This window comes from Streptomyces sp. NPDC045998, from assembly GCF_056430285.1.
This window is the reverse complement of sequence record NZ_JBWKLJ010000004.1, coordinates 383,436-439,910: the sequence shown is the minus strand read 5'-3', so window position 1 is coordinate 439,910 and position 56,475 is coordinate 383,436. Positions and strand designations below refer to the sequence as shown.

Annotated in this window: 49 protein-coding genes (2 of these 49 running past the window's edge); 27 read left to right on the top strand and 22 right to left on the bottom strand. The window is 72.7% G+C overall.

The genetic code is table 11. From position 1 onward, the window contains the following. Positions 1 to 1,154, top strand: the 3' portion of a protein-coding gene (locus AC07FJ_RS15100; protein ID WP_479049114.1) for a 3-hydroxyacyl-CoA dehydrogenase. The gene continues 454 nt to the left of window position 1, outside the view; 1,154 of the gene's 1,608 nt are visible here — the last part of the coding sequence; the start codon falls outside the window, past its left edge; it ends in the stop codon at positions 1,152 to 1,154. A gap of 16 nt (positions 1,155 to 1,170) precedes the next feature. Beyond that, positions 1,171 to 1,773, top strand: a complete 603-nt coding sequence (locus AC07FJ_RS15095) for a TetR/AcrR family transcriptional regulator (protein WP_479049113.1) — start codon at positions 1,171 to 1,173, stop codon at positions 1,771 to 1,773. A 1-nt stretch (position 1,774) separates the two neighbouring features. On the opposite strand, the gene AC07FJ_RS15090 is transcribed toward AC07FJ_RS15095, so the two are convergent. Further along, complete coding sequence (locus AC07FJ_RS15090) at positions 1,775 to 2,314, bottom strand: Lrp/AsnC family transcriptional regulator (RefSeq protein ID WP_361425720.1); 540 nt, start codon at positions 2,312 to 2,314, stop codon at positions 1,775 to 1,777. Positions 2,315 to 2,497: 183 nt separating this feature from the next. Between AC07FJ_RS15090 and pdhA (AC07FJ_RS15085) the strand changes: the two genes are divergently transcribed. The 7 genes from pdhA (AC07FJ_RS15085) to AC07FJ_RS15055 all read left to right on the top strand — a co-directional run bounded on the left by pdhA (AC07FJ_RS15085) (position 2,498) and on the right by AC07FJ_RS15055 (position 10,316). Next, positions 2,498 to 3,631, top strand: a complete 1,134-nt coding sequence (gene pdhA / locus AC07FJ_RS15085; RefSeq protein ID WP_361425717.1) for a pyruvate dehydrogenase (acetyl-transferring) E1 component subunit alpha — start codon at positions 2,498 to 2,500, stop codon at positions 3,629 to 3,631. Next, entirely contained in the window at positions 3,631 to 4,656 is a 1,026-nt protein-coding gene (locus AC07FJ_RS15080; protein ID WP_479049111.1) for an alpha-ketoacid dehydrogenase subunit beta, read from the top strand. The genes pdhA (AC07FJ_RS15085) and AC07FJ_RS15080 overlap by 1 nt, the downstream gene beginning before the upstream one ends. Continuing rightward, on the top strand, positions 4,656 to 6,026 hold the full coding sequence (locus AC07FJ_RS15075) for a dihydrolipoamide acetyltransferase family protein (RefSeq protein WP_479049109.1): 1,371 nt from the start codon (positions 4,656 to 4,658) through the stop codon (positions 6,024 to 6,026). Before AC07FJ_RS15080 ends, AC07FJ_RS15075 begins: the two co-directional genes overlap by 1 nt. A gap of 100 nt (positions 6,027 to 6,126) precedes the next feature. Further along, positions 6,127 to 6,969, top strand: a complete 843-nt coding sequence (locus AC07FJ_RS15070; RefSeq protein ID WP_479049108.1) for an NTP transferase domain-containing protein — start codon at positions 6,127 to 6,129, stop codon at positions 6,967 to 6,969. Continuing rightward, positions 6,966 to 8,195: a molybdopterin molybdotransferase MoeA gene (locus tag AC07FJ_RS15065; RefSeq protein WP_479049107.1), complete on the top strand. Its 1,230-nt coding sequence runs from the start codon at positions 6,966 to 6,968 to the stop codon at positions 8,193 to 8,195. The genes AC07FJ_RS15070 and AC07FJ_RS15065 overlap by 4 nt, the downstream gene beginning before the upstream one ends. A gap of 20 nt (positions 8,196 to 8,215) precedes the next feature. Further along, entirely contained in the window at positions 8,216 to 9,274 is a 1,059-nt protein-coding gene (locus tag AC07FJ_RS15060; protein WP_361425702.1) for a potassium channel family protein, read from the top strand. Positions 9,275 to 9,335: 61 nt separating this feature from the next. Continuing rightward, positions 9,336 to 10,316: an NAD(P)H-quinone oxidoreductase gene (locus AC07FJ_RS15055; RefSeq protein WP_479049105.1), complete on the top strand. Its 981-nt coding sequence runs from the start codon at positions 9,336 to 9,338 to the stop codon at positions 10,314 to 10,316. A 110-nt stretch (positions 10,317 to 10,426) separates the two neighbouring features. Here the strand turns inward: AC07FJ_RS15055 and AC07FJ_RS15050 are convergent, their stop codons facing one another. From AC07FJ_RS15050 to AC07FJ_RS15030, 5 genes are all read right to left on the bottom strand, one after another. Continuing rightward, entirely contained in the window at positions 10,427 to 10,969 is a 543-nt protein-coding gene (locus AC07FJ_RS15050; protein WP_361425696.1) for a bacterial proteasome activator family protein, read from the bottom strand. A gap of 88 nt (positions 10,970 to 11,057) precedes the next feature. After that, positions 11,058 to 13,910: an ABC transporter permease gene (locus AC07FJ_RS15045; protein ID WP_479049103.1), complete on the bottom strand. Its 2,853-nt coding sequence runs from the start codon at positions 13,908 to 13,910 to the stop codon at positions 11,058 to 11,060. Then, a complete protein-coding gene (locus tag AC07FJ_RS15040; RefSeq protein WP_479049102.1) occupies positions 13,907 to 14,650 on the bottom strand; it encodes an ABC transporter ATP-binding protein in 744 nt (247 codons plus the stop codon). Before AC07FJ_RS15040 ends, AC07FJ_RS15045 begins: the two co-directional genes overlap by 4 nt. Before the next feature lie 96 nt (positions 14,651 to 14,746). Further along, the gene (locus tag AC07FJ_RS15035; RefSeq protein WP_479049100.1) at positions 14,747 to 15,448 is read right to left on the bottom strand and encodes a PadR family transcriptional regulator; all 702 of its coding nucleotides are present in this window, start codon (positions 15,446 to 15,448) and stop codon (positions 14,747 to 14,749) included. 95 nt (positions 15,449 to 15,543) lie between these two features. Further along, the gene (locus tag AC07FJ_RS15030; RefSeq protein WP_468286301.1) at positions 15,544 to 15,723 is read right to left on the bottom strand and encodes a hypothetical protein; all 180 of its coding nucleotides are present in this window, start codon (positions 15,721 to 15,723) and stop codon (positions 15,544 to 15,546) included. A 118-nt stretch (positions 15,724 to 15,841) separates the two neighbouring features. Between AC07FJ_RS15030 and AC07FJ_RS15025 the strand changes: the two genes are divergently transcribed. Then, on the top strand, positions 15,842 to 16,267 hold the full coding sequence (locus AC07FJ_RS15025; RefSeq protein WP_479049098.1) for a hypothetical protein: 426 nt from the start codon (positions 15,842 to 15,844) through the stop codon (positions 16,265 to 16,267). Between the two features lie 245 nt (positions 16,268 to 16,512). On the opposite strand, the gene AC07FJ_RS15020 is transcribed toward AC07FJ_RS15025, so the two are convergent. Next, complete coding sequence (locus AC07FJ_RS15020; RefSeq protein ID WP_479049096.1) at positions 16,513 to 18,174, bottom strand: protein kinase domain-containing protein; 1,662 nt, start codon at positions 18,172 to 18,174, stop codon at positions 16,513 to 16,515. A 588-nt stretch (positions 18,175 to 18,762) separates the two neighbouring features. Here AC07FJ_RS15020 and AC07FJ_RS15015 point away from each other — a divergent pair. Continuing rightward, positions 18,763 to 20,310 (top strand): protein kinase domain-containing protein, encoded by a 1,548-nt coding sequence (locus tag AC07FJ_RS15015; RefSeq protein WP_479049512.1) that lies wholly within the window; start codon positions 18,763 to 18,765, stop codon positions 20,308 to 20,310. 75 nt (positions 20,311 to 20,385) lie between these two features. Here AC07FJ_RS15015 and AC07FJ_RS15010 read toward each other — a convergent pair whose 3' ends face one another. The 3 genes from AC07FJ_RS15010 to AC07FJ_RS15000 form a co-directional block, all read right to left on the bottom strand. Beyond that, positions 20,386 to 21,414, bottom strand: coding sequence for a phosphotransferase (locus tag AC07FJ_RS15010; protein ID WP_361425675.1), 1,029 nt, complete (start codon positions 21,412 to 21,414; stop codon positions 20,386 to 20,388). A gap of 15 nt (positions 21,415 to 21,429) precedes the next feature. Then, the gene (locus tag AC07FJ_RS15005; RefSeq protein ID WP_479049094.1) at positions 21,430 to 21,810 is read right to left on the bottom strand and encodes a pyridoxamine 5'-phosphate oxidase family protein; all 381 of its coding nucleotides are present in this window, start codon (positions 21,808 to 21,810) and stop codon (positions 21,430 to 21,432) included. A gap of 90 nt (positions 21,811 to 21,900) precedes the next feature. After that, positions 21,901 to 22,557: a response regulator transcription factor gene (locus AC07FJ_RS15000; protein ID WP_361425669.1), complete on the bottom strand. Its 657-nt coding sequence runs from the start codon at positions 22,555 to 22,557 to the stop codon at positions 21,901 to 21,903. 340 nt (positions 22,558 to 22,897) lie between these two features. Here AC07FJ_RS15000 and pdhA (AC07FJ_RS14995) point away from each other — a divergent pair, with 340 nt between their 5' ends. The 5 genes from pdhA (AC07FJ_RS14995) (at position 22,898) to AC07FJ_RS14975 (ending at position 28,579) form a co-directional block, all read left to right on the top strand. Then, positions 22,898 to 24,070, top strand: coding sequence for a pyruvate dehydrogenase (acetyl-transferring) E1 component subunit alpha (gene pdhA, locus AC07FJ_RS14995; protein ID WP_468286314.1), 1,173 nt, complete (start codon positions 22,898 to 22,900; stop codon positions 24,068 to 24,070). A gap of 2 nt (positions 24,071 to 24,072) precedes the next feature. Next, positions 24,073 to 25,053: an alpha-ketoacid dehydrogenase subunit beta gene (locus AC07FJ_RS14990; protein WP_479049092.1), complete on the top strand. Its 981-nt coding sequence runs from the start codon at positions 24,073 to 24,075 to the stop codon at positions 25,051 to 25,053. A gap of 30 nt (positions 25,054 to 25,083) precedes the next feature. Further along, positions 25,084 to 26,523, top strand: a complete 1,440-nt coding sequence (locus tag AC07FJ_RS14985) for a dihydrolipoamide acetyltransferase family protein (protein ID WP_479049510.1) — start codon at positions 25,084 to 25,086, stop codon at positions 26,521 to 26,523. A 95-nt stretch (positions 26,524 to 26,618) separates the two neighbouring features. Beyond that, positions 26,619 to 27,272 carry a GntR family transcriptional regulator gene (locus AC07FJ_RS14980; protein WP_479049090.1) on the top strand — a complete coding sequence of 218 codons (654 nt, stop codon included), beginning with the start codon at positions 26,619 to 26,621 and terminating at the stop codon, positions 27,270 to 27,272. Continuing rightward, on the top strand, positions 27,269 to 28,579 hold the full coding sequence (locus AC07FJ_RS14975) for an MFS transporter (protein ID WP_479049089.1): 1,311 nt from the start codon (positions 27,269 to 27,271) through the stop codon (positions 28,577 to 28,579). The genes AC07FJ_RS14980 and AC07FJ_RS14975 overlap by 4 nt, the downstream gene beginning before the upstream one ends. 9 nt (positions 28,580 to 28,588) lie before the next feature. On the opposite strand, the gene AC07FJ_RS14970 is transcribed toward AC07FJ_RS14975, so the two are convergent. Next, positions 28,589 to 29,413: a maleylpyruvate isomerase family mycothiol-dependent enzyme gene (locus AC07FJ_RS14970; RefSeq protein WP_479049087.1), complete on the bottom strand. Its 825-nt coding sequence runs from the start codon at positions 29,411 to 29,413 to the stop codon at positions 28,589 to 28,591. A 135-nt stretch (positions 29,414 to 29,548) separates the two neighbouring features. On the opposite strand from AC07FJ_RS14970, the gene AC07FJ_RS14965 reads away from it, so the two are divergent. Next, positions 29,549 to 30,334, top strand: a complete 786-nt coding sequence (locus tag AC07FJ_RS14965) for a carbon-nitrogen family hydrolase (RefSeq protein WP_479049086.1) — start codon at positions 29,549 to 29,551, stop codon at positions 30,332 to 30,334. A gap of 114 nt (positions 30,335 to 30,448) precedes the next feature. After that, positions 30,449 to 32,278 (top strand): NHL domain-containing thioredoxin family protein, encoded by a 1,830-nt coding sequence (locus tag AC07FJ_RS14960; RefSeq protein WP_479049084.1) that lies wholly within the window; start codon positions 30,449 to 30,451, stop codon positions 32,276 to 32,278. Positions 32,279 to 32,286: 8 nt separating this feature from the next. Here AC07FJ_RS14960 and AC07FJ_RS14955 read toward each other — a convergent pair whose 3' ends face one another. Next, positions 32,287 to 32,517, bottom strand: coding sequence for a hypothetical protein (locus AC07FJ_RS14955; RefSeq protein WP_355351920.1), 231 nt, complete (start codon positions 32,515 to 32,517; stop codon positions 32,287 to 32,289). Between the two features lie 79 nt (positions 32,518 to 32,596). Beyond that, a complete protein-coding gene (locus AC07FJ_RS14950) occupies positions 32,597 to 33,895 on the bottom strand; it encodes a M18 family aminopeptidase (protein WP_479049083.1) in 1,299 nt (432 codons plus the stop codon). 123 nt (positions 33,896 to 34,018) lie between these two features. On the opposite strand from AC07FJ_RS14950, the gene AC07FJ_RS14945 reads away from it, so the two are divergent. Continuing rightward, positions 34,019 to 34,267 (top strand): hypothetical protein, encoded by a 249-nt coding sequence (locus AC07FJ_RS14945; RefSeq protein ID WP_479049081.1) that lies wholly within the window; start codon positions 34,019 to 34,021, stop codon positions 34,265 to 34,267. 128 nt (positions 34,268 to 34,395) lie between these two features. On the opposite strand, the gene AC07FJ_RS14940 is transcribed toward AC07FJ_RS14945, so the two are convergent. Continuing rightward, positions 34,396 to 36,222, bottom strand: coding sequence for an acyl-CoA dehydrogenase (locus AC07FJ_RS14940; protein ID WP_479049080.1), 1,827 nt, complete (start codon positions 36,220 to 36,222; stop codon positions 34,396 to 34,398). A gap of 263 nt (positions 36,223 to 36,485) precedes the next feature. Here AC07FJ_RS14940 and AC07FJ_RS14935 point away from each other — a divergent pair, with 263 nt between their 5' ends. From AC07FJ_RS14935 to AC07FJ_RS14925, 3 genes are all read left to right on the top strand, one after another. After that, complete coding sequence (locus AC07FJ_RS14935; protein ID WP_031072101.1) at positions 36,486 to 36,938, top strand: SseB family protein; 453 nt, start codon at positions 36,486 to 36,488, stop codon at positions 36,936 to 36,938. Positions 36,939 to 37,030: 92 nt separating this feature from the next. Further along, positions 37,031 to 37,612: an LURP-one-related family protein gene (locus AC07FJ_RS14930; RefSeq protein WP_479049078.1), complete on the top strand. Its 582-nt coding sequence runs from the start codon at positions 37,031 to 37,033 to the stop codon at positions 37,610 to 37,612. A gap of 66 nt (positions 37,613 to 37,678) precedes the next feature. Beyond that, positions 37,679 to 38,176, top strand: coding sequence for a GNAT family N-acetyltransferase (locus AC07FJ_RS14925; protein ID WP_479049076.1), 498 nt, complete (start codon positions 37,679 to 37,681; stop codon positions 38,174 to 38,176). On the opposite strand, the gene AC07FJ_RS14920 is transcribed toward AC07FJ_RS14925, so the two are convergent. After that, positions 38,148 to 39,422: a DUF4241 domain-containing protein gene (locus AC07FJ_RS14920; protein ID WP_479049075.1), complete on the bottom strand. Its 1,275-nt coding sequence runs from the start codon at positions 39,420 to 39,422 to the stop codon at positions 38,148 to 38,150. The genes AC07FJ_RS14925 and AC07FJ_RS14920 overlap by 29 nt on opposite strands. A 134-nt stretch (positions 39,423 to 39,556) precedes the next feature. Here AC07FJ_RS14920 and AC07FJ_RS14915 point away from each other — a divergent pair, with 134 nt between their 5' ends. Then, on the top strand, positions 39,557 to 40,537 hold the full coding sequence (locus AC07FJ_RS14915; RefSeq protein WP_479049073.1) for a pirin family protein: 981 nt from the start codon (positions 39,557 to 39,559) through the stop codon (positions 40,535 to 40,537). A 153-nt stretch (positions 40,538 to 40,690) separates the two neighbouring features. Next, complete coding sequence (locus AC07FJ_RS14910) at positions 40,691 to 41,797, top strand: AI-2E family transporter (RefSeq protein WP_479049071.1); 1,107 nt, start codon at positions 40,691 to 40,693, stop codon at positions 41,795 to 41,797. On the opposite strand, the gene AC07FJ_RS14905 is transcribed toward AC07FJ_RS14910, so the two are convergent. Further along, on the bottom strand, positions 41,755 to 43,968 hold the full coding sequence (locus tag AC07FJ_RS14905; protein ID WP_479049069.1) for a SpoIIE family protein phosphatase: 2,214 nt from the start codon (positions 43,966 to 43,968) through the stop codon (positions 41,755 to 41,757). The two genes, AC07FJ_RS14910 and AC07FJ_RS14905, sit on opposite strands and share 43 nt — an antisense overlap. Before the next feature lie 123 nt (positions 43,969 to 44,091). Between AC07FJ_RS14905 and aspS the strand changes: the two genes are divergently transcribed. Further along, positions 44,092 to 45,909, top strand: coding sequence for an aspartate--tRNA ligase (gene aspS / locus AC07FJ_RS14900; RefSeq protein ID WP_479049067.1), 1,818 nt, complete (start codon positions 44,092 to 44,094; stop codon positions 45,907 to 45,909). Between the two features lie 266 nt (positions 45,910 to 46,175). Beyond that, positions 46,176 to 46,733 (top strand): Uma2 family endonuclease, encoded by a 558-nt coding sequence (locus AC07FJ_RS14895; RefSeq protein WP_479049508.1) that lies wholly within the window; start codon positions 46,176 to 46,178, stop codon positions 46,731 to 46,733. A 19-nt stretch (positions 46,734 to 46,752) separates the two neighbouring features. Here the strand turns inward: AC07FJ_RS14895 and AC07FJ_RS14890 are convergent, their stop codons facing one another. From AC07FJ_RS14890 to AC07FJ_RS14880, 3 genes are all read right to left on the bottom strand, one after another. Continuing rightward, positions 46,753 to 47,526 carry a hypothetical protein gene (locus AC07FJ_RS14890; protein ID WP_479049066.1) on the bottom strand — a complete coding sequence of 258 codons (774 nt, stop codon included), beginning with the start codon at positions 47,524 to 47,526 and terminating at the stop codon, positions 46,753 to 46,755. 8 nt (positions 47,527 to 47,534) lie between these two features. Beyond that, the gene (gene metG / locus AC07FJ_RS14885) at positions 47,535 to 49,142 is read right to left on the bottom strand and encodes a methionine--tRNA ligase (RefSeq protein WP_479049064.1); all 1,608 of its coding nucleotides are present in this window, start codon (positions 49,140 to 49,142) and stop codon (positions 47,535 to 47,537) included. Between the two features lie 99 nt (positions 49,143 to 49,241). Then, positions 49,242 to 50,333, bottom strand: a complete 1,092-nt coding sequence (locus AC07FJ_RS14880; RefSeq protein WP_479049063.1) for a VWA domain-containing protein — start codon at positions 50,331 to 50,333, stop codon at positions 49,242 to 49,244. 654 nt (positions 50,334 to 50,987) lie between these two features. Between AC07FJ_RS14880 and AC07FJ_RS14875 the strand changes: the two genes are divergently transcribed. Continuing rightward, complete coding sequence (locus tag AC07FJ_RS14875) at positions 50,988 to 53,048, top strand: PhoX family protein (RefSeq protein WP_479049061.1); 2,061 nt, start codon at positions 50,988 to 50,990, stop codon at positions 53,046 to 53,048. A gap of 15 nt (positions 53,049 to 53,063) precedes the next feature. Here AC07FJ_RS14875 and AC07FJ_RS14870 read toward each other — a convergent pair whose 3' ends face one another. The 3 genes in view from AC07FJ_RS14870 to AC07FJ_RS14860 are tightly spaced (at most 57 nt apart) and all read right to left on the bottom strand, a layout consistent with a single transcriptional unit that may run on beyond the window. Next, positions 53,064 to 54,068, bottom strand: coding sequence for a hypothetical protein (locus tag AC07FJ_RS14870; RefSeq protein ID WP_479049060.1), 1,005 nt, complete (start codon positions 54,066 to 54,068; stop codon positions 53,064 to 53,066). Beyond that, a complete protein-coding gene (locus tag AC07FJ_RS14865) occupies positions 54,068 to 55,546 on the bottom strand; it encodes an APC family permease (RefSeq protein ID WP_479049058.1) in 1,479 nt (492 codons plus the stop codon). The genes AC07FJ_RS14870 and AC07FJ_RS14865 overlap by 1 nt, the downstream gene beginning before the upstream one ends. Positions 55,547 to 55,603: 57 nt before the next feature. Beyond that, positions 55,604 to 56,475, bottom strand: the 3' portion of a protein-coding gene (locus tag AC07FJ_RS14860) for an FUSC family protein (RefSeq protein WP_479049506.1). Its footprint extends 1,090 nt past the window's final position; 872 of the gene's 1,962 nt are visible here — the last part of the coding sequence; its start codon lies beyond the right edge, outside the window; its stop codon occupies positions 55,604 to 55,606.

Sequence of the window (56,475 nt, the reverse complement as noted above, 5' to 3'; positions counted from 1 at the left end):
TCCTCGCCACCAACACCTCGTCGCTCTCCGTCACCGCCATCGCCGGGGCGCTGCGCCTGCCCGGCCGCTTCGTCGGCATGCACTTCTTCAACCCCGCGCCCCTGCTTCCGCTGGTCGAGATCGTCAGCGGCTTCGCCACCGACGAAACCGCCGCCACGCGCGCGTACGCCACCGCCAAGGCATGGGGCAAGACGCCGGTGCGCTGCGCCGACACCCCCGGCTTCATCGTCAACCGCATCGCCCGCCCCTTCTACGCGGAGGCGCTGCGCCTGTACGAGGAGCGGGCCGCGGACCCGGCCACCATCGACGCCGTCCTGCGCGAGTGCGGCGGCTTCAAGATGGGCCCCTTCGAGCTCACCGACCTGATCGGCCAGGACGTCAACGAAGCGGTGACCCGCTCCGTCTGGGAGGCCTTCTACCAGGACCCGAAGTTCACCCCGTCCCTCGCCCAGCGGCGCCTGGTCGAGTCGGGACGCCTCGGCCGCAAGACGGGCCGGGGCTGGTACGCGTACGACGAGGGCGCCGAGCGCCCCCGGCCGCGCACCGAGGCACCGGCGCCCGCGCCCGCGAAGGTCACCGTGTACGGCGGTCTCGGCCACGCCGAGCCGCTCGTCGGCATGATGGAGGACGCGGGCATCAAGGTTCGGCGCCACAAGCGGGGCAAGCACATCAGCCTTCCGGGCGGCGGGCACCTGACGCTCGCCGACGGTGAGGCGGTCTTCGAGTACGAAGGCGAGGAGATCGTCTATTTCGACCTCGCGCACGACTACAGGGCCGCCACCCGCATCGCCCTGGCCACCGCCCCGACGACCTCGTCCGAGACCCTCCAGGAGGCCGTCGGCCTCTTCCAGGCGCTCGGCAAGGACGTCACGGTGGTGGGCGACGTACCCGGCATGATCGTCGCCCGTACGGTCGCGATGCTGGTCGACCTCGCCGTCGACGCGGTCGAGCGCGGTGTCGCCTCCCCCGAGGACATCGACACCGCCATGCGCCTAGGTGTCAACTACCCCGCGGGGCCCATGGAGTGGGGCGCACTGGTCGGCTACGAGTACGTGGCCGACGTACTGCGCGCCCTGCACGAGCGTTATCCGACCGGCCGCTACGCCCCCTGCCTCGGCGTCGCCCGCAAGGACCACGAGGAGAGGCCGCGATGAAGGACCAGGACAGCCGATGACCACCGCCAGGCGTGACACGTACACCCCCGAGACGCTGCTGTCCGTCGCCGTCCGGGTCTTCAACGAGCGCGGCTACGACGGCACCTCCATGGAGCACCTCTCCAAGGCGGCCGGGATCTCCAAGTCCTCGATCTACCACCACGTCACGGGCAAGGAGGAGCTGCTGCGGCGCGCGGTCAGCCGGGCCCTGGACGGCCTCTTCGCGGTCCTGGACGAGCCGGGGGCCGCGCGCGGGCGGGCCGTCGAGCGCGTCGAGTACGTGACCCGGCGCACCGTCGAGGTGCTGATGGACGAGCTGCCGTACGTGACGCTGCTGCTGCGCGTCCGCGGCAACACCAAGACCGAGCGGTGGGCGCTGGAGCGGCGCCGCGAGTTCGACCACCGGGTCGCCGACCTGCTGAAGGCCGCCGCGGCCGACGGCGACCTCCGCGCCGACGTGGACATACGGCTCGCCACCCGGCTGCTCTTCGGCATGATCAACTCGCTGGTGGAGTGGTACCGGCCGCAGCCGGGCGGTGCCGCCGAGCGCCAGCAGCTCGCCGACACCGTCGCCCGCCTCGCCTTCGACGGGCTGCGTACGGCCCCGGGCGCTTCGTAGGTCAGGCCTCGTCCGCCGGGAGCCGCCGGTTCAGGTCCGTCTCCTCGAAGACCAGCAGCGTCCGCGTCGACAGCACCTCCGGGATGGACTGGAGCCTGGTCAGGACCAGCTCGCGCAGGGTGCGGTTGTCCGGCATGTGCACCAGCAACAGGACATCGAAATCGCCGCTGACCAGGGCGATGTGGGCGGCCCCGGGGAGGGCCTGGAGCTTCTCGCGGACCGTGCGCCAGGAGTTCTGCACGATCTTGAGGGTGATGTACGCGGACGCGCCCTGCCCGGCCCGTTCGTGGTCCACCCGGGCCGTGAAACCGCGGATCACCCCGTCGTCGATGAGCCGGTTGATCCGCGCGTAGGCGTTGGCGCGCGACACGTGGACGCGGTCGGCCACGGAGCGTATCGAGGCGCGGCCGTCCGTTTGGAGGATCCGGAGGATGTCGCGGTCGATCGCGTCGAGCGGGCGCGGCGCCTGGTCCGGCTCGCCTCCCGTCGGCCGCAGCTCCCCGCCGTCCGGCCTGCCGTCGGCCATTTGTTCAGCTGCCATGCCCCCCCGCCTCTCCTCCATGGACGACCTGCCTTCATCCCAGGCTGTGGAGAACCGTTTGTCCACAGGCTGAAGGTGCCTGTAGCCAAAATGCATCCACGACCGAACAATCGGTAGGTGAGGCGCGTCACAGTCGCGCCGCCCTTCGGGTCTTATGCCCCGCTCCCACGAGGAGGTGCTGTCATGACGGTCCAAGAGCTGCCTGGTGCGGCCTCTTACCGGCCCGCCCCGCCCCCGGCGTGGCGGCCGCGCACCGATCCCGCACCGCTGCTCCCGGACCCCGAGCCGTACCGGGTGCTCGGCACGGACGCCGCGGCAGGGTTCGCGCCGGAGCTGCTGCGCAGGCTGTACGCCGAGCTGGTGCGCGGCCGCCGGTACAACGCCCAGGCGACGGCCCTCACCAAGCAGGGCAGGCTCGCGGTGTACCCGTCGACCACCGGGCAGGAGGCCTGCGAGGTCGCCGCCGCGCTCGTGCTGGAGGAGCGGGACTGGCTCTTCCCGTCGTACCGCGACACGCTCGCCGCGGTGGCCCGCGGTGTCGACCCCGTCGAGGCGCTGACCCTGCTGCGCGGCGACTGGCACACCGGGTACGACCCGCGCGAGCACCGGGTCGCGCCGCTGTGCACCCCGCTCGCCACCCAGCTGCCGCACGCCGTGGGCCTGGCGCACGCCGCCCGCCTCAAGGGCGACGACGTGGTGGCGCTCGCCATGGTCGGTGACGGCGGCACCAGCGAGGGCGACTTCCACGAGGCGCTGAACTTCGCCGCGGTCTGGCAGGCACCGGTCGTCTTCTTCGTCCAGAACAACGGCTTCGCCATCTCCGTCCCGCTCGCCAAGCAGACCGCGGCGCCGTCCCTGGCCCACAAGGCCGTCGGGTACGGCATGCCGGGCCGGCTCGTCGACGGGAACGACGCGGCCGCCGTGCACCAGGTCCTCTCCGAGGCGGTGGCCCGCGCCCGGCGCGGTGGCGGCCCGACGCTCGTCGAGGCCGTGACGTACCGCATCGACGCCCACACCAACGCCGACGACGCCACCCGCTACCGCGGCGACGGCGAGGTCGAGGCGTGGCGGGCGCACGACCCGATCCGGCTGCTGGAGCGGGAGCTGACCGAGCGGGGCCTCCTCGACGAGGAGGGGATACGGCAGGCCGCCGAGGACGCCGAGGCCATGGCGGCGCGGCTGCGCGAGCGGATGAACGCCGACGCGGAGCTGGACCCGATGGACCTCTTCACGCATGTCTTCGCCGAGCAGACGGCACAACTGCGGGAGCAGGCGGCACAGTTGCGCGCCGAGCTCGACGCCGAGGGAGAGGCGTGATGACGGCGGCGACCAAGACGGCGGCGAAGACGGCGGCCAAGCCCGCCACCATGGCGCAGGCGCTCCAGCGCGCCATGCGCGACGCGATGGCCGAGGACCCGTCCGTCCACGTCATGGGCGAGGACGTCGGCACGCTCGGCGGTGTCTTCCGGGTGACGGACGGGCTCGCCAAGGAGTTCGGCGAGGACCGCTGCACGGACACCCCGCTCGCCGAGGCGGGCATCCTGGGCACGGCCGTCGGCATGGCGATGTACGGGCTGCGGCCGGTGGTCGAGATGCAGTTCGACGCCTTCGCCTACCCGGCGTTCGAGCAGCTGATCAGCCATGTGGCGCGGATGCGGAACCGCACGCGGGGCGCGATGCCGCTCCCGATCGTGGTGCGCGTGCCGTACGGCGGCGGGATCGGCGGCGTCGAGCACCACAGTGACTCGTCCGAGGCGTACTACATGGCGACTCCGGGGCTCCATGTCGTCACGCCCGCGACGGTCGCCGACGCGTACGGGCTGCTGCGGGCGGCGATCGCCTCCGACGACCCGGTCGTCTTCCTGGAGCCGAAGCGGCTCTACTGGTCGAGGGCCGAGTGGTCGCCGGACGCGCCGGAGCCGGTGGAGCCGATCGGCCGCGCGGTGGTGCGGCGGACCGGGCGCAGCGCGACGCTCGTCACGTACGGGCCGTCCGTGCCGGTCTGCCTGGAGGCCGCCGAGGCGGCGCGGGCCGAGGGCTGGGACCTGGAGGTCGTGGACCTGCGGTCGCTGGTGCCGTTCGACGACGAGACGGTCTGCGCGTCGGTACGGCGCACGGGGCGCGCGGTCGTCGTCCACGAGTCGAACGGCTTCGGCGGCCCGGGCGGGGAGATCGCCGCGCGCATCACGGAGCGGTGTTTCCACCACCTGGAGGCGCCCGTGCTGCGGGTGGCCGGCTTCGACATCCCGTACCCGCCGCCCATGCTGGAGCGGCACCACCTGCCCGGCGTGGACCGGGTGCTGGACGCGGTGGCGCGACTGCAGTGGGAGGCGGACAGCTGATGGCCCAGGTGCTGGAGTTCAAGCTGCCGGACCTCGGTGAGGGGCTCACCGAGGCCGAGATCGTGCGCTGGCTGGTGGAGGTCGGGGACGTCGTCGCCATCGACCAGCCCGTCGTCGAGGTCGAGACGGCCAAGGCGATGGTGGAGGTGCCGTGCCCGTACGGGGGCGTGGTGACCGCGCGGTTCGGCGAGGAGGGGACGGAACTGCCCGTCGGGGCCCCGCTGTTGACGGTGGCGGTCGGGGCGGAGGCCGGGTCTTCCGGGAGGTCTGCCGAGTCCTCCGGGGAATCGAAGGCGTCCGCGTCCGAGGAGGCGTCCGGGAACGTCCTGGTCGGCTACGGGACGGGCGCGCCGGCCGCGCGCAGGCGCCGCGTGCGGACGGGCTCCGCCACGCCTCCCGCCGCCGCGCCTTCCGCCCCGGTGGCTCCTGCCTCCGCCTCCGCCCCCGTCCCCGCCCCGGCCCCGGCGCAGGCGCAGGCGGCTCCGGTGGCTCCGGACGGCCCGGTGCCGGTGATCTCGCCACTCGTGCGGAAGCTGGCCCGGGAGCGCGGCCTCGACCTGCGCCAGGTGCGCGGCTCCGGTCCCGACGGGCTGATCCTGCGCGCGGACGTGGAACGGGCGACCGCCGAGCGTTCCGCGCCCGCCCCCGCCCCCGCGGAGGCCGCTCCCGTGCCCGCCACGGCCGGCGAGCGGGTGCCCCTGCGCGGCGTGCGCGGGGCGGTCGCCGACAAGATGGCGCGCAGCCGGCGCGAGATCCCCGAGGCCACGTGCTGGGTCGACGCCGACGCGACGGAGCTCATGGCCGCGCGCGCCGCGATGAACGCCGCCGGGGGTCCGAAGATCTCCCTGCTGGCGCTGCTCGCCCGTATCTGTACGGCCGCGCTCGCCCGCTACCCGGAGCTGAACGCCACGGTGGACACCGAGGCGCGCGAGATCGTGCGCCTGCCCGCGGTGCACCTGGGCTTCGCCGCCCAGACCGACCGGGGCCTGGTCGTCCCCGTCGTACGGGACGCGCACCGCCGCACGGCCGAGTCGCTGTCGGCGGAGTTCGCCCGCCTGACGGAGGCGGCGCGCGCCGGGACGCTGACCCCGGCCGACCTGACCGGCGGCACCTTCACGCTGAACAACTACGGGGTCTTCGGGGTGGACGGCTCGACGCCGATCATCAACCACCCGGAGGCGGCCATGCTCGGCGTGGGCCGGATCGTCCCGAAGCCCTGGGTGCACCAGGGCGAGCTGGCCGTACGCCAGGTCGTCCAGCTGTCGCTCACCTTCGACCACCGCGTCTGCGACGGCGGCACGGCGGGCGGGTTCCTGCGGTACGTCGCCGACTGCGTGGAGGCGCCCGCGGTGCTGCTGCGCACCCTCTGACGCCCTCCGGCCGCCTCCAGCGCCCTTCGCCGGCACGGCCCCCGGATCGTCCCACCGACCCGGGGGCCGGGGCCCGCGCGGCCCGGGGAATACTGAGGGGGTGACCCGATGTGACGTTGTCGTGCTTGCCGGGGGATCGGCCAAGCGGCTCGGCGGAGTGGACAAACCCGGGGTGAGCGTGGGCGGACGCGCCCTGCTGGACCGGGTGTTGGCCGCCTGCCGGGAGGCCCCGCGGGTCGTGGTCGTCGGCGGTCGGCGGGCCACCGTGCGCCCCGTGGTGTGGGCGCGGGAGGAGCCGCCCGGGGGCGGGCCGGTCGCCGCGCTCGCGGCCGGGCTGCGGCAGGTGGAGACCGACACCGTGCTCGTCCTGAGCGGGGACCTGCCGTTCCTGGAGGAGGGCAGCGTACGGAAGTTGACCGAGGCCCTCCGGGGCGGGACCGCCGAGGGCGTGCTGTCCGTGGACGCCGAGGGGCGCGACCAGCCGCTCGTCGCCGCGTACCGCACCGAACCCCTGCGGCGCGAAGTCGCGCTGCTGGCAACGGAATACGGCAGCTTGTCCGGTTTGCCGCTGCGGTTGCTCACCCAGGAGCTGGATCTCGTACGGCTCCCCCTCGGACCGCTGGCCTCCTTCGACTGCGACACCTGGGAGGACATCTCCACGGCCCGTGCCCGCATCAGGGAGCATGGGCACGTGCTGGACGAATGGATCACCGCAGTCAAGGCCGAACTCGGCATCGAGCTGGACGTCGACACCGGCCTCCTCCTCGACCTGGCCCGTGACGCCGCCCACGGCGTCGCCCGGCCCGCCGCGCCGCTCACCACCTTCCTGGTCGGTTACGCCGCGGCCAAGGCCGGCGGTGACGGCCCCGAAGCCGTCGCCGAGGCGGCGCGCAGGGCCGCGGCGCTCGCCGACCGCTGGGCTGGGGAAGCCGACGAGGAATGACCGGACCGGGAGCGCAGGAGCGGCACCGCGCCACACCCTGGGGCGAGGCCCGGGCCGTCGCCGCCCGCGAAGGGCGGGCCGGACCGGCGCGGTCCCGCCGGCAAGCGTCGGCACACGCGCTCGGGCGGGTGCTCGCCGAGCCGCTCGTCGCGCTCACCGACCTGCCGTCGTTCGACACCTCGGCCATGGACGGCTGGGCCGTCGCCGGGCCCGGCCCCTGGACGGTGGCCGGGAGCGGCTCCGTGCTGGCCGGTCACGCCAATGCCGCCGAGCTGCCCGACGGCTCGGCGGTACGGATCGCCACCGGCGCCCGGGTACCGCGGGGTGCCACCGCCGTGGTCCGCGCCGAGCACTCCCGTACGGAGGCCGACGGCACCCGGCTGCACGCCGAGCGCGAGGTCCTGCCGGGGCAGGACATCCGCCCCCGGGGCCAGGAGTGCCGCTCCGGCGACGAACTGCTGCCCGCGGGCAGCCCCGTGACGCCCGCCGTGCTGGGCCTCGCCGCGGCCGCCGGGTACGACGACCTGCCGGTCATCGAGCTCCCCCGCGTGGAGGTCCTCGTCCTGGGCGACGAGCTGCTCACCGCGGGGCTCCCGCACGACGGGCTCATCCGTGACGCCCTCGGGCCCATGCTCGGCCCCTGGCTCACCGCACTCGGCGCGGACGTCATCGCCACCCGGCGCATCGGCGACGACGCCGAGGTGCTGCACGCGGCGGTCACCGGGTCCTCGGCCGATGTGGTGGTCACGACCGGGGGCACGGCCGCCGGGCCCGTCGACCACGTCCACCCGGTCCTCCGGAAGGCCGGCGCCGAGCTGCTGGTCGACGGCGTGAAGGTGCGCCCGGGCCACCCGATGCTGCTGGCCCGCCTCGCCCCGGGCACGCACCTGGTGGGGCTGCCCGGCAACCCGCTCGCCGCCGTGTCCGGGCTGCTCACCCTCGCCGAACCCCTGCTGCGCGGCCTCGCCGGCCGACCGGCCCCCGAGCCGTACCGGCTGCCCGTACGCGACGAGGTGCAGGGCCATCCGTACGACACGCGGCTCGTGCCGGTCGTGCGGCGGGCCGGGCAGGCCGTGCCGCTGCACTACAACGGCCCGGCCATGCTGCGCGGCATAGCGGCGGCCGACGGCCTCGCGGTCGTCCCTCCGGGCGGCGCCGCGTCCGGTGACGTCCTGGAGATCCTGGGCCTGCCCTGGCCATCGACCACCGAAGGGTGTTTCACGTGAAACTTCCCGGCCATGACGCGATGGCCAGACGGGCCGAAGAGCAGCTGATCACCTCGCGGATCAGACTGCCCCGCCAGGTCATGGAGCGCCCGCTGCGGCAGGTGGCCAAGCGGCTGCTGATGGCCCTGTGCGTCCTCGCGCTGACCGTCTTCATCGTCGTCGTGGACCGACACGGCTACCACGACAACGCCGACGGGAAGGTCGGCGTCCTCGACGCCATCTACTACGCCACCGTGACGCTGTCCACGACCGGATACGGCGACATCGTCCCGCACAGCGACAGCGCGCGGCTCGTCAATGTGCTGCTGGTGACGCCGCTGCGCGTGCTGTTCCTGATCATTCTCGTCGGCACCACTCTCGAGGTCCTCACCGAGCGCACCCGGGAGGAGTGGCGGCTGAACCGCTGGAGGTCCACGTTGCGCGACCACACCGTCATCGTCGGATTCGGTACGAAGGGCCGCTCGGCGGTCCAGACGCTCTGCGCGACCGGTCTGAAGAAGGAGCGGATCGTCATCGTCGACCCGAGCGACAAGGTGATCGAGACCGCCAACAGCGACGGGCTCGTCGGGGTCGTCGGCGACGCGACCCGCAGCGACGTCCTGCTGAGAGCCGAGGTACAGCGGGCGCGCCAGATCGTGGTGGCGACGCAGCGCGACGACACGGCGGTGCTGGTCACCCTGACGGCGCGCCAGCTCAACCGAGGCGCGAAGATCGTCGCCACCGTCCGTGAGGAGGAGAACGCCCCCCTGCTGCGCCAGTCGGGCGCGGACGCCGTGATCACCAGCGCCAGCGCGGCGGGCCGGCTGCTCGGCCTGTCGGTGCTGAGCCCGAGCGCGGGCACGGTGATGGAGGACCTGATCCAGTCGGGCAGCGGCCTCGACCTGGTCGAGCGGCCGGTGATAAAGGCCGAGGTCGGCAAGAGCGTGCGGGAGACCGACGACCTGGTGGTCAGCGTGCTGCGCGGGCACCGGCTGCTGGGGTACGACGACCCGGAGGCGAGCCCGCTCCAGCTGACGGACCGGGTGATCACGATCGTCCGGGCCAAGCCCGTCACACCGCTGAGCACGCCGCCCGAGTAGCGGCAGCCGCCGGAGCAGGAGAAGGGGCAGGAGAAGAAGGACCAGGAGTAGCGTCGCCGCCATGCATGCGATCACGATTCCGGAACCAGGTGGACCAGAGGCGCTCGTCTGGGCCGAGGTGCCCGATCCCGTGCCGGGCGAGGGCGAGATCCTCATCGAGGTGGCCGCCGGTGCCGTCAACCGAGCCGACCTGCTCCAGCGTCAGGGCTACTACGACCCGCCGCCCGGGACCTCCCCGTACCCGGGGCTCGAATGCTCCGGGCGCGTGGCGGCGCTCGGCCCCGGCGTCGTGGGGTGGGCCGTCGGCGACGAGGTGTGCGCGCTGCTGGCCGGCGGCGGCTACGCGGAGAAGGTCGTCGCGCCGGTGGGGCAGGTGCTCCCCGTGCCCGAGGGCGTGGACCTGGTGACGGCGGCGGCGCTGCCCGAGGTGACCGCGACGGTGTGGTCCAACGTGTTCATGGTGGCGCACCTGCGGCCGGGTGAGACCCTCCTCGTGCACGGCGGCTCCAGCGGCATCGGCACGATGGCGATCCAGCTGGGGAAGGCGGTGGGCGCGCGGGTCGCGGTCACGGCCGGCGGCCCCGAGAAGCTGGCGCGCTGCGCCGAGCTGGGCGCGGACATCCTGATCGACTACCGCGAGCAGGACTTCGTCGAGGAGATCAAGAAGGCCACGGACGGTGCGGGCGCGGACGTCATCCTCGACATCATGGGCGCCAAGTACCTGGACCGGAACATCAAGGCGCTCGCCGTGAACGGCCGCCTCGCGGTCATCGGACTCCAGGGCGGCGTCAAGGGCGAGCTGAACCTCGGGGCGCTGCTGGCGAAGCGCGCGGCGGTGACGGCGACCTCGCTGCGGATGCGGCCGCTGGAGGAGAAGGCGGCGATCGTGGCGGCGGTGCGGGAGCACGTCTGGCCGCTGCTCGCGGCGGGCACGGTGCGGCCGGTGGTGGACCGCGCCTTCCCGATGCCGGAAGCAGCGGAGGCGCACCGCACGCTGGAGTCGAGCACCCACGTGGGCAAGGTCCTGCTGGTCACCCCCTGACCGTGCACACGGGCGAGGCCCGGCCCCCGTGAAGGGAGCCGGGCCTCGAAGCGCCGTACACAACAAGCCCTACAGGTACGGAACAAGCCCTACAGGTTACGGAACAAGCCCTACAGGTACGGGCCCGAGCGGATGGCGCCGTGGGAGCGGTCGTCATCGTCGTGGTGCGCGGCGGCGGGAAGCGCGCGGCGCATCTGCTCCAGCTGCGCGCGGGCCGCCATCTGCTGGGCGAACAGCGCCGTCTGGATGCCGTGGAACAGGCCCTCCAGCCAGCCCACCAGCTGGGCCTGCGCGATGCGCAGCTCCGCCTCCGACGGGACCGCCTCATCCGTGAAGGGCAGGGACAGGCGCTCCAGCTCCTCGACCAGCTCCGGCGCCAGACCGTCCTCCAGCTCCTTCACGGAGCCGCGGTGGATCTCCTTGAGGCGGACCCGGCTGGCCTCGTCCAGAGGAGCCGCGCGGACCTCTTCCAGCAGCTGCTTGATCATGCTGCCGATGCGCATCACCTTCGCGGGCTGCTCGACCATCTCGGTCACCGGGATCTCGCGCGGCTCGTCGTCGCCGTCCCCGCCGCCGAGTGCCATCCCGTCCTGCCCCACTACGAGGATGTGGGGGTTGCTCTCCTGCGACCGTTCATTCCTCGGCATCTCCATGGCGCCCATTCTCTCGTACACGTGCGTCATCACACGGTCTGCCCCTGGAGGAGGGTGATCCACCCTCCTCCAGGGGCACACGTACGGCCTAGGTGGCGGCGCGGCGGGCCAGCGCCCCCCGGGAGCGGGTCACCAGGGCCGCGAGCAGCGCCGCGCCCAGCGGGACGGCGACCAGCAGGGCGGCCAGCGTCTCCCACGGGACGATGATCGGCACGTGCGGCGGCGGACTGAACGTCATCCCCTGGTCCAGGGCCTCCTGGTACCACTTCATCTCCTGGCGCCGCTCGGTCAGCCGGAGCCCGATCGCGGGCAGTACGCCCGCCGCCGAGCCCAGCAGCACACCCATCACGGCGACCACCCCGCACTGGAAGCCGCTGAGCGTCCGGCGCACCCGCGGCGGCGCCCCCACCGCGGCCAGCGTCTTGAGGTCGGCCTCGGCGTCGGCCTGGGCGAGCCCGGTGGCGATACCGGCCGCGCCGATGGTGATGAGGGTCGCGAAGACGGTCAGCGACAGCAGCACGATGCTGTTCTCGCTGACGAACCCCTCCTCCACGTAGAGCTCGACACCGACGCCCGTCTTGGCGAGTTCGTCGTCCAGCTTCTGGCGCTGCTCACCGCTCGGCATGGTGCCGGTCGTGAAGAGCGCGCCCAGCGGCTGGGTGGCCAGCCCCGCCGCCTTGGCCGCGGCCGGCGACATGATCCCCGCCACGCCGTACCCCTGGGTGCCCTCGGCCACCTGGTACGCGGGGAAGGACTGCACCCGGCCCGGGCGCTCCTTGCCGGCCATGGCGGCCTCGTCGGCCGCCTGCTGGTCGGTGATCAGCCGGATGGAGATGTTCCGGCTCTTGTCGATCATGGGCCGCGAGAAGGCCACGACCTTGCCCTCGGCCAGGGCCTTCGCGGCCCCCGGGTCCTTGACCCCGAGCACCGTCAGCAGCTTGGCGTCGGCGACGACCAGCCCGGACTCGCTGAACGCCATGGTCTCCGTGTTCTGGCAGCGCCAGTCGCGCCCGAGCTTGCGGCGCTCCTCCTTGCTGAGCTTCTCCGACGGGTCGGAACCGTCCGGCGTGGCGGCCCACAGCGGGCACTCGTTGGCCTTCGGGATGACGACCTCATGGGTGCCGCAGCCCTCGGCGCTGCTGTACACGTCGCAGCCGGCTCTGCCGACCACGATCCGGTCCATATCGGCCCGCAGGTCGACGGGCAGGTTCTTCTGGACCGCGTCGCGCACCGCCGGGACATCCCGGCCGCCGCCCTCCCGCACCACCACGGAGACCGCGCCGTGCGGCAGCTGTGCCTCGTAGCCGGCCCGCTCCTGCGCGTCGCGGCTCACCGTGTACGTCGCCACGGCCACCGTGCCCGCGACCGCGGCCAGTACCGCGGCGACCGCCGGAGCCGTACGGCCCCGGTTGCGCACGGCGTCCCGCAGCGCCAGTCGTGGCGACAGCGGCAGCCAGCGGCCCACGCGCCCGAACAGTCCGACCAGGGCGGGGGTCATCGCCACCGCGCCGAGCTCGGCGAGGGCGCTGCCGGCCGCGACGAGGAGGAACTGGTCGGAGAAGACCGACCCGTACAGCGCGATCGCGGCGCCCAGTGCCACCGCGCCCAGCCCGATCAGCGGCAGCACCCGGCTGCTGCGGCGGACCCCGCGGCGACCGGTGAGCGAGGCCAGCACCGTCTGGCGCGAGGCCGTGACGGCCGGCACGATCGCGGCGAGCAGGCCGGTCAGCACCGCCAGCAGTCCGATGCCCAGCAGCTCCAGCGGGCGGACGTCGAAGCTGCCGAACCGCCGGCCGATGGTCTCCTCCAGCACCGGCTGGAGCGCGAAGGTCAGGACGATGCCGAGGACCGTGCCCGTGACGGCCGCCGCGGCGCCGATCACGAGGCCGCCGGCGAGGACGATGGCCCGGATGTGGTGGCGGTCGCCGCCGTTGGCACCGACCAGGCCCAGCTGGCGGCGCGAGCGGCGGGCGCCGACGGCGAACGCGGGACCGGCCAGCAGGCAGATCTCCAGCATCGCCAGGCCCACGACCGTACCGGCGGCCGCCAGGGCGGCCGCGTTGGCGGCACCGCTCTCCTCGTACGGAGCCCAGCCCTCCTCGGTGTACAGCGGGACGTCGGACTTGGCGGGCGGGTCGAGGAGGACGGCGCGCGAGGTCACCGTCACACCCTTGGCGTTGGCCTCCTTGACCATGTTCCACGTGAAACCACCGGGCACGCGAAGAAGGTGCGTGGTGGTCGTGGTCGTGCCGGACAGCCCCTCCGCCTTGAGCGCCTTGTCGAGCGGGGCCAGGAACGCGCCGGGCACGGCGATGACCTCGTCGTCCTTGAGCCCGTTGGGCATCTCGTACGTGCCGACGATGCGGTACTCGCGGTCCAGGCCGCGCGCGGTGAGCGTCGAGCCGACACGCAGGCCGCTGGCCTCCAGGAAGTGGCCGGTCACGGCCACCTCGTCGGCCTTCTTCGGGAACCGGCCGTCCAGCAGGTTCACCAGGCCCTCGGCCATCGGGTCGTCGGCCTTGAGCTCCCGGATCTGGGCGTGCAGCAGACCGTACGCGGTGCGCACCTTCCCCGAGCCGACCGAGTCCGTCAGGACCGTCGCGTTCGCCGGGAACGCCTTGGAGACGTCCGTCGCGCCTTCCGGGTACGGCTTGCCGTCGAACTCCCCGACCGGCGTGGACTGGTCGCCCTCCGGGTTCTGGTACAGCGGCGCCCCGCCGTACCCCGCGTCGGATATCCGCGCGTCCGCGGCACCCAGCGTGCGCGTCACCTTCTCCTCGGCGGACAGCTCCGCCGAGCGCAGGGTCAGGTCGGCGGCGCTGACACCGAGGATGGGCAGCGCGATCATCGCGAGGACGAGGAAGCTGCGCCCCTTGAAGCGCCAGGCGTCACGGCGGGCGATGCGCACCGCCGCGCGCCACGAATGGAACCAGTTGTTCACTGTTCGGCCGCCTGGCCCGTGAGCAGGGAGTCGGCGTCGCTGCGGATGGTCTGGTCGACGACCGCGCCGTCACGCAGGAACACCACGCGGTCCGCCCAGGCGGCGAAGCGCGGCTCGTGGGTGACGAGGACACCGGCCGCGCCCGCGTCGCAGCGGGCGCGCAGCAGGGCGAGCACCGACTCACCGGTCTCGGAGTCCAGGGCGCCGGTCGGCTCGTCGGCGAGGACCAGACGCCGGTCGCCGACGAGCGCGCGGGCGATGGCCACGCGCTGCTGCTGGCCGCCGGACATCTCGTCGGGGAACCGGTCGGCGAGGTGGCCGAGGCCCATCTCCTCCAGCGCGGCGATGGCCTCACCGCGCGCCTTGCGGGCGGAGGTGCCGTCGAGCTCGCGCGGCAGGGCGACGTTCTCGGCGGCGGTGAGCGCCGGGATGAGGTTGTAGTCCTGGAAGACGTACCCGATGCTGCGGCGGCGCAGAGCGGCGAGCGTCTTGCGGTCGGCGTCGGTGATGTCGGTGTCCTCGACGATGACCCGCCCGGAGGACGGGGTGTCGAGGCCGCCCGCGATGGTCAGCAGCGTGGACTTGCCGGAGCCGGACGGCCCCATGACGGCGACGAGTTCACCGGGGAAGACGTCGAGGTCGATGCCGCGCAGCGCGTGCACCTCGGTGGCGCCGGAGCCATGGACCCGGGTGAGCCGCTGGAGTCGCAGCACCGGCTGCTCGGACTGGCGTGGTGACATGGAGGGGTCCCCCCTTGGGCATACGCGCGCGCGTGCGGGCGTACGCAGCGGATGTTCGTACGAGAGTGGTCTGGGGTGGTGCTCAGCCGGCGCGGGTCACGAGCCGGCGGTCTTGCCCGCGCGCCCGGCGGTGGCGGTGCCTCCCGCAGCACCGCCCGCGGGAGCGGAGCCGAGTGAGCCGGGTGAGCCGGGCGAGCCGGGTGAGCCGGGCGGGTCGGCTGCGCCGGCCGTGTCCGTCCGTCCGGTCATGACGGCGTGGGACAGCCGGATGAGCCGGGCCTCGCAGTGGTCCAGCCAGCGCGCCTCGGCCTCCGTCTGGAAGATCAGCTGCTCCAGCACGAGCAGCCAGGCCACGTCGTCGCGCTCGCGCGACGCCCCGCTCTCCAGGGCGGCGATCGCCTGGTGCTTGAGCCGGGTGTAGTCCTGCATCGCCCTGACGGTGTGGCGGCGCTGCGACTGGATGACGGCCCGGATGTCGACGCCGGGGGCGCCGACCGCCATGGCGAGCTTGATGGCCAGCTCGTCGCGCGCCGGACTGGTGCGGTCGACGGGCTTCTCGAACCAGCTCCTGAGCTCCTCGCGGCCCGCCTCGGTGATCGTGTAGAGCGCGTGCCCGGCCTCGTCCTCGCCGCCCTGTTCCACCATGCCGTCGCGTTCGAGGCGGCTGAGCGTGGTGTAGACCTGGCCCACGTTGAGCGGCCAGGTGGAGCCGGTGCGCGACTCGAACTCCGTACGGAGCTGGGAGCCGTAGCGCGGGCCGTGTTCGAGGAGGGCGAGCAGCCCGTGGCGGATGGACATACTCAGTATGTATACCGAGTAAGTCGAGCCCGGCAACCATCGCCCGGAGGACCGGGAACGTCCGTCTCAAGGGGGATCGGCGGGGCGCGAAAGGATCAGCGGCGGCGCATCCGGAGTCCCAGGAAGCCGAGTCCCAGGCCCATCATGGCGAGCCCCACACCCAGGGTGAGAACGGGAAGCTGCCGGTCAGCGGCGGTCTCGGCGGAGGTTTCGGCGGCCCGCGCGGCGGGCTCGTACGCGTCGGCGGCCGGCGTACGGGAGGGCTCGCCGGGCACCGCGGCGTCCGTCTCCGGTGCCTCGTCCCACGGCTCTTCCCCGTCGGGCGCGTCCGGCGCTGTTGCAGTTTTGGTACGTGACGGGTCTCCCGCGCCGGACTCCGTCCCCGAGGGGTCCGTGGACGGCGACGCCGACGGCGACGGTGGCTGGGGCCGCCCCGGCCGCTCCCGCCCCGCCCCGGCGGGCCGCCCGGCGAGCGACGGCGACGTCGACGGCCTGCCCGGTACCTCGGCCGGGTGCAGCGCCCCGTCCGCGCCTCCGGGAAACGTGGGGGACGTCCCAGCCGACGGAACCCCCGGCGAGGCGCCCGGACCGCTGGGCACCGGCGCGACCGGCGCCGGGACCGGCACCGGTGTGGCCGGCCGTGCCGCCGCGCTCCCGGCGGGGTTCAGCGGCCGGACGGCGGGCCGGCCCGCGCCCGGCGGCGTACCGGGGGGCGTGCTCTCGTCCGCGTACGCGGAGCCGACCGGCGCGACCGCCCAGACGAGCAGTATGAGGAACGCGCACCGCGACCGTGAGCCGAGTTTCGGAGTCACCGCGTGACCCCCTCCCGTGGCGAGCCACTTCGTACAGTGGCCTCAGCGTCACACGGGCCGGGGGCCCCGGCATCCCGGGTGGCCCCAGGGCCACCCGCAGGGGTTACGACGGCGGAATCGACCGACGGGCAGCCGCGCACTCGACCGACGCGAGCGGGCGAGCGGCCGCGCGATCAGCGCCCGCCGGTCACTGACCCGGGCCGCCCGTCGCGCCCGCCGGTCACTGACCCGGGCCGCCCGTCGCGTCCCCGGTCACTGACCCGGGTCGCCTGTCGCGACCGTCAGCTCGAAGGTCTGGTTGCCCGGCACCACGGCGGTCCCCTCCGTCGGGAACTGCGAGATCACCTGGTCCTCGGCGTACTGCGGGTTGTCCACTTCCTTGACGCTGTACTTCCAGCCCGCCGCCTGGAGGCACGACTTGACCGACAGCACGTCCTTGTAGGTGAAGCTCGGCGCCTGCACCTTCTGCGGGTCGTCGCTGTCCTCCCGGGCGTCCGTGCACTCTTCCTTGTCGATGGTGCGGTTCCGCTCCGGCGGCTTGTGCCCCGCCTGGGCCTGCTCACCGGAGGCCGTGGCGCCGCCGCCCGCCGCCGGGCCCGGGTCGTCCTCGCCGCCGCTGAGCGCGACCGCCGTGACGACGCCGCCGATGACGATGAGCGCCGCCACGACCGCGCCCACGACGACCGACGTGTTGCCGCCGCGCCTGCCGCCGCCGCTGCCACCGGGGGCCGGGGCCGACTGCGGTGCGATCGTGTACGGCGGCGGGGTCTGCTGGTACGGCGCCGGGCCGGGGCCCGGGGCCGGGGTGTGCGCCTGCTGCGGGTAGCCGTAGCTCGGCGGCGCCGGGGTCGGCGCACCGTACGGGCCGGGAGCCGGGGTCGCAGCCGCGCCGGGGCCGGTCTGGTACGGGGTCTGGACGCTGTGCGGCCCGGGCGCCGGGGTGGTGTGGTCGACCGGCGGGAAGACCGCCGAGCCGACGCCCGCGCCACTGTTCACCGGACCGCCACCGGCCACGATCACCGGCGCGCCGGTCTGGCCGGCCGACAGCAGCCGCAGGCACTCGTCGCGCATCGCGGCAGCGCTCGGGAAGCGCTCGTTCGGGTTCTTCTTCAGCGCCCGCGCCACCAGCGCGTCCATCGCCGGCGTGACCGCCCGGTTGATGGAGGAGGGCGCGACCGGCTCCTCCTGCACATGGGCGTACGCGATGGCCAGCGGGGAGTCGGCGTCGAACGGGATGCGGCCGGTCAGCAGCTGGAAGAGCATGATGCCGACCGAGTACAGGTCGGAGCGCGCGTCGACGCCGCGCCCCAGCGCCTGCTCCGGCGACAGGTACTGCGGCGTGCCGACCACCATGCCGGTCTGCGTCATCGAGGTGACGCCCGACTGCATGGCGCGCGCGATGCCGAAGTCCATCACCTTGACCACGCCGCGCTTGGTCATCATCACGTTGCCCGGCTTGATGTCCCGGTGGACCAGGCCCATCTCGTGGCTGGTCTCCAGGGCGGCGAGCACGTCGGCCGTGACCTTGAGCGCCTTGTCGGCCGGCATCGCGCCGTACTGCTGGATGTCGGACTGCAGGACGGACCCGAGGGGCTGGCCCTCGACGTACTCCATGACGATGTACGGCATGACCGAGCCGTCGAGCTCGTCCTCGCCCGTGTCGAACACCGAGACGATGTTGGTGTGCTGGAGCTTGGCGACGGCCTGCGCCTCGCGGCGGAACCGTTCGCGGAAGGACTGCTCGCGCCCCAGCTCCGCGTGGAGCGTCTTGATGGCGACCTGGCGGTCCAGGGCCGTGTCGTACGCCAGGTACACGGACGCCATGCCGCCTTCGCCGAGCAGATCGCGAAGCTGGTACCGGCCGCCCGCGACCGAACCGCCCGCATAGCGGCCCCGTGCGCCGTCCTGGCTCATTCCTTGCTCCCCCGTGCGCGCGCGTGGCCGCGGTGATCCGGTTTTACGGGCCCAGTCTGCCCGAGGGCCGGGACACGTCAAGCCGGGTGCCCGTTCCGTGACCGTACGCACAAGAAGCGTCTCGGAAGCGTTACACGCCGGGAACGCAATTTGCACAGGTGTACGTGGAACCGATTGGATGGCCGGTCCATCCGGAACCGGCCCGGCGCGCGGAGGCTGTAGCGTGACGGGGCGTAGTACCCCTTAGGAACACGGCGGCACACCGCAGGCACACCCAGCACGCGGGCACAGAAACGACGGCGAGGACTGATGGCACCCGGATCCGAAGCAGGCGGCGGCGGAGGAGTGTCGGATGGCGGCGGAGTGTCGGACGGCGGAGCGCGCGACGCCCGGGCGGACGTGAGCGACTCGCCGGACCAGCGTGACGGGCGGGACCAGCAAGGCCACCGTGACGAGCGTGACCAGCGCGATGAGGACAGTGGTTCCCGCGGCGGACGCGAGATCCGCGACGAGGCGTCCGACTGGGGCGTCGGCGGCCTCGTCGGCGACGGCCGTTACCGCCTGACCCACCGTCTCGGCCGCGGCGGCATGGCCGAGGTGTTCGCCGCCGAGGACGTACGCCTCGGGCGCACGGTCGCCGTCAAGCTGCTGCGCGCGGACCTCGCCGAGGACCCGGTCTCCAAGGCCCGCTTCACCCGCGAGGCGCAGTCCGTCGCCGGGCTGAACCACCACGCGATCGTCGCCGTGTACGACTCCGGCGAGGACATCGTGGGCGGCCAGTCCGTCCCCTACATCGTGATGGAGCTGGTCGAGGGCCGCACCATCCGCGACCTGCTGCACACCGCCGAGGCGCCGCCGCCCGAGCAGGCGCTGATCATCGTCTCCGGCGTGCTGGAGGCCCTCGCGTACTCGCACCAGCACGGCATCGTGCACCGCGACATCAAGCCCGCGAACGTCATCATCACCCACAGCGGCGCCGTCAAGGTGATGGACTTCGGCATCGCCCGCGCCCTGCACGGGGCGTCCACCACCATGACGCAGACCGGCATGGTCATGGGCACCCCGCAGTACCTCTCCCCCGAGCAGGCGCTCGGCAAGGCCGTCGACCACCGCTCCGACCTGTACGCCACGGGCTGCCTGCTCTACGAGCTGCTCGCGCTGCGGCCGCCGTTCACCGGCGAGACACCGTTGTCCGTGGTGTACCAGCACGTCCAGGACATCCCGGTGCCGCCGTCGGAGGTCTCCGACGTGGCGCCCCCGGAGCTGGACGGGCTGGCCATGCGCGCGCTCGCCAAGGACCCGGACGACCGGTTCCAGAGCGCCGAGGAGATGCGCGGCCTGGTCCAGTACGGGCTGCAGATGCTCCAGCAGCAGGGCGGCCACTCCGGGACCTGGAACACCGGCCCCGTCGACACGCACGACGGCGTCCGCACCCCGGCCGGCGGCGTCGCCGCGACCTCGGTCATGGGCCACCCCGTCCACGGCGAGACCTCGCAGGGCCCGATACTGCCGCCGATGAACCCCGACGACGGGGCGTACGCGTACGGGTACGACGGCGGTCACGGGGGCAAGAGCGGCTCCGGGCGCGGCAAGCTGGTGCTGTTCGTCGCCCTCGCGCTCATCGCGATGGTCGCCGGTGCGGTGTACGCGCTCAACAAGGCCGAAGCCCCCAAGGGCGGCCAGGACACCAAGACGCCGAAGACGACCGCGCCGTCCACGCCCGGCAAGGACAGCAGCCCGTCGCCGAGCGACGACCCGTCGGAGGAGACCCAGGAGCCCGGCGGCTCCTCGGGCGGTGGCAACAACTGGAACGACAACCCGCCGTCGTACCGCCCGCCGACGGACTCGAAGTCGGACGAGCCGTCACCGTCCGGCGGCACCCCCTCGTCCCCCGGCACGACCGACGGCGGTACGGACCAGGGGACGACGGACGGCACCACGGACACCGGGGGTCAGACCGACGGCGGACAGACCGACGGCGGCCAGACGGACACGGGTGGTCAGACGGACGGTGGCCAGACGGACGGTGGTCAGACGGACGTCGGCGGTCAGACCGACGGCGGCAACACCACCACCGGCGGCCAGGCGGACGGCGGCAACGCCGCCACCACGGGCTCGACCACGCAGGGCCAGTAGCCGCTCGCCGGACCGCCGGGCCGCCGTACCGCCCGCTCGCCCCACCGCCCGACCGCCGGGCCGACGGGGCCTGCGTCAGGCGGTGAAGGCGTCGCGCACCGCCTCGTACTCCCGCGTCCACCACACCGCCAGGGCCGACGCCGCAGGAAACTGCGGGTCGGCCCTGCCGTCGTGCAGCTGGTAGCGCCAGCGCAGTATCCAGAAGTCGTTCAGCCGCTCCCACCACACCCGGTGCACCGCCGCCGCCAGCTCGGCCGCGTCGGCCCCGGCCGCCCGCCGGTAGGCGCGCGCGTACGCCCGTACCTTGGCCAGCTCCAGTTCACCCGCCGGCTGCACGAAGAAGATGACGGCCGCCCGTACGGCCTCCTCGGCGCGCGGCTGGACGCCCAGGCGGTCCCAGTCGATGATCGCGGCGGGCTCCGCGCCCCGGTAGAGCAGATTCAGCGGGTGGAAGTCGCCGTGCACCCAGCCGCCCGCGTCGGCCCGCGGGGGGCGGCGGTGGGCGTGCTCGGCGAGGAGCCGGCGCCGTTCCAGCAGCCGGTGCTCGGCGAGCTCGTCGAAGGTGTCGCGGGGGCGGCGGGCGCGGGAGAGGGCCAGCAGCCGGTCGATGAGCCGGAAGGTGTCCTCGGGGTCGGCGCTGCGGTGCCCGTGGTCACGGTCCGGGTGCGGTTGCGGCTCCATCACCTGCTCCAGGCAGGTGTGGACGAGCCCGAGGAGCGCGCCGAGGCGCCGCGAGCCGGCCGTCGTCAGCTGGGCGCCGTCCCGGTGGCGGCCGTCGACCCACGGGTGGAGCGCGTAGCACCGGCCGCCGATCTCGGCGACGGTCCGGCCCTCGGTGTCCGCGAGCGGCGGGGCCACCGGGACGCCGAGGTGGTGCAGGCGCTGGGTGGCGCGGTGCTGGCGGACGATGGTGTCGCGGTCCGCGGTGGGGGCGTCGAGGTGCTGTTTCAGGAAGTACGCGCCGCGGGTGGTGGCGAGGCGGTAGCCGCGGTTCAGCAGGCCCTGGGTGACGGGGACGCAGGAGAGCGGCTCGCCGGGGCCGTCGTAGCGGCGCAGCAGCGCACTCAGGGGTGGGGCGGGGGGTGTTGCAGATGAGCGCGGCACTCCGCAGATGTTAGATCACGCAGCGTGGGGGGTGTGCACGGAGACGAACCTCGGCTCGACGCGCAGGTAGGCCGGGTCCAGGTGGTGCGGGGCCGGGCCGAAGAGGGCGAGCTCGCGGGGCGTGGGGTCGGCGAGGCGGGCGGTGCCGGTGACCTGGACGGACCACAGGACGTCGGCGCCGGAGTGGAAGTTGTCGGCGCCGTACGCGACGACGGTGCCGTGGCAGGCGCGGTGGTGGCCGAGGCGCCGGTCCATGCGCAGCACGACCTCGCCGTCGCCGCTCACGATGTGCCGCGCGGGCGCCACGGTGGGCATGGCCCGCAGGCTGGTCGCGATGCGGCCGTACGGCACGCGTCCGAGCAGCTCGAGGGCGCGCGGTTCGTCGGTGAGGGGCATGGCTCCACCCTCGCGCGCCCACGCGCCCCCGTAGAAGGGCCGCCTGGCCCGGCGGGGGCGGGACCTAAGTCCCGCGTGAGGCTCAGGGGCTCAGCGGCGTTCCGACTGGAGGCGGGCCACGTACGCCGCCGCCTGGCTGCGGCGCTCCATGCCCAGCTTCGACAGCAGGCTGGAGACGTAGTTCTTGATGGTCTTCTCCGCCAGGTGCAGCCGCTCGCCGATCGCGCGGTTCGTCAGGCCCTCGCCGATGAGGTCGAGGATCCGGCGTTCCTGCTCCGTCAGGGAGGCGAGTCTGGCGTCGCCCTTCGGGGCGCCGTCGCGCAGGCGCTCCAGGACGCGGGCCGTGGCCACCGGGTCCAGCAGGGACTTGCCGGCGGCGACGTCGCGGACCGCCGTGAGGAGTTCGCTTCCGCGGATGGCCTTCAGGACGTACCCGGAGGCGCCCGCCATGATCGCGTCGAAGAGGGCCTCGTCGTCGGCGTACGACGTGAGCATCAGGCATTTCACGGAGTCGTCGTGGGAACGGATCTCGCGGCAGACCTCGACGCCGCTGCCGTCCGGGAGGCGTACGTCGAGGATGGCGACGTCCGGACGCGTCGCCGGGATGCGGGAGAGGGCCTCCGCCGCCGTGCCGGCCTCGCCGACGACCTCGATGTCGGGTTCGCCCGAGAGCAGCTCGTGCACGCCACGGCGTACGACTTCGTGGTCATCGAGCAGAAATACCGTGATTTTTCCGTCTTCGCGCACGGAATCAGTCTCACATACTCACTCTTCCCGTGCCCGGGGTCCGCGGGATAACGTGCCCGTGTTCCGGCGGCCCGCAAGGCTGTGACCAGTGCTGTTTTCGTTCCTCGCCCCCGCAATTCTCGATTTACTTGGAAATCCAAGCAAAATCGCAGGTCAAAGGGGGTTTCGCAGTAATGCGGCGCACTGGGTAACGTGCCTTTGACGGGGTGCTCGCCGGGGCACCTGTCACGCCTGTTCCCGGCCGAGGGCACCCACCCCGTGCGCGTACGTACGGAAACAGGCGGAGCCGACTGGCCTACCCGGCGGACCCCGGGGGCCGGACAGACGGAGGAGCACGCACGTGACCGTGGAAGGCACTGCCGCGCGCAAGCCGCGACGCAGCAGTAAGCGCACCAGCGCGAGCGGGACCAAGGCAGCCGGCGCCCAGGGCGGCGCCGAGCCCCAGCTCGTACAGCTGCTCGACCCCGAGGGCGAGCGCGTCCAGCACCCCGAGTACGACATCGACCTCAGCCCCGAGGAGCTCCGCGGTCTGTACCGCGACATGGTGCTGACCCGGCGCTTCGACGCGGAGGCCACCTCCCTCCAGCGCCAGGGCGAGCTGGGCCTGTGGGCCTCGCTCCTCGGCCAGGAGGCCGCCCAGATCGGCTCCGGCCGCGCGCTGCGCGACGACGACTACGTCTTCCCGACGTACCGTGAGCACGGCGTCGCCTGGTGCCGGGGGGTCGATCCGACCAATCTGCTCGGAATGTTCCGTGGCGTGAACCACGGCGGCTGGGACCCGAACAGCAACAATTTTCACCTGTACACGATCGTGATCGGGTCGCAAACGCTGCACGCCACCGGATACGCCATGGGCGTGGCGAAGGACGGCGCGGACAGCGCGGTCATCGCCTATTTCGGTGACGGCGCGTCCAGCCAGGGTGACGTCGCCGAGGCCTTCACCTTCTCCGCGGTCTACAACGCCCCCGTCGTCTTCTTCTGCCAGAACAACCAGTGGGCGATCAGCGAGCCCACCGAGAAGCAGACCCGCGTTCCGCTCTACCAGCGCGCGCAGGGCTTCGGCTTCCCCGGCGTCCGCGTCGACGGCAACGACGTCCTCGCCTGCCTGGCCGTGACCCGGTCCGCCCTGGAGCGGGCGCGGCGCGGCGAGGGCCCGACGCTGGTCGAGGCGTTCACGTACCGCATGGGCGCGCACACCACCTCCGACGACCCCACCCGCTACCGCCACGACGACGAGCGGGCGGCCTGGGAGGCCAAGGACCCGATCCTGCGGCTGCGGACGTACCTGGAGAAGCAGGGGCACGCCGACGCCGCCTGGTTCGAGGAGCTGGAGGCGGAGAGCGAGGCGCTCGGCAAGCGCGTCCGCGAGGCGGTGCGGGCCATGCCCGACCCCGACCACCTGGCGATCTTCGAGAACGTGTACGCCGACGGGCACACGCTCGTCGATGAGGAGCGCGCGCAGTTCGCCGCCTACCAGGCGTCGTTCGCCGACGCGGATGGCGAGGTCAAGTAACCATGGCTGTACAGAAACTCCCGCTCGCGAAGGCGCTCAACGAGTCCCTGCGCACGGCGCTCGAGAACGACCCCAAGGTCCTCATCATGGGTGAGGACGTCGGCAAGCTCGGCGGCGTCTTCCGCGTGACCGACGGCCTCCAGAAGGACTTCGGCGAGGAGCGGGTCATCGACACCCCGCTCGCCGAGTCCGGCATCGTCGGCACGGCCATCGGCCTCGCGCTGCGCGGCTACCGGCCGGTCGTCGAGATCCAGTTCGACGGCTTCGTCTTCCCCGCGTACGACCAGATCGTCACGCAGCTCGCCAAGATGCACGCCCGCTCGCTGGGCAAGGTCAAGCTGCCGGTCGTCGTCCGCATCCCGTACGGCGGCGGCATCGGCGCCGTCGAGCACCACAGCGAGTCGCCCGAGTCGCTCTTCGCCCACGTCGCCGGGCTCAAGATCGTCACGCCGTCGAACTCCTCGGACGCCTACTGGATGCTCCAGCAGGCCATCCAGAGCGACGACCCGGTGATCTTCTTCGAGCCGAAGCGCCGCTACTGGGACAAGGGCGAGGTCGACACCGAGGCCATCCCGGGCGAGCTGCACCGCGCGCGCACGGTGCGCGAGGGCACCGACCTGACGCTGGCCGCGTACGGGCCGATGGTGAAGGTGTGCCTGGAGGCGGCCGCGGTCGCCGCGGAGGAGGGCCGGTCGGTCGAGGTGCTCGACCTGCGCTCGGTCTCGCCGCTCGACTTCGACCATGTGCAGGCGTCCGTGGAGAAGACCGGGCGGCTGGTGGTCGTCCACGAGGCGCCGGTCTTCTTCGGCTCCGGTGCCGAGATCGCCGCGCGTATCACGGAGCGGTGCTTCTACCACCTGGAGGCGCCGGTCCTGCGGGTGGGCGGCTACCACGCGCCCTATCCGCCGGCCCGGCTCGAAGAGGAATACCTGCCGGGTCTCGACCGGGTGCTCGACGCCGTCGACCGCTCGCTCGCGTACTAGAGGAGGCCCGCTGTGATCCGCGAGTTCAAGATGCCGGACGTCGGCGAGGGCCTCACCGAGGCCGAGATCCTGAAGTGGTACGTCCAGCCCGGTGACACCGTCACCGACGGGCAGGTCGTCTGCGAGGTGGAGACCGCGAAGGCGGCGGTGGAGCTGCCGTGCCCGTACGACGGGGTGGTGCACGAGCTGCGCTTCCCGGAGGGCACGACGGTCGACGTCGGCGAGGTCATCATCTCGGTGGAGGTCGCCGGTGGCGCCGCCGCCGAGGAGCAGCCGCAGACCGCCCAGCCGGCGGCGCAGGAACCCGCCGCCAAGGACGCGGCCGCGTCCGAGGACGCCGAGCCGCAGGGGCGCCAGCCCGTGCTGGTCGGGTACGGCGTCGCCGCGACGTCCACCAAGCGCCGCCCGCGCAAGCAGGCGCCCGGGGCCACGCCCCAGGAGCCCGCCGCCGCGGCCATCCAGGGAGAGCTGAACGGCCACGGCACACCGCCGCCTGCCCCGGCTCCGGCCCCGGCCCCGGCCTTCCAGGAACCCGGGCCCCGGCCGCTGGCCAAGCCGCCGGTGCGCAAGCTGGCGAAGGACCTGGGGGTCGACCTGGCGACGGTCACCCCGACCGGGCCCGGCGGGACCGTCACCCGCGAGGACGTCCACGCGGCCGTGTCCCTCGCCGCCGCCTCGGTCGGCGCGCCCGCCGCCGTACCCGTACAGGCCCCGGCGCAGGCCCCGGCCCCGGCCCCGCAGCCGGAGGCGCCGGTCACCGCCGGTGCCGGCCGGGAGACGCGCATCCCGATCAAGGGCGTGCGCAAGGCGACGGCCCAGGCGATGGTCGGCTCGGCCTTCACGGCGCCGCACGTCACCGAGTTCGTCACGGTCGACGTCACCCGCACCATGCGGCTCGTCGAGGAGCTCAAGTCCGACAAGGACATGGCCGGGCTCCGGGTCAACCCGCTGCTGCTCATCGCCAAGGCGCTCCTGGTCGCGATCAAGCGCAACCCGGAGATCAACGCGTCCTGGGACGAGGCCGCCCAGGAGATCGTGGTCAAGCACTACGTGAACCTCGGCATCGCGGCGGCCACGCCGCGCGGTCTGATCGTGCCGAACATCAAGGACGCGCACGCCAAGACCCTGCCGCAGCTGGCGGAGGCGCTCGGCGAGCTGGTGGCCACCGCCCGCGAGGGCAAGACCACCCCGGCGGCCATGCAGGGCGGCACCGTCACCATCACCAACGTCGGCGTCTTCGGCGTCGACACCGGTACGCCGATCCTGAACCCGGGCGAGTCCGCGATCCTCGCGGTCGGCGCGATCAAGCTCCAGCCCTGGGTCCACAAGGGCAAGGTGAAGCCCCGTCAGGTGACCACCCTCGCCCTCTCCTTCGACCACCGGCTGGTCGACGGCGAGCTCGGCTCCAAGGTCCTGGCGGACGTCGCCGCGATCCTGGAGCAGCCGAAGCGGCTCATCACCTGGGCGTAGCGCCGTAGTGCTCCCCGCGTAAGGCTCGTGTGAGGCCCGTCCCATTTCCGGGGCGGGCCTCACTCTTGTACCCATCATGTATCTAAGCTGTACGCATGCCCCCAGCCCCTTCCGCGTCCCCTCCTGCCGCCGACCGCGTCTACACCCACGTCAAGCAAGCCGTCCTCGACCGCCGCTACCAGGGCGGCACTCTCCTCACCGAGGGCGAACTCGCCGAAGCCGTGGGGGTGTCCCGTACTCCCGTGCGGGAGGCGCTGCTCAAGCTGGAGATGGAAGGGCTGCTGAAGCTCTACCCCAAGAAGGGCGCCCTCGTCCTCGCCGTGTCGGCGCAGGAGATCGCGGACGTCGTCGAAACCCGGCTGCTGGTCGAGGAGTTCGCCGTCCGCAAGGCCGTACCGGCAACGCCGCGGCTGATCGCGCGGCTGGAGGAGCTGGTGGAGGAGCAGCGCCGTCGCGCCGAGGACGGCGACCTGGCGGCCGTCGCGCTGACGGACCGCACCTTCCACGCCGAGATCGTGGGCCACGCGGGCAACGAGATCCTCTCCCGCCTCTACGACCAACTGCGCGACCGGCAGCTGAGGATGGGCGTCGCCGTCATGGAGGCTCACCCCGACCGCATCGCCAAGAACATCGCCGAGCACGCCGAGATCCTCGCCGCCGTCCGCGACGGGGACGCCGAGCGCGCCGCGCGGTGCGTGCACCGCCACGTCAGCCGCGTCAAGGACCTGGTGCGGGGTGAGGAGCGGTGAGCCATGCCACTCCCGTGCCCGCGCCGCCGCACGATCCTCCGGGCGGCCGCCGCGCCGCCCTCGTCTGGGGCGTCGGCGTCTGCGTCTACCTGGTCGCCGTCATCTTCCGTACGTCCCTGGGCGTCGCGGGGCTGGACGCCGCCGACCGCTTCGGCATCAACGCCTCCGCCCTGTCCACCTTCTCCATCCTCCAGCTGCTCGTCTACGCGGGCATGCAGATACCCGTCGGCCTGATGGTCGACCGGCTCGGCACCAAGAAGGTCCTCACGCTCGGCGTGGTGCTGTTCACCGTCGGCCAGCTGGGCTTCGCCCTCTCGCCGTCGTACGGCATGGCGCTGGCCTCGCGCGCGCTGCTGGGCTGCGGCGACGCGATGACGTTCATCTCGGTGCTGCGGCTGGGCACCCGCTGGTTCCCCGCGCGGCGCGGGCCGCTGATCGCGCAGGTCGCCGGGCTCTTCGGGGTCGTCGGCAACCTCGTCTCGACGATCGTGATCGCGCGGACGCTGGACGGGCTGGGGTGGACGGCGACGTTCGCCGGCAGCTCGCTCGCCGGTGTGGTCGTCCTCGTCCTGCTCGTGCTGTTCCTGAAGGACCACCCCGAGGGGTACGAACCGGAGCCCATGCGCCACGCGGGCGCGGCGTTCGTCCGCCGCCAGATCGCGCAGTCGTGGCGCGAGCCCGGCACCCGGCTCGGTATGTGGGTGCACTTCACCACGCAGTTCCCGGCGATGGTGTTCCTGCTGCTGTGGGGCCTGCCGTTCCTCGTCGAGGAGCAGGGCCTCGCCCGGGGCACGGCCGGCGACATGCTGACGCTGACGGTGCTCGCCAACATGGTCTTCGGCATGACCTACGGCCAGATCATCGCCCGCCACCACGGCGCGCGCGTGCCGCTCGCGCTCGGCACGGTCGCGGCGACGGCGGTCGTGTGGGCGGCCACCCTCGCCTACCCGGGGGACCACGCCCCGATGTGGCTGCTGGCCACCCTCTGTGTCGTCCTCGGCGCGTGCGGGCCCGCCTCGATGATCGGCTTCGACTTCGCACGGCCGGCCAACCCGCCGGAGCGGCAGGGCACGGCCTCCGGGATCGTCAACATGGGCGGGTTCACCGCCTCGATCACGACGCTGCTCGCCGTCGGCCTGCTGCTGGACGCGACCGGCGACGACTACCGGATCGCCTTCTCGTCGGTCTTCGCGCTCCAGGCGCTCGGCGTCACGCAGATCCTGCGCCTGCGGGCCCGTACGGCGCGGCGGGAGCGGGACCGGCTGGTCGCGAGCCGGGTGGAGACCGTGCACGTGCCCGCGGCGTGACGCACTGGGTTACGGCGTCACGGCGAAGTGCGCGAGGATCGCGTCGGCCAGCTCCTGATCGCCCTCGACCTTGACCCGGTCCGCCACGGCCGCCGGCCGTACGCGCCCGCACGCCAGGCGCATGTACGTCTCCCAGTCCGTCGCGATCGTCACGGCGGGCCCCAGGGACGGCGCTCCGTCGATCGTGCCGCGCCCCTCCGCGTCCACCCGTACCGTCCGCAGGAACTCGACCGGCCCGTGGATGTCGAAGACGACCGCGGTGTTCGGGGGCGCGCCCGCGTCCTTGGCGACGACCCGGGGCAGCACGTGCAGGAAGTTGTCGCGGGCGACGTACGCGCCGGGGGAGTCGAGGTTGCCGGGCTGCCCGAGCGCGGTGCGCAGGTCCTGCTCGTGGACCCAGACGTCGAAGGCGCGCATCCGGTAGGCGAGTTCCAGCGACTGCTGGGCGCCGAGGGGGGCGCGGATCAGGGTGTCGGGGGAGCGGTTCTCGTTGCGCAGCTGGCGGGCGCGGCGGATGAGGACGTACTCCAGTTCGGCCGTCATCTCCGGGGCGGTGTGGTGGCGCCGCGCGTCGACCTGCACCTCCATGTAGCGGGCGAAGTCGCCGCGCACGTGGAACAGGTCGCGGGGCAGGGAGTGGATCGGGCGCGGGTCGCCCAGCATCTCGCACTCCATGCCGATGACGTGCGACACGATGTCGCGCACCGACCAGCCCGGGCACGGTGTGGCGCGGTTCCACTCCCCCTCGGCGAGCGGCTGCACCAGCTCGGCTATCGCTTCGATGGAGTGGGTCCAGGCGTCGGCGTAATTCTGGAGGCTGGGATGGACGGTCACGGGACCCCTCGGGCGGTTGGTACGCGGGCTGGGTGCTGTGCAGTTAAGTTACGCTGCCGCGAGGCACCCCGGCAGTGCTTTCGTGTGACGATCGTAGGCCGGAGTTGACGACTCGAATGCCAGGACGGTGGTAGTGTGCGCGCCTCGCTGATCCAGATCGCGGTAGACCCGGACGAATCGCCCCAAGCCCGTCGTACGCGCGTGGCGTCGCTCGTGGCCGGACAGCGCGGGGTCGCCGATCTCGTCGTCCTCCCGGAGCTGTGGCCCATCGGCGCCTTCGCGTACGAGTCGTTCGAGGCGGAGGCCGAGCCGGTGCCCGGCGGCCCGACGTACGAGGCGATGGCGAAGGCCGCGGCCGAGGCGGCGGTGTGGCTGCACGCCGGCTCCGTCGTGGAGCGCGGGCCCGACGGGCTCCTCTACAACACCTCGCTCGTCTTCTCCCCCTCCGGTGACCTCGCCGCGACGTACCGCAAGATCCACCGCTTCGGCTTCGACCAGGGCGAGGCCGTGCTGATGGCGGCGGGCTCCGAACTCGTCACCGCCCCGGTGCCGGACCTCCCGCTGGGCGTCGCGACCTGCTACGACCTGCGGTTCCCGGAGCTGTTCCGGGGCCTGGTCGACGCGGGCGCGCTCGGGTTCGTCGTCGCGGCCGGCTGGCCCGCGCGCCGCCGCGACCACTGGACGCTGCTCGCCCGGGCGCGTGCCGTCGAGAACCAGGCGTACGTCCTCGCCTGCGGTACGGCCGGTACGCACGCGGGCGTCGAGCAGGCGGGCCACAGCATCGTCGTCGACCCGTGGGGCGAGGTCCTCGCGGAGGCGGGCCCGGGCGAGGAGACCCTGACGGTCGAGCTGGACCCGGAGAAGGTGGCCACCACGCGCGACCGCTTCCCGGCCCTGAAGGACCGCGTCCTCGGCCGCTGAGGACCACGCTGCGGAACCGCGGGGGAGCGGCTGGAACGGCCGCTCTCCGGAGGCGTGCGGGAGCGGCTGGAACCGCCGCTCCCCCGCGGCGTGCGCGGATGGCACCCTTGAACCATGAACGACTCCGCTCGCGCCTCCGCGCCCCGCCGTGCCCGTGTCCGCGCCCCCGAGCTCGTCGGCAAGGGCGGCTGGCTCAACACGGGCGGCAAGGACCTGACCCTCGCCGATCTGCGCGGCCGCATCGTCATCCTCGACTTCTGGACGTTCTGCTGCATCAACTGCCTGCACGTCCTCGACGAGTTGCGCGAGCTGGAGGAGAAGCACCGCGACACGGTGGTGATCATCGGCGTCCACTCGCCGAAGTTCGTGCACGAGGCCGAGCACCAGGCCGTCGTCGACGCCGTCGAGCGGTACGGCGTGCACCACCCGGTCCTGGACGACCCCGAGCTGGCCACCTGGAAGCAGTACGCCGTACGGGCCTGGCCCACGCTGGTCGTCATCGACCCCGAGGGGTACGTCGTCGCGCAGCACGCGGGCGAGGGCCACGCCACGGCACTGGAGCGGCTCGTGGGCGAGCTGGAGGCCGAGCACGAGGCCGCGGGCACCCTGCGGCGCGGTGACGGCCCCTACGTACCGCCGGAGCCCGTCGCCACGCACCTGCGCTTCCCGGGCAAGGCGCTCCTGCTGGACGACGGGAACTTCCTGGTCTCCGACACCACCCGCCACCAGCTTGTCGAGCTGGCACCCGACGGCGAGAGCGTCGTGCGCCGGTACGGCTCCGGCGAGCGCGGCTTCGCGGACGGCACGGCCGACCGGGCGCGCTTCAACGAGCCGCAGGGCCTCGCGCTGCTGCCCGGGGGCCGCGTCGTCGTCGCCGACACCGTCAACCACGCCCTGCGGCTCCTGGACCTGGCCGACGGCGAGGTCTCCACCCTCGCCGGCACCGGCGCGCAGTGGTGGCAGGGCTCCCCCACCTCCGGCCCGGCCCGCGAGGTGGCGCTCTCCTCCCCCTGGGACGTCGCCTGGTGGCAGGGCAGGGTGTGGATCGCCATGGCGGGCGTCCACCAGCTGTGGGCGTACGACCCCGAGCACGGCACCGTCTCCGTCGCCGCCGGGACCACCAACGAGGGCCTGGTCGACGGGCCCGCCGACGAGGCCTGGTTCGCCCAGCCGTCCGGGCTCGCGGCCGCCGGCGACCGCCTGTGGATCGCCGACTCGGAGACCAGCGCCCTGCGCTGGATCGACGCCGACGGCGCCGTCCACACGGCGGTCGGCACCGGTCTGTTCGACTTCGGCCACCGCGACGGCGCGGCCGGTCAGGCGCTGCTCCAGCACCCGCTGGGCGTCACCGCCCTGCCGGACGGCTCGGTCGCCGTCTCGGACACGTACAACCACGCCCTGCGCCGCTACGACCCCTCCTCCGGAGAGGTCACGACCCTCGCCACCGACCTGCGCGAGCCGAGCGACGCGGTGCTCGTCGGCGACGACATCGTGGTCGTCGAGTCGGCCCGGCACCGCCTGACCCGGCTGCGGCTCCCCGAGGAGGCCGTCCAGGTGGAGGCGGTGGCCCACCGCACGCAGCGCGAGGCGACCGAGGTCGCGCCCGGCACGCTGCGGCTGGACGTGGTCTTCCAGGCCCCGGCCGGCCAGAAGCTCGACGACCGGTACGGGCCCTCCACCCGGCTGTTGGTGTCCTCGACGCCGCCGGAGCTGCTCGCGTCCGGGGACGGCACGGGCACGGACCTGTTCCGGGAGCTCGCGCTGAACCCGGAGGTCACCGAAGGGGTCCTGCACGTCTCGGCGATGGCCGCCTCGTGCGACGACGACCCGGAGAACGAATACCCGGCGTGCCACGTCCACCAGCAGGACTGGGGCGTCCCGGTGAAGGTCACGGCCGGGGGCGCCACGCGCCTGCCCCTGATCCTCGCGGGACTCGACGCGTAGGTCCCTCGTCAGAGCGGCGGGCGGCGGTCGTCGCGCGGGTCGACCATCGGGTCGACCACGGGGGAGACGACCGCCCTGCGGCGCCGGTAGATGCTGGTGAAGGTCGCGACACCGATGAGACCGACCGCCATCAGGATCAGCCCCACGAGATCGAGGTTGACGCTCTCGGCTTCCCAGTCGGTCGCGAAGGTGAGGATCGCACCCACCCCGATGAGGATGATGCAGCCACCCAGGCCCATGATTTCCCGCCTCCTCGTCAACACAACGTAGGCGTTCCGGGTACCCGGACCCGGAACGCCTACGCGGCGGGGGACGGTGTCAGTCCGTCAGGAACGCGGTGAGGGCGTTGGCGAGCATGAACGGGTCGTCGGCGCCGCACAGTTCGCGGGCGCTGTGCATCGACAGGATGGCCACGCCGATGTCGACCGTCCGGATCCCGTGACGCGCGGCGGTGATCGGGCCGATGGTGGTGCCGCACGGCATGTCGTTGTTGGAGACGAACGACTGCCACGGGACGCCCGCCTTCTCGCACGCAGCCGCGAACACGGCCCGCCCGCTGCCGTCCGTGGCGTACCGCTGGTTGACGTTCACCTTGAGGATGGGGCCACCGTTGGCGCGCGGGTGGTGCGTTGGATCGTGGCGCTCCGCGTAGTTGGGGTGCACGGCGTGGCCCGTGTCGGACGACAGGCACACGGTTCCGGCGAAGGCGCGCGCCCGGTCCTCGTAGCCGCCGCCGCGCGCGAACACCGAGCGCTCCAGGACCGTGCCGAGGAGGGGGCCCTGGGCGCCGGTGTCGGACTCGGAGCCGTTCTCCTCGTGGTCAAAGCCGGCGAGGACCGGGATGTACGACAGGCCGTCGCCCGCGGCGGCCGCGGCGGCGAGCGCGGCGGCGCCCGCGTGCACGGACAGCAGGTTGTCCATGCGGGGCCCGGCGAGCAGTTCGCGGTCCCGCCCGAGGTAGGCGGGCGCCTCCAGGGCGTGCACCATCAGGTCCCAGCCGGCCACGTCGTCGGCGGCCACGCCCGCCTCGCCCGCGACGAAGGCGATCAGGTCGCCGTCGCGGACGTCGTCGCCGAGGCCCCAGATGGGCTGCATGTGCCGCTGGCGGTCCAGCTTGAGGCCGTCGTTGGCCTGCCGGTCCAGGTGGATGGCGAGCTGCGGCACGCGCAGCAGCGGCCGGTCCACGTTGGCGAGGACGTGGCTGCCGTCGCGCAGGGTCAGCCGGCCGGCCAGGCCCAGGTCGCGGTCGAGCCACGTGTTGAGCAGCGTCCCGCCGTACGTCTCCACGGCGACCTGCCGCCAGCCGTGCGCGCCGGTGTCGGGGCGGGGCTTGACGCGCAGGTTGGGCGAGTCGGTGTGCGCGCCGATGATCCGGAAGGGGGTGTGGGGGGCGGCGCCCTCCGGTACGTACCAGGCGATGATCGCGCCACCGCGGATCACGTACTTGCCGCCGGTCGTCCCGTCCCAGGCGGCGGTCTCCTCCACCTGCTCGAAACCGGCCTTCTCCAGCCGTTCGGCGGTGTTCGCGACGGCGTGGTACGGGGACGGGGAGGACGCCAGGAAGGACATCAGGTCGTCGGTGTGGCCGCGGTCGAAGCGGGCGGGAGAGCTGGTCATGAGATCACCATACGGCGGGCACCCGGGCCGGGCCCGGGCGATCGCGAGGCCGATTGTCAGTGGTGGCTGCGACGATCGGAACGAGTCCACCGCAATGGACCGAACGCGACCGGAGGTGTCCTGGTGACCACGACGACGACCGGCTCCACCCGCACCCGTGCCCTTGCCGCCCTCGCCCCGCTCCCGGCGTGCGCCGCGTGCGCGGCCCCCGACGCGCAGTGGCGTGCCCAGGTCCTGATGCCGCTGTGCGCGGCGTGCGCCGACGCGGCGACGGGGACCCCGGAGCGGGACCCCGTGCGCCTCGGCGACCTCCTGCCGGTGACGGCGGCGGTGCTGATCGCGCGGGCGTCGATACGGGCGTCGGCGGCGTGACGGGCACGGGCCTCGGCCGCGTGACGGGCACGGGCGCCTTCCCGTACGCCGCCGCGTAAAAGGGCGGCGGCCCGCCCCCGGGAACCTCGGGGAGCGGGCCGCCAGGACCAGGCCGCGTTGCTTGGGACTTAGAACGCGGACTCGTCCAGCTCCATCAGGGCGTTGTCGACGCCCTCGGCGATGGCGCGCTCGGTCGAGACGCCCGGCAGGACGTTGGCGGCGAAGAACTTCGCGGCCGCGATCTTGCCCTCGTAGAACGCCTTGTCCTTGGCGGACGCCGTCGGAAGCTTCTCGGCGGCGACGGCGGCACCGCGCAGCAGGAGGTAGCCGACGACCACGTCACCGGAGGCCATCAGGAGGCGGGTGGTGTTGAGACCGACCTTGTAGATGTTCTTGACGTCCTCGCCGGTGGCGGTGAGGTCGGTCAGCATCGTGCCGACGATCGCCTCCAGGTCGACGGCCGCCTTGGCGAGCGCGTCGCGCGCCGGGGCGAGGTCCTCGCCGCCGGTGCCGACGGCCAGGAACTTCTTGATCTCCTCGGCGAGCGCGTTCAGCGAGGCGCCCTGGTCGCGGACGATCTTCCGGAAGAAGTAGTCCTGGCCCTGGATCGCCGTCGTGCCCTCGTACAGGGTGTCGATCTTGGCATCGCGGATGTACTGCTCGATCGGGTACTCCTGCAGGTACCCGGAGCCGCCGAAGGTCTGGAGCGACTGGGCGAGCTGCTCGTACGACTTCTCGGAGCCGTAGCCCTTCACGATCGGGAGGAGCAGGTCGTTCAGGCCGATGAGCGCCTTGGCGTCCTCGCCGGCCGCCTCCTTGATCTGGATCTCGTCCTGGATCGCGGCGGTGTACATGACGAGGGCGCGCATGCCCTCCGCGTACGCCTTCTGCGTCATCAGCGAGCGGCGCACGTCGGGGTGGTGCGTGATGGTGACCTTGGGCGCGGTCTTGTCCATGAAGTTCGCCAGGTCCGGGCCCTGCACGCGCTCCTTGGCGTACTCCAGCGCGTTCAGGTAGCCGGTGGAGAGGGTGGCGATCGCCTTCGTGCCGACCATCATGCGGGCGAACTCGATGATGCGGAACATCTGGCGGATGCCGTCGTGCTTGTCGCCGATCAGCCAGCCCTTGGCGGGGTGCTGGTCGCCGAAGGTCATCTCGCACGTGTTGGACGCCTTGAGGCCCATCTTGTGCTCGACGTTCGTCGCGTACACGCCGTTGCGCTCGCCCAGCTCGCCGGTCTCCCAGTCGAAGTGGAACTTCGGCACGAGGAAGAGGGACAGGCCCTTGGTGCCCGGGCCGTGGCCCTCGGGGCGCGCCAGCACGTAGTGGAGGATGTTCTCCGACATGTCGTGCTCACCGGACGTGATGAAGCGCTTCACGCCCTCGATGTGCCAGGAGCCGTCCTCCTGCTGCACGGCCTTGGTGCGCCCGGCGCCGACGTCCGAGCCCGCGTCGGGCTCGGTCAGCACCATCGTGGAGCCCCACTGCTTCTCGACGGCGATGGAGGCGATCTTCTTCTGCGCCTCGTTGCCCTCCTCGAAGAGGATGCCGGCGAAGGCCGGGCCGGAGGAGTACATCCAGATCGCCGGGTTCGAGCCGAGGATCAGCTCCGCGTACGCCCAGATCAGCGAGCGCGGCGAGGTCGTGCCGCCGATCTCCTCGGGCAGGCCGAGGCGCCAGTACTCGGAGTCCATGAAGGCCTTGTAGGACTTCTTGAACGTCTCCGGGATCGGCGCGGTGTTCGTCTCGGGGTCGAACACCGGCGGGTTCCGGTCGGCGTCCGCGAAGGACTCGGCGAAGTCGTTCTCGGCGAGACGGCGCATCTCGTCGAGCACGCTCTTCGCGGTCTCGACGTCCATCTCCTCGAACGGACCGGTGCCGTAGACCTTGTCGCGCCCGAGGACCTCGAAGAGGTTGAACTCGATGTCGCGGAGATTCGACTTGTAGTGCCCCATGGCGACGGCTCCGTAAGGCTCGGGGAGGCGGAATCCTCGTACACGTACCAGCAAGTAGCTACGATGATGCTACCCGCCGGTAATAAGAGCAACCCCTATCGGGCGATCTGTGACGAGCGACGCGCCCCGGGACCGCCGTCAGTCACGCGGCGTCCACAGGATTCGCGCGCGATTCCGCCGGCGCCGCCGGCGGCTGTCTGAAACCGTGCCCGGGGCGGGTGGTGGGCCCACGAGGCCGCTTCGTACTCAGTACCCTGGTGGCCATGTACGGCTACGACCAGAACCAGGGCGCCCAGCAGCAGTACGCCCCGCCCCAGCAGGGGTACGCGCAGCAGCCGCCGCTGTACCCCGAGCCGTCGCCGCCCTCGCTCGCCGACGCCGTGCGGGCGTTCACCACCGGGTCGCTGTCCGCCGAGGACTTCCAGCAGATCTTCGCCACCTCGAAGGTCTACTGCCCGCGCGGTGACAACCCCGGCTTCCTCGCGCTGCACAACACCCAGCAGCCCGTCATCCCGATGTTCACCTCGCTGAAGGAACTGCGGCGGTACGCGGGCAAGGAGTCCAAGTACTTCGTGATCACCGGCGCCGAGGTGATCGACCTGCTGCCCACCGGGTACGGCTTCGTCCTCGACATGGAGGGCGACCACCGGATCGTCTTCGACGCCAAGGCCGTCGAGCAGATGGTCGACTTCGCGATGCGTCGGATGTACGGCTAGGACCCGTCGGGACCCGCCCCGGGGGCGGGCCGGGGGCGTCTCCGACCTGAGGATGAGGTACCGGCCTCACCGCGCCGCATAGCGTTCCGCGTATGCAGCAGATGAGTGAGTTCCGCATGGCCCAGAAGATCACCGCGCTCGTGAACCGCTACGTGATCACGGCCGCCGACGGCGACCAGGTCGTCGCCTTCGCCGAGCAGAAGCGGATGAAGCTCAAGGAGGAGGTCACCCTCTGGACCGGCGAGGACCGCTCCGAGGTGCTCGCCCGCTTCAAGGCCCAGAGCCTCATCGACTTCGGCGCCACGTACGACGTGACCGGCGCCGACGGCACCCCCATCGGCAGCTTCCGCAAGGACGGCAAGGCCTCGCTGCTGCGGTCCACCTGGCACCTGACCCAGGGCGAGGAGCCGCCCGTTACCGGCAGGGAGCGGAGCCAGGGGATCGCGCTGGCCCGCCGTGCCGTGCAGCTGGCGGACGCGGTCCTGCCGATTCCGGTGCCGATTCCGTTCGTGTTCCACTTCGACTTCGCCCGGGAGGACGGCAGCCCCGTCATGTCGGTCGAGCGGAAGTGGGGACTCCGCGACCGGTACGCGATACGCGTCGACGACCCGTCGCTCGACCGACGGCTCGCCCTGTGCCTGACCGTCGCCCTGGACGCCCTCCAGTCGCGCTGAGCGGACCCGCGCCGGGTGCGTAAATGCAGGTGACCGGCCGTCGGCGGGGCACTTAGGGTGCCGGGCATGACAACAGCGCTCCGCCTGGAGAAGATCACCCCCGAGAACGTCCTCGACGCGTGCAAGCTCACGGTCCGCCCGGACCAGGAGCGCTTCGTCGCCCCGGTCGCGCAGTCGCTGGCAGAGGCGTACGCCCGGCCCGACGCCGACACCGCCTGGCCCCGGCTGGTCTTCGACGGAGACCGGCTCGTGGGCTTCGTGATGGCCTTCTTCGACATCAGCTTCGCCCCCGAGTGCGAGGACCCGCGCCCGCGCTCCGGTCTGTGGCGGCTGGCCATCGCCGCCGGTGAGCAGGGCAAGGGGTACGGCCGCTTCGCGGTCGAGGCGGTCTGCGAGGAGATCCGCAGGCGCGGCGGCACGCGCGTGACGGTGACGTGGGTGCCGGGGACGGACGGACCGGAGGAGTTCTACCTGCGGCTCGGCTTCCAGCCGACCGGCGAGAAGGCGGAGGACGAGATCGTCGGCGAACTGGAGCTCACGGCCGGGGGTCCGGCAGGACCCTGAGGTCCTCCAGGTACCCCACCTGTACGTCCACGCAGGCGAGGTCCCCGGACGCCGTGTGGCCCAGCCAGACGGCGTAGGTGCCGTCACCGCCGGTCGCGAACGCCAGCAGGTCGGCGGCCGTCGCCTCGTCCGACGTACGCATGAGGAACATCGAGTCCTTGTTCCCCGAGAGGTCCTCTCCGGCGGTCTCGTCGTTCTCGAACAGGGCCCGGGCGTAGAGCCCCTTCAGCCGCTCCCAGGCGGCGCCGTCCGCGAAGCACCCCGTCGCGCTGTCGGTGTCGAAGCCGTACGCCCCGCCGTCCGGGAGCAGCCGGGGGTCGTGGTCCTCCCCGAGGGCCATCTCCCACCGCACGGGCGGCTCGTCGCTCAGGCGGAGCCGTACGGCCGGAAGGTCGGTCGCGGTGACCCGGCGGCCCGCGAACTCGCAGTCGTAGCTGTACGAGAGCCGCGCCGTCTCCAGCGTGTACGTGCCCGGCGGGACCGGGAACGCGAACTCGGGGCCGCCGGAGTTGTCGGGGGCGTCGACGGCCAGCACGCCGCTGGGTATCCGGATCTCCAGGCTCCGGTCCGGTTCCAGCACCGTCATCTCGCCGTAGTGGCTCGCGGTCAGGCGCGTACCGGGCCGGAACAGCGCGCCGCGGTCGCCGTAGCCGCCGGGGCGCGGCGGGCGCCACTCCTCCCGCGGCTCGTCGCCCGCGGCGGGCACCTCCGCGTCGCGGAACGCCACCGGGCCCAGGTCCTTCGAGAACAGCGGCCACTCCCCGAAGGCCGGCCGCGCCAGCCACCGCTCCTCCTCCGCGAGGTCCGGCGTCGTCACGAGGAGGCCGCCGCCCGGCCCGGGCCGGTGGCGCTCCAGGGACCCCCGCCCGTCGGGGAAGAGCTCCAGCGTCGTGGAGGCGCAGCGGTCGTCGAACTCCGGGGTGCCGGCGTCCGCGTACACCCAGTGCCGGGTGAGGCGGTGGAGCAGCCTGTCCCCGTCGAGCAGCCGCATGTCCAGGTGGTGCGTACGCCGGCCCTCGGCGTCGTACACCCACACGCCCGCGTAGTGGTCCCGCCAGGACACCAGCCGGACCTCCAGCGGCGCCTCGCGGCCCGGTGTCCGGAGCGCCACGGCGTACGGCAGCCCTGCGCCGTCCCGTGTGAGCGCCGCCTCCCTGCTCAGGGGCCGTACCAGCGCGCGGGCCGCCAGGTCCCGGCCCTCGCCGTACGCCACGTCGACGACGACCGTCCGCGTCTCGTTCTCCATGCGGCGGATCATCGCAGCCACCACCGACAACGGGGGACGGCGCGGGGGAATGGTGGAGCGCGGGGCCGTGTTCCCATGGCAAGAAGTTCAGTCTTCAACTAAACTGGACGCAGCCCCACCCCGAGGAGGACGCCATGCCTGCCGTGACCGTCGAGAACCCGCTCGCCCTGCCGCGCGTCACCGCACCGGCCCAGGCCCCGGCGCGACCCGTGCTGGCCGTGACCACCGCGCCCAGCGGCTTCGAAGGGGAGGGCTTCCCGGTCCGGCGCGCGTTCGCCGGGATCGACTACCGGTACCTCGACCCGTTCATCATGATGGACCAGATGGGCGAGGTGGAGTACGCGCCCGGCGAGCCCAAGGGCACCCCCTGGCACCCGCACCGCGGCTTCGAGACCGTCACGTACCTCCTCGACGGCACCTTCGTCCACCAGGACTCCAACGGGGGCGGCGGCACCATCACCAACGGCGACACCCAGTGGATGACCGCCGGCTCCGGGCTGCTGCACATCGAGGCGCCGCCGGAGGAGCTCGTCATGTCCGGCGGCCTCTTCCACGGGCTCCAGCTGTGGGTGAACCTGCCCGCCAAGGACAAGATGAAGGACCCCCGCTACCAGGACATCCGCGGCGGCCAGGTCCAGCTCCTCGCCTCGCCCGACGGCGGCGCGCTGCTGCGCGTCATCGCCGGTGAGCTCGACGGGCACCAGGGCCCCGGCATCACGCACACGCCCATCACCATGGTCCACGCCACCCTGCGCCCCGGCGCCGAGGTCACCCTGCCCTGGCGCGAGGACTTCAACGGCCTCGCGTACGTCCTCGCCGGGCGCGGCTCCGTCGGGCGCGAGCGGCGGCCCGTCCACATGGGGCAGACCGCCGTCTTCGGCGACGGCGGCTCGCTGACCGTGCGCGCCGACGAGCGGCAGGACGGCCACACCCCCGACCTGGAGGTCGTCCTCCTCGGCGGGCGGCCCATCCGGGAACCCATGGCGCACTACGGGCCGTTCGTGATGAACACCCGCGCCGAACTCCAGCAGGCCTTCGAGGACTTCCAGGCCGGGCGCCTCGGCCGCATCCCCGCCGTCCACGGCATGAAGCCCGGCGGCCTCCAGGGCAGCTGACGCGCCCCTCCTGGCCGGCTGACGCGCCGCTCCTGGCCGGCTGACGCGCCCTCCAGGGCATCTGACGCGCCGCTCCGGGGAAGCTGACGCCGCGTCACCCGGCCGGGGCCCGTCCACGGGCGGCCCCCGGCCCGGCGTGGTGCGCTGGGGGGCGTGCACACCCTGCTGCCCGAGCCCGTCCGGCGCCTCGCCGCCTGGTGCGTCGTCATCCTGCTGCTGACCGGCGTCGCGGCCGTCGGCGTCTGGCTGTGCGTCACCTTCCAGACCGCCGTGACCCCGGTCCTGCTCGCCCTCCTCGGCGCGGCGCTCCTCGGGCCGCTCCACCGGCGGCTCCTCGCCATGAAGGTGCAGCGGTCGCTGGCCGCCGGGCTGACCTGCGCCGCCGTCGTGGCCGTGGTCGGCGGCGCCACGTACGTCGTCGCCCGGGTGCTCATCGACACCGGCGACCAGATCCTCGCCTCGCTGCGGCGCGCCGCGGACGGCCTCGCCCCGCACTTCGGCGCGGCCGGCACCTCGCTCGGCGACCTCGCCGCCAACGCACGCGAGCTGCTCGGGAAATTCGGCGGTACGGCGGCCTCCGGAGTGATCAGCGGACTCAGCGTGGTCGGCGAGGTGATCGCGATGGCCGTCCTCGCCCTGCTCCTGGTCTTCTTCTTCCTCCGCGACTCCGGACGCGCGATGGCGGCGCTGCGCTCGCTCGCACCGCGCCACAGCGCCGACCACGTCGAGGCCATGGCCCGCCGCGCCTTCGGCGCCATGGAGGGGTTCATGCGGGGCACGACGTTCATCGCGCTGATCGACGCGGTGCTCATCACCATCGGCATGCTGATCCTGCGCGTGCCCGGCGCCTTCGGCCTCGGCGCGCTCGTCTTCGTCGGCGCGTACATCCCGTACCTCGGCGCCTTCATCTCCGGCGCCGTCGCCATCCTCGTCGCACTCGCCGACCGGGGCTGGGTGATCGCCCTGTGGGCGGTCGGCGTCGTCCTCGCCGTACAGCTGCTGGAGGGGCACGTGCTCCAGCCGGTGATCCAGTCCCGCACGGTCCAGATGCACCCGGCCGTCGTCATGCTGGCCATCACGGCGGGCGCGTCGGTCGCCGGCATCCTCGGCATGCTGCTGGCGGTGCCGCTGACGGCGGCGGCCTTCGGGGTGCTCGGCGAACTGCGCAGGCGGTACGCGAGCGGGCACGCCGGAGGCGCGGGTGGGCGCGCGGGTGGTTACGCGGGGGGCGCGGGCGAGGGCGGGTCCTCCGCGTCGTAGAACGCCTCGAGCACGGCCGACTCCACCGCCTCGCCAGGCCGTACCGCCTCCCCAAGCCCCGCGGGCACCGCTCCCGCCCCGGGCCCTGCCGCCTCCCCAGGCCCCGCCCCCTCCCGGATCTCGAACCAGATCGACTTGCCCTCGCCCCGCGGGTCCACGCCCCAGGCCTGCGCCAGCATCTCCATCAGCAGCAGGCCCCGGCCCGACGAGGCCATCTCGCCCGGGCGCCGCTTGTGCGGCAGCTCGTCGCTCGCGTCCGCGACCTCGACGCGCAGCAGGCGCGCCCCGCGTTCGCCCGTCGCCTCGGCGACCAGCAGCGCGTCGCCGTCCGTGTGGACGAGGACGTTCGTCAGCATCTCCGAGACCATCAGGACCGCCGCGTCCACCTGCTCGGGGTCCGCCCAGTCGTGCAGCAGCTCGCGCAGCTGCCGCCGCCCCGCCGCGATGCGCTCCGGCTCCGCCTGGGCGACGGTCAGCGCGGTGCGGCGGACCGGTACCCGCTGCGCCGCGCCCTCCGGCGTACGCGACAGCAGCAGCACCGCGATGTCGTCCTCGCGGCGGTCGGCGAACGGCCCCGTGGTGTAGTGCGAGCCGGGCCCGTGCACCGCCTGGACCAGGCTGTCGGCCAGCACCTCCAGCCCGTCGGCGGCGTCGTGCTGTTCCAGCAGCTTGCGGATCCGGACCCAGCCCGACTCCAGGTCGTGCCCGCCGGTCTCCAGCAGCCCGTCCGTGCAGATCATCAGCGTCTCGCCGGGCTCCAGCGTGAGGCGCGTCGTCGGGTAGTCGGTGTCCGGGACGATGCCGAGCGGCAGACCGCCCGCGGTGGGCCGCTGCACCACCGTCCCGTCGGCCATCCGGATCGCCGGGTCGGGGTGCCCGGCCCGCGCGATGTCCACCGTGCCTGTCGCCGGGTCGACCTCCAGGTACAGGCAGGTCGCGAAGCGCCCGCCGTGGTCCCCCTCGGCGCTGTCGGTGATCCCGTACAGGAAGCGGGAGGCGCGCGACAGCACCGCGTCCGGCCGGTGGCCCTCGGAGGCGTACGCGCGCAGGGCTATCCGGAGCTGCCCCATCAGACCGGCGGCCCGTACGTCGTGTCCCTGTACGTCGCCGATGACGAGAGCGGTACGCCCGGCCGGCAGCTGGATCATGTCGTACCAGTCGCCGCCGACCTGCAGTCCGCCACCCGTGGGCACGTACCGCGCGGCCACCTCCATGCCGGGGATCGCCGGGCCGAGCACCGGCATCATCGTGCGCTGGAGGCCCAGCGACAGCTCGCGCTCGGACTCCGCGACCCCCGCGCGCGCGAGCGCCTGCGCCAGCATCCGCGCCACGGTCGTCAGCACGGACCGCTCGTCGGGCGTGAAGGCGACCCGGTGCTTGAACGCCGCCATCCAGGCGCCCATCGTGCGCCCCGCGACGATCAGCGGCAGGAAGGCCCAGGACTCCCTGCCGAAACGTTGCGCCAGGGGCCAGGTCGCCGGGAAGCGGGCGCGGTACTCCTCCGGCGACGGCAGGTAGATCGCCCGCCCGGACCGTACGACCTCGGCCGCCGGGTAGTCCGTCTCCAGCGGCATGTCCGCGAAGGGGCCGTCGTCGCCCGCGTTGTGCCCGTGGTGGCCGATGATCGTCAGCCGGTCGCCCGCCACCCCGAAGACCGCGAGGCCGTCCGGCGAGAAGCCGGGCATCGACAGCGACGCCGCCACCCGCAGCACCTCCGCCGTGGACCGCGCCTCCGCCAGCGCCCGCCCCGCGTCCAGCAGGAACGCCTCGCGCGAGCGGCGCCAGTCGCCGGTGACGGGGGTGCGGGCGGCGGTGCCGGCCGGCGGCTCCGCGACCTCCTGGAGCGTGCCGACGAGGTGGTAGTCGGTGCCGTCGATGAAGGGCCGGGAGCGGCTGCGTACGGTACGGAGCACCCGGCCGGTCTCGTCCACGATCCGCAGGCGCGCCTCGGCGAGGGTGCCCTCGGCGACGGCGAGGTTCACGATGCCGTCGATCTCGTTCCAGTCGACGGGGTGGAAGCGGGAGCGTACGGCGGCCTCCGTCAGCTCCACCGGCTCGGCGGGCAGCCCGAGCAGCCGGGCGGCCTCCGCGTCGAGCGTGACGATCCCGGTCGCGTTGTCCCAGCGCCACAGGCCGGTCGCGATCGCGGCCAGGACGTCCTCGGTGCGCATTGACCCACTCTAAGAAGACGGGCAGACCGCCCGCCACCGGCGATCTCGGAAACCTCGCCGAGGCGCGGCCGGTACCCTTGACGCGTCGAGCCCTATCCCTATCCCGAGACTGGATGAACGACGATGCATCGGTACAGGTCCCACACCTGCGGCGAGCTCCGCGCCTCTGACGTCGGTACCGACGTCCGGCTGAGCGGCTGGCTGCACAATCGGCGCGACCTGGGCGGCATCCTCTTCATCGATCTGCGCGACCACTACGGCATCACGCAGCTGGTCGCCCGGCCCGGCACCGCCGCGTACGAGGCGCTGGACAAGCAGACGAAGGAGTCCGTCGTCCGCGTCGACGGCAAGGTCGTCTCGCGCGGCACCGAGAACGTCAACCCCGACCTGCCGACCGGCGAGATCGAGGTCGAGGTCGCCGAGGTCGAGGTGCTGGGCGCCTCCGCCCCGCTGCCGTTCACGATCAACGCGGACGACGGCGTGAACGAGGAGCGCCGCCTGGAGTACCGCTTCCTCGACCTGCGCCGCGAGCGCATGCACCGCAACATCATGCTGCGGTCCGCCGTGATCGCCGCCATCCGCTCCAAGATGGTGGCCCTCGGCTTCAACGAGATGGCGACGCCGATCCTCACCGCGACCTCCCCCGAGGGCGCCCGTGACTTCGTCGTGCCGTCCCGCCTGAACCCGGGCAAGTTCTACGCGCTGCCGCAGGCGCCGCAGCAGTTCAAGCAGCTGCTGATGATCTCCGGCTTCGACCGCTACTTCCAGATCGCGCCCTGCTTCCGCGACGAGGACGCGCGCGCGGACCGCTCGCCGGGCGAGTTCTACCAGCTCGACGTCGAGATGAGCTTCGTCGAGCAGGAGGACGTCTTCCAGCCGATCGAGAAGCTCATGACCGAGCTCTTCGAGGAGTTCGGCGGCGGCCGCCCCGTCACGTCCCCCTTCCCGCGGATCCCGTTCCGCGAGGCGATGCTGAAGTACGGCAACGACAAGCCGGACCTGCGCGCCCAGCTGGAGCTCGTCGACATCACGGACGTCTTCGCCGACTCCGAGTTCAAGGCGTTCGCGGGCAAGCACGTGCGCGCGCTGCCGGTGCCGGACGTCGCGTCGCAGACCCGCAAGTTCTTCGACGGCCTCGGCGACTTCGCGGTCGAGCACGGCGCGAAGGGCCTGGCCTGGATCCGCGTCGGCGAGGACATGTCCTTCACGGGCCCGATCGCCAAGTTCCTCACCGAGGACAACGTCAAGACGCTGACCGAGCGCCTCTCCCTGGCCCCGGGCCACGCGGTCTTCTTCGGCGCCGGCGAGTTCGACGAGGTCTCCAAGATCATGGGCGCGGTCCGCGTCGAGGCCGCGAAGCGCGCCGGCCACTTCGAGGAGAACGTCTTCCGCTTCTGCTGGATCGTCGACTTCCCGATGTACGAGAAGGACGAGGAGACCGGCAAGATCGACTTCTCCCACAACCCCTTCTCGATGCCCCAGGGCGGCATGAAGGACCTGGAGGAGAAGGACCCGCTGGACATCCTGGCCTGGCAGTACGACATCGTCTGCAACGGCGTGGAGCTCTCCTCCGGCGCGATCCGGAACCACGAGCCCGAGATCATGCTGAAGGCCTTCGAGATCGCGGGCTACGACCGCGACACCGTCGAGCAGGAGTTCGCGGGCATGCTCCGCGCCCTCCGCTTCGGCGCCCCGCCGCACGGCGGCATCGCCCCGGGCGTGGACCGCATCGTCATGCTCCTCGCGGACGAGCCGAACATCCGCGAGACGATCGCCTTCCCGCTGAACGGCAACGCCCAGGACCTGATGATGGGCGCCCCGACGGAGCTGGACGAGTCCCGCCTCCGCGAGCTCAACATCGCGCTCCGCAAGCCGGTGGCGCCGAAGTCGACGGAGTCCCGCCCGGTGACCGAGTCGGTCCACCCGGACGCGGCGCGGTAAGCGACACGAGGCACTGACGAAGGGCCCGGAACCGTACACACGGTTCCGGGCCCTTTCGTACGGAAGCCTTGAGTATCCCGCCACAGCTGGTCCATCTCTGCCGCCACCCGGCTTCCGCAGGTCCCCCGGACGCTCGTTCGGGGGACTTTCGCGTTCTCGGCGTACGCGCCGAGACCGTACCGTGGAACATGGCTCCGACCTGGTTCCCACTGTCTCGGGAAGGAGCGACTGTCGTGAGCATCGTCGCCGAGGAGCGGTCCGTGACCATGACCCAGGACGAATTCGAGGAGATCGCCCGCCACGCCATACGGACGAGCGAGGCACTGCGGCTGGAGTTCGTCGGCGGGAAGATGGGGGTCAAGGCGGTGCCGGACGGCGATCACGGGCGGATCATCGCCTGGCTTACACAGCGGTGCATCCAGGCCCGGCAGGGCTGGTGGCTCTTTCCGGACCAAGGGCTGCACATCGAGACGTACCGCAAGGGCAACGCTCGTCCTGACGGGGTGTTCGCCCACATCGATGCCTTCGTCGGGCAAGGTGAGTGGGCCAGTCCCGATGGGGTGCTGATGGTCGTCGAGGTCACGTCCGGCGACCCCGACACCGACCAGCGGGACCGTGTGGAGAAGCCGCGCGCGTACGCCGAGACCGGAATCCCCGTCTATCTGCTGATCGACCGGGACAGCTGTGAGGTCAAGGTCCACTCGCAGCCGGACGGCACCAGGTACGAGCTGGTGAACACGGTCCCCTTCGGGAAGAGCGTCACCCTTCCCGACCCGGTCGGGATCGAGCTGGACACGGAGCCGCTGAAGGACTGGGTGCACTGAACTCTACGGACTTCACGGTTCATTCATGGTGGAGGTCCGCGCCGCAGAAGACGCACACGAAGAAGCCGTCCCGCACCACGTTCAGCTGCTCGCAGCCGCCGCAGTGGCGGAAGACGAACGTGTGGGTGAAGCCGTCGGTGTGGGGGAGGCCCGCGAGGGAGAGGGCGGCGGATACGGGTGGCCAGGAGTCCGGGTCCGGGCAGTAGCCCGTGGACTGGTTGGTCAGGGACGTGACCGCCCAGCCGTCGCCGTCGTGGGCGAAGGCGATCTCGCCCGCCCCGAAGACCCATCCCCGGGCCGCGCAGGCGACGTGTTCGCTGTGGCGGGGGGCCAGGCGGAGCAGGCCGTCGGCGTCGATGACGTAGGTGAAGGGCTCGGCGAGGTCGTCGGGTGTCTGCTCCGAGGCCCAGGCGGCGAAGTCCCCCGGCGTGCGGATCGCGCGGCCCTCGGTGCCGGGGCGCACGGCGGCCCGGATCGCGGGGTCGCCGACGTACCCGTAGAGGCGTGGTCCGGTCGGCGAGATGGCGGTGGTGTGGCGCAGGCGCGGGACCGCGTCGCCGGAGAAGGTGACCTTGGCCGTATGGGCCGTGTCCAGCACCTCGACGCGGCGGCTGTAGCGCTGGATCGCCGTGACGGTCAGGCGGCCGTCCTCAAAGGTCTGGCCCACGCGTACGGGGCCCGACCAGCACCGTACGACGCACACCGGGCCTTCCACCGAGTAGATCTCCAGCTGGGGCACGGCGAGGCCGCCGGCTCCGGGTGGGAGCGCGGCGGCATCGGCGTCGGTGTGCATGGGGCGGGTCAGGCCTTCTTCGGGTCCTCCAGGCGGGGGAAGAGCACCGCGCCCTTCGTGACCGTCGCGCCGGCGGGCAGCTGCCCCCACGTGGCGGCGTCCTGGACGCGCTGGTCGGCCAGGGCGCCGAGGGCGGGCTCGGCGCCCAGGGAGTCCCACAGCTTGGCCGAGGTGTCCGGCATGACCGGGTTCAGCAGGACCGCGACCGCGCGCAGGGACTCCGCAGCGGTGTAGAGGATCGTCGCCAGGCGGGCCCGGCCCTCCTCGCTGTCGTCCTTGGCCACCTTCCACGGCTCCTGCTCCGTGATGTAGCCGTTGACCTGCTTCACGAAGTCGAAGATCGCCAGGATGCCGCCCTGGAAGTCCAGCTCCTCGCCGATCTTCCGGTCCGCCTCCGCGACCGCCGTGGCCAGGCCCGCCTGGACGGCCTCCTCCGCCGCACCGGACGCGGTCGCGGCGGGCAGCGCGCCCTCGAAGTACTTGCCGACCATCGCCGCCACGCGCGAGGCGAGGTTGCCGTAGTCGTTCGCCAGCTCGGAGGTGTAGCGGGCGGTGAAGTCCTCCCACGAGAACGACCCGTCGCTGCCGAACGCGATCGCCCGCAGGAAGTACCAGCGGTACGCGTCCACACCGAAGTGCGAGGTCAGGTCCTGCGGCTTGATGCCCGTCAGGTTCGACTTCGACATCTTCTCGCCGCCGACCATCAGCCAGCCGTTCGCCGCGACCTTGCCGGGCACCGGCAGGCCCTGCGCCATCAGCATCGCGGGCCAGATCACCGCGTGGAAGCGCAGGATGTCCTTGCCGACCAGGTGCACGTTCGCCGGGAACGTCTCGTCGAACTTCGCCGGGTTCTCGTTGTAGCCGACGGCCGTCGCGTAATTCAGCAGCGCGTCGACCCACACGTAGATGACGTGCTTCTCGTCCCACGGGATCGGAATGCCCCAGTCGAACGTCGACCGCGAGATGGAAAGGTCCTGGAGGCCCTGCTTCACGAAGTTCACGACCTCGTTGCGGGCCGACTCCGGCTGGATGAAACCGGGGTTCTTCTCGTAGAAGTCGAGCAGCTTCGGGCCGTACTCGCTCAGCTTGAAGAAGTAGTTCTCCTCCTTGAGGATCTCCACCGGCTTCTTGTGGATCGGACACAGTTTCGTGCCGTCCTCCGCCTCGATGAGATCGCCCGGGAGCTTGTACTCCTCGCAGCCCACGCAGTACGGGCCCTCGTACCCGCCCTTGTAGATCTCGCCCTTGTCGTACAGGTCCTGCACGAATTCCTGGACGCGGTCCGTGTGCCGCTTCTCGGTGGTGCGGATGAAGTCGTCGTTCGCGATCTCCAGGTGCTCCCAGAGGGGCTTCCAGGCCTCCTCGACGAGCTTGTCGCACCACTCCTGCGGAGTGACGTTGTTCGCTTCGGCCGTGCGCATGATCTTCTGACCGTGCTCGTCCGTGCCGGTGAGGTACCACACCTTCTCGCCACGCTGACGGTGCCAGCGGGTGAGCACGTCGCCTGCGACGGTCGTATAGGCGTGGCCCAGGTGAGGAGCGTCGTTGACGTAGTAAATGGGGGTCGTGACGTAGTACGCCTTCGTCCCCTGCTTCTCGGATCCAGTGGCCGCCATGGTCGAAATCCTATCCGCCGCCGCGCGCTGCCCTCACCTTCGTTTCAAGGGGGGAGACGGCCGAGTCCCGGCCGTCTCCCCTTGGACGTACGCCGTCGGTCAGACCGACCAGTCCGCGAGGAGCTCGCGGTAGAACGTCGCGTGCGGGACCTCCCGGGGCTCCGGGCCCGCGTGGAAGAAGCCCGCGTTCTCCGCCTGCAGCTTGCGCAGGTAGTCGAACGCCTTCGCGTCCTTCTCCCCGAACGCCACGAACCGCCACTGGATGCCGCCCGCGCGAGCCGCGGCGTCCGCCAGCGCCTGCGTCGCCGCCGTCTTCGACTCCGGCGCGCCGTCCGTCTGGAAGATCACCAGCGCCGGGCGGTCGGCCGCGCCGGACTTCTCGTGCAGCGAGAGCACCTCCGCGATCGCCCGGTCGTAGTTGGTCCGGCCCATGCGGCCGAGGCTGTCGTGCAGGGCCTCGATCCTGCCGTCGACGTCGTCGAGGGTCACCTCGCCGGTGCCGTCGATCTCCGTCGAGAAGAACACCACCGGGACGGTGGCGTCCTTGTCCTCGTCCAGGTGCGCGGCGAGCGCGAGCGCCTGCTCGGCGAGGTGCTGGGCGCTGCCGTCCTTGTAGTACGGGCGCATCGAGCCGGACCGGTCCAGCACCAGGTACACGCTGGCCCGCGCGCCGGTGAGGCCGCGCTTCTTGAGTACGGAGCCGGCGGCCTTGTACGCGTCCACGACCGCGCCCTGGGGCGCCCGCGCCTTGACGCGGGCGAGCGTGTGCGCGGGCTTGCCGGCGGGCGCCGTCGGCTGCTCTTCGGCGGGCTCGGTCGATGCGGCCGCAGGCGTGGGCGTGGGTGTGGGCGTGGTGTCGTCGGCGGTGTCGTCGCTGTCGGTGCGGTCCTCGCTCTCGGCGGGGGTCGGTGCCTCGGCGACGGGCTCCGGCTGCGCCTCCGGCTCCGGCTCGGGCTGGGGCTCGGGGGCCTCGGCCTTGGCCTCGGCGGCCGCGGCCTCGGGCTCGGCCTCAGGCTCGGCGGTCTCCGCAGCGGCGGCTACCTCGGGCTCCGGCTGCGCCTCGGCGGCCGGAGCGGCCTCCGGCTCCGGAGCCTCGGCGGCAGGCGCAGCGGCCGCCTCCGGGGTCTTCGCAGCGTCCGGGGCCTCCGCGGGCTTGGGTACCCCGGCCGCCTCGGGCGAGGGCTCAGGCACCTCAGGCGTCCCCGACGTGGACGACGTGGACGACGTGGACGACGCGTCCCGCGCCGGGGGGATCGTCGTGCGGCGCGGGCGAGGCGCGTCGAAGGCGGCGGCCACCAGGTCCGCTGCCGCCTGTTCCGCGGGGGACGACTCCGCGGAGGGCGAGGACGACTCCGTCGAAGAAGGCGCCGCGGGGGACGACTCCGCTGAGGACGACTCCGCCGACGAGGGCGCCGCGGAGGACGACACCGCAGGGGCCGAAGGGGCCGATTCCGCGGGGGAAGCAGGTGACTGCGACGGAACCGTCGTCGTCGGGGGCACCGCCCGTTCCGTCTGGGGCGGGACGGAGGGGGCCGTGGCCGCCGACTCGTTACGCTCCGCACGGTCGCGTCCAAACACCTTGCGCAGCAAGCTCCGAATGCCCATGGGCGAGGCCTTTCGCATGTTGGGTGCCGTGTATGTCCGTACTGCGGGAATCATCCCCGGCCAGGGCGGACACGTAAGGTTAGCCGCCCCGTGTGGCGCCGAAAGGCAAGGGGCAATCGCGTCAACCCCGCCCCCGACGCCCTCGATTCATGCACCGTTCATCTTGTCGCCGCCGCGCTGCTCATATCCGCACTTAGCGTCACGCCGGACGGAATTCGCGAAACGAGGAAGAGGAACGAAGTGCGCAGACTGCTGCCGCTGCTGAGCACCCACTCGCACGGGGGCGGTCGGTCCGCCCTCACCTGCCGCTACCGCTGCGGTGACGCCTGCTTCCACGAGGTGCCGAACACCAGCGACAACGAGTACGTCGGCGACGTCATAGCCGGCGCCCTCTCGCGCCGGTCGATGATGCGGGCCACCGCCGCCGTGACCGTCGCCGCCACTGCGGGCGGCGCCCTCGCCGTACAGGGCGGACAGGAGGCGGTCGCCGCCACCCCGGCGGCCCCCACCGCCGGGAAGGGGGCGGGCAGGAGCGCCGGCGCCCGCGGGCTCCGCTTCGCCCCCGTCGCGCCCAACACGGACGACAAGGTCACCGTCCCCGACGGCTACGCCCAGAGCGTCGTCATCCGCTGGGGCGAGCCCATCCTGCGCGGGGCGCCCGCCTTCGACGCCGACAAGCAGTCCGCGAAGGCACAGGCCGGGCAGTTCGGGTACAACAACGACTTCCTGTCGCTGCTGCCCCTGAAGGGCGAGTACGGGCGCCAGGTGATGGTCGCCAACCACGAGTACACGGACGAAGTCCTGATGTTCAAGGGGTACGACCCGGAGAACCCGACCCGCGAGCAGGTCGAGATCGCCTGGGCCGCGCACGGCCTGTCCGTGGTCGTCGTGCAGGAGGAGCACCGCTCCGGCCGGCTCACGCCCGTCACCCGCCACCCGCTCAACCGCCGCCTCACCGCCACCAGCGCGTTCGAGCTCACCGGCCCGGCGGCGGGCGGCGACCTCCTCAAGACCAGTGCCGACCCGGCCGGCCGTACGGTCCTGGGCACCCTCAACAACTGCGCCGGCGGCACCACCCCCTGGGGCACCACGCTCCACGGCGAGGAGAACTTCAACCAGTACTTCGCCCACGGCTCGTCCCCGACCGACAAGCGGTACGGCATCGGCTCCGGCGCGAGCGAGCGCAAGTGGGAGCGGTTCGACAAGCGCTTCGACGTCAAGCAGGAGCCCAACGAGCCGCACCGCTTCGGCTGGGTCGTCGAGCTCGACCCGTACGACCCCGACTCCACGCCCCGCAAGCGCACCGCGCTCGGCCGCTTCAAGCACGAGGCCGCCCAGCCGCGCCTGACGGCCGACGGCCGGCCGGTCGTCTACATGGGCGACGACGAGCGGTTCGACTACTTCTACAAGTTCGTGTCGTCGAAGCGGATGATGAAGGGCTCCTCGCGCCGCGCCCGCGAGCACAACCTGACGCTGCTCGACGAGGGCACGCTGTACGTCGCCAAGCTCACCGGCGACTCCCCGGGCGACGTCGACGGCACCGGCAAGCTGCCGAACGACGGCGAGTTCGACGGCAGCGGGCAGTGGATCCCCCTCGCGACGGGCACGACCAGCCACGTCCCCGGGATGACCGCCGAGGAGGTGTACGTCTTCACCCGCGTCGCCGCCGACAAGGTGGGCGCCACCAAGATGGACCGCCCCGAGGACGTCGAGCCGTCCCCGCGCACCGGCCGCGTGTACGTCGCGCTGACGAACAACAAGGACCGCGGCGCGGCCGGCAAGGCCGGTGCCGACGAGGCCAACCCGCGCAACAGCAACAAGCACGGCCACGTGCTGGAGCTCGCCGAGCACTGGGACGACCCGGCCTCCGACGGCTTCGCGTGGCGGCTGTTCCTCGTCGCGGGCGACCCGGAGGACCCGGCGACGTACTTCGCGGGCTACCCCAAGGAGAAGGTCAGCCCCATCTCCTGCCCCGACAACGTCGCCTTCGACCCGTACGGCAACCTGTGGATCTCCACCGACGGCAACCAGCTCGGCTCGCACGACGGCCTGTTCGCCGTCGCCACGCAGGGCGAGCGGCGCGGTGAGCTGAAGCAGTTCCTGACCGTGCCGACCGGCGCCGAGACGTGCGGGCCGGTCATCCAGGAGCGGCGCGTGCTCGTCGCCGTCCAGCACCCGGGCGAGGTCGACGGCGCGTCCGTCGAGAAGCCCGCCTCCGCCTGGCCCGACGGACCCGGGAAGATCGTCCGCCCGGCGGTCGTCGCCGTGTACCGCAAGGACGGCCGGAACATCGGCGTCTGACGGACCCACGGGGGGTCACGAGGTGGCGCGGGCCGTCCCCCCGCGCCACCTCGTGTACTGCTGCGCCGGATCGCCCGTGTACGCCCACGGCATCCACGACGCCCGCGCCCCCAGCAGCCCGAACAGCTCCCCGTACACCTCCGGCAGGCCCGCGTGGCAGGCCGCGTGCGTCAGGAAGTTGAGCGGCTCGACCTCCTCCGGCCGGACCGGCCCGGGCGCGCGGCCGCCGATCCAGCGGTCGCGCGTGCGCCGTACCTCCGTGGCCGCCAGCTCGTGCTTCCAGTGCTGGTCGAAGCCGCGCACCGGGCCCCGGCCGTGCCCGCTCTCGACGACGTACCGGTACTCCTCCACCCGCGCGATCTGCACCAGGACCGGCAGCGGCGAGCCGGGTGGCGCCGCGCCCGCCGCGTCCCGCGCGAAGTCGTACATCGCGCCGTGGGTGCCGTGCCACCGGGCCGACCAGTAGCGCAGCAGCTGGACGTGGCCCTCCAGGTTGTACGGGTCGCGGCGCCGCAACTCGTCCCACCAGCCGCGCAGTTCACGGCGCCCGACCCCGCCCTCGTACAGCCGCGCCACCGTCAGCAGCGACACCCACGGCATCGGGTCGGCGGGCCGTGCGTCCGCCGCGGTCAGGCAGGCGAGGACCGTGGCGTCGAGGCGCGCCCGGTCCACCGCCGCGCCCGGGCCGGGCGGCGTGCCCGCCGCGATCGCGGTGGTAAAGACCCGTACGACCTCGGTCGCGGCCCGCAGCACCGCCGCGTCCGGGTGGTCGGGCTCGGCCGCCCGCCACGCCTCCACCACCGTGGATCCGGCCGCCGCGTGGGCCAGCATCCGCAGCCGCAGGGTGCGCCGGGCCCGGTCCCCGTCCGATGCGGCCAGCAGGTCGCGGACGCCCTGCCAGCGGCCGATGACGATGTCGTGCCGGGCGGCGGTCAGCGCCCGGTCCCCGAAGTCCGGGTCGAAGTCGGGCGTGAAGCGGGCCGAACGGCGGTGGGCCGACCGCCGGCGGGCGGCCGCCATCAGAAGTCCGTCGCCAGCGGCTCGCCCGCGCCGCCGCGCCGTTGCCCCGGAACACCGCCGTACGGTTCCACCGCCGCCATCGCGCGCACCGCGTCGAGCCGCGCCGGGCAGCGGTAGTACGCGCTGCCCTTGCGCCAGTACCAGAGCATCGGCACGAGCCCGGCGGCCAGCCCGCCCAGGCCGACGGCCACCGAGGTGGGGCTCAGCTCCTCCAGCGCCGTGACGAACACCCAGAACATGTATGCCGAGCCGAGCAGCGGCCACGCCCCGCCCAGCACGAAGTCCCGTACGGAGGCGAACAGCATCCTCCGGTAGGCCACGACCGCGGCGATGCCCGCGAGGCCGTAGTAGAAGGCGATCTGCAGGCCCATGGCGTGGACCGCCTCGCCCAGGATGTCGCCCACCGAGCCGAGCGCCGTGGCCGCCGCGAACAGCGCCAGCGCCACCGCCCCCACGACGGTGACGGCCACCCACGGCGTGTTCCAGCGGCGGTGTACGGAGCCGAGGGCGGCCGGCATCGTACGGTCCCGGCCCATCGCGAACAGGGAGCGCGTCACCTGGATCAGCGTGGTCTCCAGGGTCGCGACGGTGGACAGCATGACCGCCAGGATCAGCAGCTTGCCGCCCCAGCCCGGCCAGATCGCGCGGCCGAGCAGCGCCAGGACACCCGTGCCGACCTCCGCGATCTCGTGGGAGGACAGGATGATGTTGACGGCGATCGTGAACGCCTCGAAGAGGAGGAAGACGACCCCGATGCCGACGAGCGCCGCGAGACCGGCGGTGCGGCGGCTGTTCCGGGTCTCCTCGCTGAGGTTGCTGGTGACGTCCCAGCCCCAGTAGCAGAAGGCGGCGATCAGCGCGCCGGACGCGAAGCCCGAGACGCCGTCGAAGTGGGAGAAGCCGAGCCACGACCAGTCGAAGGCGGCGGCCGAGCCGCGGTGCAGCAGCGCGCCGACCACGAAGAGCAGGAGGACGGCCAGCTCGACGCCCGTGATGAGGAGTTGGGCCCGCGCGGTGAGCCGCGCCCCGCCCAGCACCACCAGCAGCATCACCAGGAACCAGCCCGCTCCGACGGCGGTGGCGAGCGTGGTGTCGGCGGCGAGGTGCGGGTCGAACAGCGCGAGGGTCAGCTGTCCGGCGGGCAGCGACCCGGCCACCATGAAGATCGTGGCGGCCACCACCAGGGCCCAGCCGGAGAGGAACCCCAGGAAGGGGTGGAGGGTGCGCCCCACCCAGGAGTAGCCGGCGCCCGCGTTGACGTCGATCCGGCCGAGCCGGCCGAAGGCCAGCACGATGCCCAGCATCGGGATTGCGCAGTAGAGCAGCGCGGCGGGCGCGGCGAAGCCGACGGCGCCGACGAGGACGGCGGTGGTGGCGGCCAGCGAGTACGCGGGGGCGCTGCCGGCGACGGCCATCACGATCGTGTCGAACGTACCGAGGACATTGGGCTGGAGACCCCTGGGAGTGATGCTGCGCATGGCGAATGTCCTTGGAAGGCACGGCATATGACGGCATATAGCGGTAGGTGCGGTGGTTCAGGAGCGGTGCTGCACGCGTGGATCGTGCGCATCGTAGTCGGGCCCGGGAGAGGCGATCGCGCGGGCCGCCCGCACCTCCTGGCGCAGCGGCCCGAGCACGCTGCTCCCCTCTTCCCCGCCGCCGTCGTCCCATTCCGCCCGTACGCCCGTGATGACGTGGCTCGTGCGCAGGCCCGCCGCCAGTTCGCGCAGTTGCCGCTCGACCTCCGCCGCCTCGGCGGGGTCGGGCGGCGGGGCGCCGTGGTCGACGCGGACCCGGGCCGCGGTCGTCGCGTCGATGATCCGCTCCACGGCGACGACCAGCGGCCACCAGGCGGTGGCGCGGGTGCCGGTGGGTGGCGGCTCGGTCAGCGCCCGCTGGAACTCGGCCCGTACGGTCGACAGGTCCCGGTACAGGCGGCGCCGGGCGCGGACCCGCGCGCCGGGGTTCCGCTCCGCCTCCGGGCCGAAGGCGCGGGCGACGTAGCGGGCGGCGTCGGCGACCGCGTCGGCGAGACGGTCGCCGATCCGGGTGTGCCAGCTCTCCGGCCACAGCAGGTAGCCCGCGACGAGCGTGATCGCGCAGCCGAGGAGCGAGTCGTACAGGCGCGGCAGGACCAGCTCGAAGCCCTGCCGGTTCAGCCAGTCCGAGAGGAGCAGGATGACGGGGGTGATGGCGGCGGTCTGGAAGGCGTACCCCTTCGCCGAGAAGGCCGGGATCAGCGCGGCCAGCACCACCATCACCGGCACGTCCCACCAGCCGCGCGGCACCTCCGCGAGGACGAGCGCGGCGATGGCGAGCCCGGCGACCGTGCCGAGGGCGCGCAGCACGGCGCGGGAGAAGACCGAGCCGAAGTCGGGCTTGAGGACGAAGGTGACGGTGAGGGCCA

Bases quoted from the DNA above. Each gene is read 5' to 3' on its own strand.
- AC07FJ_RS15095 (WP_479049113.1), top strand. From the start codon at position 1,171: ATGACCACCGCCAGGCGTGACACGTACACCCCCGAGACGCTGCTGTCC.
- AC07FJ_RS15090 (WP_361425720.1), bottom strand. From the start codon at position 2,314: ATGGCAGCTGAACAAATGGCCGACGGCAGGCCGGACGGCGGGGAGCTG.
- pdhA (WP_361425717.1), top strand. From the start codon at position 2,498: ATGACGGTCCAAGAGCTGCCTGGTGCGGCCTCTTACCGGCCCGCCCCG.
- AC07FJ_RS15080 (WP_479049111.1), top strand. From the start codon at position 3,631: ATGACGGCGGCGACCAAGACGGCGGCGAAGACGGCGGCCAAGCCCGCC.
- AC07FJ_RS15075 (WP_479049109.1), top strand. From the start codon at position 4,656: ATGGCCCAGGTGCTGGAGTTCAAGCTGCCGGACCTCGGTGAGGGGCTC.
- AC07FJ_RS15065 (WP_479049107.1), top strand. From the start codon at position 6,966: ATGACCGGACCGGGAGCGCAGGAGCGGCACCGCGCCACACCCTGGGGC.
- AC07FJ_RS15060 (WP_361425702.1), top strand. From the start codon at position 8,216: ATGGCCAGACGGGCCGAAGAGCAGCTGATCACCTCGCGGATCAGACTG.
- AC07FJ_RS15055 (WP_479049105.1), top strand. From the start codon at position 9,336: ATGCATGCGATCACGATTCCGGAACCAGGTGGACCAGAGGCGCTCGTC.
- AC07FJ_RS15050 (WP_361425696.1), bottom strand. From the start codon at position 10,969: ATGGAGATGCCGAGGAATGAACGGTCGCAGGAGAGCAACCCCCACATC.
- AC07FJ_RS15040 (WP_479049102.1), bottom strand. From the start codon at position 14,650: ATGTCACCACGCCAGTCCGAGCAGCCGGTGCTGCGACTCCAGCGGCTC.
- AC07FJ_RS15035 (WP_479049100.1), bottom strand. From the start codon at position 15,448: ATGTCCATCCGCCACGGGCTGCTCGCCCTCCTCGAACACGGCCCGCGC.
- AC07FJ_RS15020 (WP_479049096.1), bottom strand. From the start codon at position 18,174: ATGAGCCAGGACGGCGCACGGGGCCGCTATGCGGGCGGTTCGGTCGCG.
- AC07FJ_RS15015 (WP_479049512.1), top strand. From the start codon at position 18,763: ATGGCCGAGGTGTTCGCCGCCGAGGACGTACGCCTCGGGCGCACGGTC.
- AC07FJ_RS15005 (WP_479049094.1), bottom strand. From the start codon at position 21,810: ATGCCCCTCACCGACGAACCGCGCGCCCTCGAGCTGCTCGGACGCGTG.
- AC07FJ_RS14990 (WP_479049092.1), top strand. From the start codon at position 24,073: ATGGCTGTACAGAAACTCCCGCTCGCGAAGGCGCTCAACGAGTCCCTG.
- AC07FJ_RS14985 (WP_479049510.1), top strand. From the start codon at position 25,084: ATGCCGGACGTCGGCGAGGGCCTCACCGAGGCCGAGATCCTGAAGTGG.
- AC07FJ_RS14980 (WP_479049090.1), top strand. From the start codon at position 26,619: ATGCCCCCAGCCCCTTCCGCGTCCCCTCCTGCCGCCGACCGCGTCTAC.
- AC07FJ_RS14960 (WP_479049084.1), top strand. From the start codon at position 30,449: ATGAACGACTCCGCTCGCGCCTCCGCGCCCCGCCGTGCCCGTGTCCGC.
- AC07FJ_RS14955 (WP_355351920.1), bottom strand. From the start codon at position 32,517: ATGGGCCTGGGTGGCTGCATCATCCTCATCGGGGTGGGTGCGATCCTC.
- AC07FJ_RS14950 (WP_479049083.1), bottom strand. From the start codon at position 33,895: ATGACCAGCTCTCCCGCCCGCTTCGACCGCGGCCACACCGACGACCTG.
- AC07FJ_RS14940 (WP_479049080.1), bottom strand. From the start codon at position 36,222: ATGGGGCACTACAAGTCGAATCTCCGCGACATCGAGTTCAACCTCTTC.
- AC07FJ_RS14935 (WP_031072101.1), top strand. From the start codon at position 36,486: ATGTACGGCTACGACCAGAACCAGGGCGCCCAGCAGCAGTACGCCCCG.
- AC07FJ_RS14930 (WP_479049078.1), top strand. From the start codon at position 37,031: ATGCAGCAGATGAGTGAGTTCCGCATGGCCCAGAAGATCACCGCGCTC.
- AC07FJ_RS14925 (WP_479049076.1), top strand. From the start codon at position 37,679: ATGACAACAGCGCTCCGCCTGGAGAAGATCACCCCCGAGAACGTCCTC.
- AC07FJ_RS14920 (WP_479049075.1), bottom strand. From the start codon at position 39,422: ATGGAGAACGAGACGCGGACGGTCGTCGTCGACGTGGCGTACGGCGAG.
- AC07FJ_RS14915 (WP_479049073.1), top strand. From the start codon at position 39,557: ATGCCTGCCGTGACCGTCGAGAACCCGCTCGCCCTGCCGCGCGTCACC.
- AC07FJ_RS14905 (WP_479049069.1), bottom strand. From the start codon at position 43,968: ATGCGCACCGAGGACGTCCTGGCCGCGATCGCGACCGGCCTGTGGCGC.
- aspS (WP_479049067.1), top strand. From the start codon at position 44,092: ATGCATCGGTACAGGTCCCACACCTGCGGCGAGCTCCGCGCCTCTGAC.
- AC07FJ_RS14895 (WP_479049508.1), top strand. From the start codon at position 46,176: ATGACCCAGGACGAATTCGAGGAGATCGCCCGCCACGCCATACGGACG.
- AC07FJ_RS14890 (WP_479049066.1), bottom strand. From the start codon at position 47,526: ATGCACACCGACGCCGATGCCGCCGCGCTCCCACCCGGAGCCGGCGGC.
- metG (WP_479049064.1), bottom strand. From the start codon at position 49,142: ATGGCGGCCACTGGATCCGAGAAGCAGGGGACGAAGGCGTACTACGTC.
- AC07FJ_RS14870 (WP_479049060.1), bottom strand. From the start codon at position 54,068: ATGGCGGCCGCCCGCCGGCGGTCGGCCCACCGCCGTTCGGCCCGCTTC.
- AC07FJ_RS14865 (WP_479049058.1), bottom strand. From the start codon at position 55,546: ATGCGCAGCATCACTCCCAGGGGTCTCCAGCCCAATGTCCTCGGTACG.